The sequence below is a fragment of the Kineothrix sp. MSJ-39 genome (assembly GCF_018917935.1).
GTDB lineage: Bacteria > Bacillota > Clostridia > Lachnospirales > Lachnospiraceae > CAG-194.
Genome location: NZ_JAHLPN010000010.1, coordinates 1 through 57,671, shown reverse-complemented (window position 1 = coordinate 57,671; position 57,671 = coordinate 1). Strand labels below are relative to the sequence as shown.

Annotated in this window: 51 protein-coding genes and 1 tRNA gene (1 of these 52 running past the window's edge); 50 read left to right on the top strand and 2 right to left on the bottom strand. The window is 45.6% G+C overall.

The annotated features are described in order from the left end of the window. The 46 genes from KQI22_RS08085 to KQI22_RS07860 all read left to right on the top strand — a co-directional run. Positions 1-61, top strand: the end of a protein-coding gene (locus KQI22_RS08085) for a ribonuclease J (protein WP_216551581.1). Its footprint begins 1,613 nt before the window's first position; the window shows 61 of its 1,674 coding nt (coding positions 1,614-1,674); the start codon falls outside the window, past its left edge; it ends in the stop codon at positions 59-61. A 3-nt stretch (positions 62-64) separates the two neighbouring features. After that, a complete protein-coding gene (locus tag KQI22_RS08080) occupies positions 65-397 on the top strand; it encodes a YlbF family regulator (RefSeq protein WP_216551580.1) in 333 nt (110 codons plus the stop codon). 224 nt (positions 398-621) lie between these two features. Continuing rightward, positions 622-1,140, top strand: a complete 519-nt coding sequence (locus KQI22_RS08075) for an endolytic transglycosylase MltG (RefSeq protein WP_216551579.1) — start codon at positions 622-624, stop codon at positions 1,138-1,140. Beyond that, positions 1,137-1,781, top strand: coding sequence for an O-methyltransferase (locus KQI22_RS08070; protein WP_216551578.1), 645 nt, complete (start codon positions 1,137-1,139; stop codon positions 1,779-1,781). Before KQI22_RS08075 ends, KQI22_RS08070 begins: the two co-directional genes overlap by 4 nt. 1 nt (position 1,782) lies before the next feature. Beyond that, positions 1,783-3,033, top strand: coding sequence for a peptidase U32 family protein (locus tag KQI22_RS08065; RefSeq protein ID WP_216551577.1), 1,251 nt, complete (start codon positions 1,783-1,785; stop codon positions 3,031-3,033). Positions 3,034-3,310: 277 nt separating this feature from the next. Continuing rightward, positions 3,311-5,422 (top strand): glutamine synthetase III family protein, encoded by a 2,112-nt coding sequence (locus KQI22_RS08060; RefSeq protein ID WP_216551576.1) that lies wholly within the window; start codon positions 3,311-3,313, stop codon positions 5,420-5,422. Between the two features lie 162 nt (positions 5,423-5,584). Then, positions 5,585-5,656: transfer RNA gene (locus KQI22_RS08055), tRNA-Gln, on the top strand. A 234-nt stretch (positions 5,657-5,890) separates the two neighbouring features. Next, positions 5,891-6,646, top strand: coding sequence for an acyl-[acyl-carrier-protein] thioesterase (locus KQI22_RS08050; protein WP_216551575.1), 756 nt, complete (start codon positions 5,891-5,893; stop codon positions 6,644-6,646). An 18-nt stretch (positions 6,647-6,664) separates the two neighbouring features. After that, positions 6,665-7,501, top strand: coding sequence for a CvfB family protein (locus tag KQI22_RS08045; RefSeq protein ID WP_216551574.1), 837 nt, complete (start codon positions 6,665-6,667; stop codon positions 7,499-7,501). Positions 7,502-7,583: 82 nt separating this feature from the next. Next, on the top strand, positions 7,584-7,817 hold the full coding sequence (locus KQI22_RS08040) for a polya polymerase (RefSeq protein ID WP_216551573.1): 234 nt from the start codon (positions 7,584-7,586) through the stop codon (positions 7,815-7,817). 37 nt (positions 7,818-7,854) lie between these two features. Further along, complete coding sequence (locus KQI22_RS08035; RefSeq protein ID WP_216551572.1) at positions 7,855-8,760, top strand: CPBP family intramembrane glutamic endopeptidase; 906 nt, start codon at positions 7,855-7,857, stop codon at positions 8,758-8,760. A 13-nt stretch (positions 8,761-8,773) separates the two neighbouring features. Then, complete coding sequence (locus KQI22_RS08030; RefSeq protein WP_216551571.1) at positions 8,774-9,454, top strand: WecB/TagA/CpsF family glycosyltransferase; 681 nt, start codon at positions 8,774-8,776, stop codon at positions 9,452-9,454. Between the two features lie 235 nt (positions 9,455-9,689). After that, positions 9,690-10,778, top strand: coding sequence for a PucR family transcriptional regulator (locus tag KQI22_RS08025; protein WP_216551570.1), 1,089 nt, complete (start codon positions 9,690-9,692; stop codon positions 10,776-10,778). A gap of 19 nt (positions 10,779-10,797) precedes the next feature. After that, a complete protein-coding gene (ftsE, locus tag KQI22_RS08020) occupies positions 10,798-11,484 on the top strand; it encodes a cell division ATP-binding protein FtsE (protein ID WP_216551569.1) in 687 nt (228 codons plus the stop codon). Beyond that, positions 11,474-12,373 (top strand): permease-like cell division protein FtsX, encoded by a 900-nt coding sequence (ftsX, locus tag KQI22_RS08015; RefSeq protein WP_216551568.1) that lies wholly within the window; start codon positions 11,474-11,476, stop codon positions 12,371-12,373. The genes ftsE and ftsX overlap by 11 nt, the downstream gene beginning before the upstream one ends. 21 nt (positions 12,374-12,394) lie before the next feature. Beyond that, the gene (locus KQI22_RS08010) at positions 12,395-13,642 is read left to right on the top strand and encodes a murein hydrolase activator EnvC family protein (RefSeq protein ID WP_216551567.1); all 1,248 of its coding nucleotides are present in this window, start codon (positions 12,395-12,397) and stop codon (positions 13,640-13,642) included. A 174-nt stretch (positions 13,643-13,816) separates the two neighbouring features. Then, entirely contained in the window at positions 13,817-15,124 is a 1,308-nt protein-coding gene (locus KQI22_RS08005; RefSeq protein WP_253293562.1) for a S41 family peptidase, read from the top strand. Further along, a complete protein-coding gene (locus tag KQI22_RS08000) occupies positions 15,121-15,999 on the top strand; it encodes a beta-1,6-N-acetylglucosaminyltransferase (RefSeq protein ID WP_216551566.1) in 879 nt (292 codons plus the stop codon). The genes KQI22_RS08005 and KQI22_RS08000 overlap by 4 nt, the downstream gene beginning before the upstream one ends. Positions 16,000-16,266: 267 nt before the next feature. Then, the gene (locus KQI22_RS07995) at positions 16,267-17,145 is read left to right on the top strand and encodes an alpha/beta fold hydrolase (RefSeq protein WP_216551565.1); all 879 of its coding nucleotides are present in this window, start codon (positions 16,267-16,269) and stop codon (positions 17,143-17,145) included. Beyond that, positions 17,135-17,725, top strand: coding sequence for a TetR/AcrR family transcriptional regulator (locus KQI22_RS07990; protein WP_216551564.1), 591 nt, complete (start codon positions 17,135-17,137; stop codon positions 17,723-17,725). Before KQI22_RS07995 ends, KQI22_RS07990 begins: the two co-directional genes overlap by 11 nt. Before the next feature lie 24 nt (positions 17,726-17,749). Continuing rightward, the gene (locus KQI22_RS07985; protein WP_216551563.1) at positions 17,750-18,250 is read left to right on the top strand and encodes a hypothetical protein; all 501 of its coding nucleotides are present in this window, start codon (positions 17,750-17,752) and stop codon (positions 18,248-18,250) included. Positions 18,251-18,389: 139 nt separating this feature from the next. Further along, positions 18,390-20,378 carry an excinuclease ABC subunit UvrB gene (gene uvrB, locus KQI22_RS07980; protein ID WP_216551562.1) on the top strand — a complete coding sequence of 663 codons (1,989 nt, stop codon included), beginning with the start codon at positions 18,390-18,392 and terminating at the stop codon, positions 20,376-20,378. 1 nt (position 20,379) lies between these two features. Continuing rightward, entirely contained in the window at positions 20,380-21,807 is a 1,428-nt protein-coding gene (locus KQI22_RS07975; protein ID WP_216551561.1) for an MBOAT family O-acyltransferase, read from the top strand. A gap of 121 nt (positions 21,808-21,928) precedes the next feature. Next, positions 21,929-23,071, top strand: coding sequence for a hypothetical protein (locus tag KQI22_RS07970; RefSeq protein ID WP_216551560.1), 1,143 nt, complete (start codon positions 21,929-21,931; stop codon positions 23,069-23,071). Positions 23,072-23,099: 28 nt separating this feature from the next. After that, positions 23,100-25,940 carry an excinuclease ABC subunit UvrA gene (uvrA, locus tag KQI22_RS07965; RefSeq protein WP_216551559.1) on the top strand — a complete coding sequence of 947 codons (2,841 nt, stop codon included), beginning with the start codon at positions 23,100-23,102 and terminating at the stop codon, positions 25,938-25,940. Positions 25,941-26,221: 281 nt separating this feature from the next. After that, positions 26,222-27,217: a rod shape-determining protein gene (locus tag KQI22_RS07960; RefSeq protein WP_216551558.1), complete on the top strand. Its 996-nt coding sequence runs from the start codon at positions 26,222-26,224 to the stop codon at positions 27,215-27,217. A 26-nt stretch (positions 27,218-27,243) separates the two neighbouring features. Then, positions 27,244-28,020, top strand: coding sequence for a flagellar hook-basal body protein (locus KQI22_RS07955; protein WP_216551557.1), 777 nt, complete (start codon positions 27,244-27,246; stop codon positions 28,018-28,020). 19 nt (positions 28,021-28,039) lie between these two features. Then, positions 28,040-28,858 carry a flagellar hook-basal body protein gene (locus tag KQI22_RS07950; RefSeq protein ID WP_216551556.1) on the top strand — a complete coding sequence of 273 codons (819 nt, stop codon included), beginning with the start codon at positions 28,040-28,042 and terminating at the stop codon, positions 28,856-28,858. A 9-nt stretch (positions 28,859-28,867) separates the two neighbouring features. Further along, positions 28,868-29,218 carry a rod-binding protein gene (locus tag KQI22_RS07945; RefSeq protein WP_216551555.1) on the top strand — a complete coding sequence of 117 codons (351 nt, stop codon included), beginning with the start codon at positions 28,868-28,870 and terminating at the stop codon, positions 29,216-29,218. A 238-nt stretch (positions 29,219-29,456) separates the two neighbouring features. After that, complete coding sequence (gene recD2 / locus KQI22_RS07940; protein WP_216551554.1) at positions 29,457-31,697, top strand: SF1B family DNA helicase RecD2; 2,241 nt, start codon at positions 29,457-29,459, stop codon at positions 31,695-31,697. Continuing rightward, on the top strand, positions 31,682-32,407 hold the full coding sequence (locus KQI22_RS07935) for a double zinc ribbon domain-containing protein (protein WP_216551553.1): 726 nt from the start codon (positions 31,682-31,684) through the stop codon (positions 32,405-32,407). Before recD2 ends, KQI22_RS07935 begins: the two co-directional genes overlap by 16 nt. A 10-nt stretch (positions 32,408-32,417) precedes the next feature. Further along, positions 32,418-32,828, top strand: coding sequence for a flagellar protein (locus tag KQI22_RS07930; protein WP_216551552.1), 411 nt, complete (start codon positions 32,418-32,420; stop codon positions 32,826-32,828). 17 nt (positions 32,829-32,845) lie between these two features. After that, entirely contained in the window at positions 32,846-33,247 is a 402-nt protein-coding gene (locus KQI22_RS07925) for a hypothetical protein (RefSeq protein WP_216551551.1), read from the top strand. Positions 33,248-33,272: 25 nt separating this feature from the next. Next, complete coding sequence (locus tag KQI22_RS07920) at positions 33,273-34,202, top strand: hypothetical protein (RefSeq protein WP_216551550.1); 930 nt, start codon at positions 33,273-33,275, stop codon at positions 34,200-34,202. Between the two features lie 21 nt (positions 34,203-34,223). Next, complete coding sequence (gene cdaA, locus KQI22_RS07915; protein WP_216551549.1) at positions 34,224-35,105, top strand: diadenylate cyclase CdaA; 882 nt, start codon at positions 34,224-34,226, stop codon at positions 35,103-35,105. Next, positions 35,092-36,378 (top strand): CdaR family protein, encoded by a 1,287-nt coding sequence (locus KQI22_RS07910; protein WP_216551548.1) that lies wholly within the window; start codon positions 35,092-35,094, stop codon positions 36,376-36,378. Before cdaA ends, KQI22_RS07910 begins: the two co-directional genes overlap by 14 nt. Before the next feature lie 17 nt (positions 36,379-36,395). Further along, positions 36,396-37,742 carry a phosphoglucosamine mutase gene (gene glmM, locus KQI22_RS07905; protein WP_216551547.1) on the top strand — a complete coding sequence of 449 codons (1,347 nt, stop codon included), beginning with the start codon at positions 36,396-36,398 and terminating at the stop codon, positions 37,740-37,742. 124 nt (positions 37,743-37,866) lie between these two features. After that, positions 37,867-38,130 carry an HPr family phosphocarrier protein gene (locus KQI22_RS07900; RefSeq protein WP_216551546.1) on the top strand — a complete coding sequence of 88 codons (264 nt, stop codon included), beginning with the start codon at positions 37,867-37,869 and terminating at the stop codon, positions 38,128-38,130. A 53-nt stretch (positions 38,131-38,183) separates the two neighbouring features. Then, positions 38,184-39,860 (top strand): 2-isopropylmalate synthase, encoded by a 1,677-nt coding sequence (gene leuA / locus KQI22_RS07895; RefSeq protein ID WP_216551545.1) that lies wholly within the window; start codon positions 38,184-38,186, stop codon positions 39,858-39,860. 19 nt (positions 39,861-39,879) lie between these two features. After that, positions 39,880-40,575 carry a hypothetical protein gene (locus KQI22_RS07890; RefSeq protein WP_216551544.1) on the top strand — a complete coding sequence of 232 codons (696 nt, stop codon included), beginning with the start codon at positions 39,880-39,882 and terminating at the stop codon, positions 40,573-40,575. Further along, entirely contained in the window at positions 40,572-42,620 is a 2,049-nt protein-coding gene (locus KQI22_RS07885; RefSeq protein WP_216551543.1) for a DUF2142 domain-containing protein, read from the top strand. Before KQI22_RS07890 ends, KQI22_RS07885 begins: the two co-directional genes overlap by 4 nt. A 39-nt stretch (positions 42,621-42,659) precedes the next feature. Continuing rightward, positions 42,660-43,679 (top strand): glycosyltransferase family 2 protein, encoded by a 1,020-nt coding sequence (locus tag KQI22_RS07880; protein WP_216551542.1) that lies wholly within the window; start codon positions 42,660-42,662, stop codon positions 43,677-43,679. A gap of 4 nt (positions 43,680-43,683) precedes the next feature. Beyond that, a complete protein-coding gene (locus KQI22_RS07875; RefSeq protein WP_216551541.1) occupies positions 43,684-44,694 on the top strand; it encodes a glycosyltransferase family 2 protein in 1,011 nt (336 codons plus the stop codon). Between the two features lie 21 nt (positions 44,695-44,715). Continuing rightward, positions 44,716-45,747, top strand: coding sequence for a glycosyltransferase family 2 protein (locus tag KQI22_RS07870; RefSeq protein ID WP_216551540.1), 1,032 nt, complete (start codon positions 44,716-44,718; stop codon positions 45,745-45,747). Positions 45,748-45,770: 23 nt separating this feature from the next. Then, complete coding sequence (locus tag KQI22_RS07865) at positions 45,771-47,267, top strand: ArnT family glycosyltransferase (RefSeq protein ID WP_216551539.1); 1,497 nt, start codon at positions 45,771-45,773, stop codon at positions 47,265-47,267. A gap of 174 nt (positions 47,268-47,441) precedes the next feature. Next, a complete protein-coding gene (locus KQI22_RS07860; RefSeq protein WP_216551538.1) occupies positions 47,442-48,605 on the top strand; it encodes a DUF3048 domain-containing protein in 1,164 nt (387 codons plus the stop codon). Positions 48,606-48,676: 71 nt separating this feature from the next. Here KQI22_RS07860 and KQI22_RS07855 read toward each other — a convergent pair whose 3' ends face one another. Next, entirely contained in the window at positions 48,677-48,868 is a 192-nt protein-coding gene (locus KQI22_RS07855; RefSeq protein ID WP_216551537.1) for a YlcI/YnfO family protein, read from the bottom strand. Between the two features lie 135 nt (positions 48,869-49,003). Here KQI22_RS07855 and KQI22_RS13980 point away from each other — a divergent pair, with 135 nt between their 5' ends. Continuing rightward, positions 49,004-52,204: a leucine-rich repeat protein gene (locus tag KQI22_RS13980; protein ID WP_216551536.1), complete on the top strand. Its 3,201-nt coding sequence runs from the start codon at positions 49,004-49,006 to the stop codon at positions 52,202-52,204. Positions 52,205-52,254: 50 nt separating this feature from the next. On the opposite strand, the gene KQI22_RS07845 is transcribed toward KQI22_RS13980, so the two are convergent. Then, positions 52,255-53,037 (bottom strand): hypothetical protein, encoded by a 783-nt coding sequence (locus tag KQI22_RS07845; protein WP_216551535.1) that lies wholly within the window; start codon positions 53,035-53,037, stop codon positions 52,255-52,257. Positions 53,038-53,117: 80 nt separating this feature from the next. Here KQI22_RS07845 and KQI22_RS07840 point away from each other — a divergent pair, with 80 nt between their 5' ends. Genes KQI22_RS07840 through KQI22_RS07830 form a run of 3 tightly spaced genes read left to right on the top strand, consistent with a single transcriptional unit; the run spans position 53,118 to position 57,569 of the window. Further along, entirely contained in the window at positions 53,118-54,371 is a 1,254-nt protein-coding gene (locus KQI22_RS07840) for a glycosyltransferase (protein ID WP_216551534.1), read from the top strand. Beyond that, entirely contained in the window at positions 54,358-56,496 is a 2,139-nt protein-coding gene (locus tag KQI22_RS07835) for a hypothetical protein (protein ID WP_216551533.1), read from the top strand. The genes KQI22_RS07840 and KQI22_RS07835 overlap by 14 nt, the downstream gene beginning before the upstream one ends. Continuing rightward, positions 56,493-57,569 carry an N-acetylmuramoyl-L-alanine amidase family protein gene (locus KQI22_RS07830; RefSeq protein ID WP_216551532.1) on the top strand — a complete coding sequence of 359 codons (1,077 nt, stop codon included), beginning with the start codon at positions 56,493-56,495 and terminating at the stop codon, positions 57,567-57,569. The genes KQI22_RS07835 and KQI22_RS07830 overlap by 4 nt, the downstream gene beginning before the upstream one ends. The last annotated feature ends 102 nt before the right edge of the window (positions 57,570-57,671 follow it).

Sequence of the window (57,671 nt, the reverse complement as noted above, 5' to 3'; positions counted from 1 at the left end):
ATATTTTTGGAAAAAGACGAAACGTCGCCCGATGATCCTGCCTATTATCATGGAGGTGTAGGCTATGCTCGAAATACAAAAGGAACTGGATCAGTTTATCCTGACGATCAAAAACACACAGGTTTATAAAGAATACCAGTTACAGAAAAGTAAGGTAAAAGAGAATCCGGATCTGAAAAGACAGCTGGATCAGTTCAGAATGAAAAATTATGAGCTGCAGACAAAGCATTGTCCGGATAATCTGTACGATGAAATGGACTGCTTCCAGAGAGAGTACGAGCAGTTTCGGGAGATTCCGCTGGTGCATGATTTTCTGGCAGCGGAGCTTGCACTCTGCCGCCTGGTACAGGAAGTATCAGATGGTGTGATGCGCGCGGTAGCGGAGGATTTTGAATGATGTCAGGGGCAAAAAGTCAAAAATCACGATGTGCTTGCACAGGAGTGGTTTTATGACCTGTTGCCCCGCTCCGACATGAGCATAAAAGTGGAGCGCAGCTTCACGATATGCGAATGTGGGGCAGGATTGTGAGAGTGCGCAGCACGGAACAATCCGTATGACATCATTAATACCGATATAAATATCATGCATTGCAGATGCATGATACGGAGGAAGGAACTGTAATGAAAGCAAAGCAAGTGACCGGAGCAGTTTTTAATATGATATTCCGTCTGGTGCTGTCTATCATCATTATTCTGGTGGTATACAGACTTGCCATGTATTCCTATCATCTGGGCTATATGGTATTTGCGGATGTGGCAAAAGAAGCAGAGCCGGGCAGAGATATCACGATCGCGGTAGATACACAGGACAGCACGATGGATGTTGCCAAAACGCTGGAAAACAGAGGACTGATAGATGATGCAAGAGTATTTTTCCTGCAGGAAATGCTGTCAGAATACCGTGGCAAGATCCAGTCGGGCATTTATACGCTCAATACATCCATGACGGCTGAAAAGATGCTGGCAGAGATGGCGGCAAATGCACCTGCCGAGGATACGGGATCTGAAGAACTACAGACGACGGATACAGAAAACACAAATGCATCGGATGCAGCCACAGACAGTGCTTCAGATGCTGCGGAGGATACGCCTGCAGCAACCGATACACAGTCTGAGACAGACAGTGAGGATGTGCAATGATAGTAGAGCAGAGATATGTGGATTATATCAATTCACTGGAAAAAGAGCTTCCACCGTATCTGGAAGAACTGGAACAGTATGCACTGCAGACGGAAGTACCGATCATCCGAAAAGAGATGCAGAGCTTTTTGAAAACACTGCTTAAAATGAATAAACCGAGGCAGATTCTGGAAGTGGGAGCTGCTATCGGTTTTTCTGCATTACTGATGAAGGAATATATGCCGGCGGACGGACAGATCACAACGATCGAGAAATATGAGAAAAGAATACCGATCGCCAAAGCAAATTTTGAGGCGCACGGAGACGGAAGGATCACACTTTTGGAAGGTGATGCCACAGAAATATTGGCAGGTCTTACCGGAAGTTATGATATGATCTTTATGGATGCGGCAAAGGGACAGTATATCCATTTTATGCCGGATGTGCTCAGGCTTCTGGCACCGGGCGGTGTATTATTGTCTGATAATGTGCTGCAGGATGGAGATATCATCCAGTCACGCTATGCGGTAACAAGAAGAAACCGTACGATCCATACGAGAATGCGGGAATATTTATATGAACTGAAAAACAACGAAATGCTTGTGACCTCCATCATCCCTCTCGGGGATGGGATCGCGCTTTCGGTAAAGAAGGATAAGTAAAATGAGAAAACCAGAATTATTGATTCCGGCGAGCAGCCTGGAAGTGTTAAAAACAGCAGTTATATTTGGTGCGGATGCGGTTTATATCGGCGGCGAGACATTCTCTCTGCGCGCAAAGGCAAAGAATTTCAGCCATGCAGATATGAAGGAAGGTATTGCGTTTGCGCATGCCCATGGCGTCAGAGTACATGTAACGGCAAATATTCTGGCACACAATTACGATATGGAGCCTGCCAGAAAATATTTTCAGGAACTGGCAGAGCTTGCACCGGATGCGATCATCGTGGCAGATCCGGGCATGATCATGCTGGCAAAAGAGAACTGCCCGAATATTGAGATCCATTTAAGCACACAGGCAAACAATACCAACTACATGACCTACCGTTTCTGGTACGGACAGGGCGTAAAACGTGTGGTGTCTGCCAGAGAATTATCTCTGAAGGAGATCAAAGAGATCCGGGAACAGATCCCTGAAGATATGGAGATCGAGAGCTTTATCCATGGTGCTATGTGTATTTCCTATTCCGGCAGATGCCTGCTCAGCAATTATTTTACGGGCAGGGATGCCAACCGCGGTGCCTGCACCCATCCTTGCAGATGGAAATATGCGGTAGTGGAAGAGTCCAGACCGGGCGAGTATATGCCTGTTTATGAAAATGAAAGAGGCACTTATATTTTTAATTCCAAGGATCTTTGCATGATCGAACATATCCCGGAAATGATCGATGCGGGAATCGACAGCTTCAAGATCGAAGGCAGAATGAAAACGGCACTTTACGTGGCAACAGTTGCAAGAACATACCGGAAAGCGATCGATGCCTGCCTCGAATCCGGGGAAGCATACGAAGCAATCCTGCCATGGTGCAGGGAGGAGATCTCCAAATGCACGTACCGCCAGTTTACAACGGGCTTTTATTTTGGCAGACCGGATGAAAATACACAGATCTACGACAGCAATACTTATGAGCAGGAGTATATTTATCTCGGTATCGTGGAAGATGCAGAAGCTGCACAGGAAAATGCGGGAAGTATCGTATCCATTACACAGCGCAATAAGTTCAGTGTCGGTGAAACGATCGAGATCATGAAGTCGGATGGCAGCAATGTACAGACGACTGTACTGTCTATTGTGAATGAAGAAGGACAGGAGCAGGAAAGTGCACCGCATCCACAGCAGAAGCTCCGCGTTCTGCTTAGTGAGGAAGCTTCTCATTACGATCTTCTGCGCAAAAAAGCGTGTGCAACAAGCTGATTCTGATTGTGCAATATAGACATTTGACAGGAAAAATTCTACAAATGTTTTAGAAAATTCGACCAATTTTCAAAAAATAGAAAAATGGGTATTGAAATTTAAAAAAAATAAGAGTATCTTAATAGCAACGAAAGGAATCTTTCGAAAATAAGATAACTTGAACGATGATGTTCCAAACGGTAGTTTTGGAACATTTTTTTGTATCAGGGTAATTTGATATAAAGCACAAAAAGAACGTTATCAAGTATCTAATATGAAAAAGAAAGGGAGATATGAAATGAGCGGAGTTACAAATGTGGAAGAAATTTTCGGTAAAAACGTGTTCACACTTGGCAAGATGAAAGAACGCCTGCCAAAGGATGTGTACAAAGAAGTGAAAAAGGTCATGGATCAGGGCGGCGAGCTTTCCATGGCAGCAGCAAATGTCGTTGCAAAGGCAATGAAGGACTGGGCATGTGAGAACGGTGCAACACACTATACACATTGGTTCCAGCCACTGACAGGAATCACAGCAGAAAAGCATGATGCTTTCGTTTCACATCCGGATGAAACAGGTAAGATGATCACAGAGTTTTCCGGTAAAGAGCTGATCAAGGGTGAGCCTGATGCATCTTCTTTCCCATCAGGTGGTCTGAGAGCAACCTTCGAAGCAAGAGGTTATACAGCATGGGATATCACAAGCCCGGCATTCTTAAAAGAAGCTTCAACAGGCGTGATCCTCTGTATCCCGACAGCCTTCTGTTCTTACACAGGTGAGGCGCTGGATAAAAAGACTCCACTGCTACGTTCCATGGAAGCTGTTTCCAAACAGGCACTTCGTATCGTCCGTTTATTTGGAAATACAACAGCAACAAAAGTAACTGCATCCGTAGGACCGGAGCAGGAATACTTCCTTGTTGACGAGAAGCTGTATAAAAAGAGATCTGACCTGATGTTTGCAGGCAGAACCTTATTTGGCGCACCTGCTCCAAAAGGACAGGAAATGGAAGATCACTACTTCGGTGTTATCCGTGAACGTGTCGGCGCATACATGAAGGATCTGAATGAAGAACTCTGGAAATTAGGTGTTACAGCAAAAACACAGCATAACGAAGTAGCTCCTGCACAGCATGAGCTGGCTCCGATCTATGAAACAGCAAATATCGCAGTTGACCACAACCAGCTTGTTATGGAAACAATGAAACGTGTCGCTGTACAGCATGGTCTGAGATGTCTGCTGCATGAGAAACCATATGCAGGTGTCAATGGTTCCGGTAAGCATGACAACTGGTCTATTACAACAGATGATGGCATGAACCTGCTTGAGCCTGGTGATACACCAAATGAAAACATCCAGTTCCTGCTTGTACTTGCCTGCATCATGAAAGCGGTTGACAAACATGCAGATCTGCTCCGCCAGTCCGCATCCGATGTCGGAAACGACCACAGACTTGGCGCAAACGAAGCACCGCCGGCAATCATTTCCATGTTCCTTGGCGAACAGCTTGAGGATGTAGTAAAACAGCTTGTAGAAACAGGTAATGCTGCATCCTGCAAAGAAGGCGGTAAGCTGGAAACAGGTGTATCCACACTGCCTGATCTGGATAAAGATGCAACAGACCGTAACCGTACTTCACCATTTGCTTTCACAGGTAATAAGTTTGAATTCCGTATGGTTGGTTCCGCTGATTCCATCGCCGGCCCGAATACAACACTGAATGCGATCGTAGCAGAAGCATTCTGCGAAGCTGCTGACAGACTGGAAAAAGCAGAAGACTTTGAAACAGCAGTACATGACCTGATCAAAGAATACATGACAGAGCACCAGAGAATCATCTTCAATGGCAACGGCTATTCCGATGAGTGGGTTGTAGAAGCTGAGAAACGTGGACTTCCAAATATCAAATCCATGATCGAAGCTGCTTCTACACTGACAAGTGACAAGGCAGTCGCACTGTTTGAGAAGTTTGGTATTTATACAAAGGCAGAGCTGGAATCCCGTGAAGAAATCATATACGAAACATATGCAAAGACGATCAATATCGAAGCACTGACCATGATCGACATGGCAGGCAAGCAGATCATCCCTGCAGTTGTGAAATATACAAAGACACTGGCAGATACTGCAAATGCCATCAAGGCAGCAGGCGGAGACGCAAGCGTACAGACAGAGCTTCTGGCTGATGTTTCCACAAAACTTGCAGCAATGCAGAAGGCACTCAACAAGCTGGTAGCTGATGAGAAAGAAGCAAGTGCTATGGAAGATGTAAAGGCACAGGCATTCTTCTACAAAGATACGATCAAGGCTACTATGGATGAACTGAGAAAACCTGCTGATGAGCTGGAAATGATCGTTGACAAAGACGTATGGCCGATCCCGACCTACGGCGAGTTAATGTTCGAGGTATAAAATTCCTTTTGGATGTTATGAAATGAAGTGTATAAATGTGCGGAAACAGCTTGTTTCCGCGCATTTCCTTCTATAAAAAAGATGAATTAAAAAATATTTAAAAAAATTTGAAAAAGTACTTGCATAATAAAAAAACATTTGCTATAATCAATTTCGTTGTGATGGGCTATCGCCAAACGGTAAGGCAACGGACTCTGACTCCGTCATTTCAAGGTTCGAATCCTTGTAGCCCAGCTTTTGGAAGCCCGGTTGAATTTCAACCGGGCTTTTTGTAGCCCAGAAGAAAACCAAGCGTTGTCACATATTTGCGCAGCAAATGTGCGACTAAATAACCTGCGTAGCAGGTTATAGCTATTCTGGGCGTACAACGAGAAAATCAAAGAGCACGAAGTGCGGCTGACGCGAAAGCGGCAGGATTTTCGAGTATGGTGAGATGAAACAAAATCTCGAGCGAAGCGAGGTAAACTAATGTATTCATTCAACAGCAGAGTGCGTTACAGTGAAGTAAATAAAGACGGCAGACTGAAGCTTGTTTCCCTGCTGGATTATTTTCAGGACTGCTCCACCTTTCATTCCGAAGATGTGGGAATGGGAACAGAATACCTGGCAGGTCAGGGACTGGCGTGGGTGCTGAATTTCTGGCAGATCGATGTCATGAGGTATCCGCAGCTCTGTGAACGGATCACGATCGAAACAAATCCCTATGAATTCAAAGGCTGTCTGGGCTTCCGTAATTTTGATATGCTTGATGAGCAGGGCAATAGGATCGCCGTTGCCAATACACTCTGGACACTTCTGAACCTGCAGTCCATGCGTCCGGCAAAGCCGACAGAGGAAATGCTGCAGGCTTACGGACTGTCTCCGAAGCTTCCGATGGAATATCTGTCACGGAAGATCAAGATAGAAGGCGAGGGTGAGAAGCTGGAAGCGGTACTTGTCCGGAAACATCATCTGGATACCAATTACCATATGAACAACGGACAGTATGTTGCTGTGGCGGCAGATCTTCTGCCGGAGAATTTTGAAGTGAACCGGCTGATGGTCAGCTATCATAAATCTGCGGTGCTCGGCGATACTTTGTATCCGGTCATTTACGGAAAAGGAACAGAAGAAGTGACTGTTGTACTGGAAACAGAAGAGCAAAGCCCTTATGCGGTTGTAAAGTTTAACGGAACGTTGTGCGAACAGGAAAAGCGTGTTCCGGTTGTGGGAAAGATATTGTAAGAAAGAAAGCAGGCTAATATGATATTTGGAAAGAAACAGACACTTGTCATGATAAAACGGGTTGAATTCGGTATTTATCTGGCAGAGACAATGAAAGATACGGAAAATAAAGTGCTTTTGCCGAAAAAGCAGGTTCCGGCAGATATGGAAGTGGGAGATCCGATCGATGTATTTTTATACAAGGATTCCAACGACCGCCCGATCGCGACGGTGAAGGAACCGAAGCTGACCCTCGGACAGACGGCAAGACTGCGTGTCGTATCCGTCGGAAAAGTAGGTGCTTTCCTGGACTGGGGGCTGGAAAAGGATCTGTTTCTGCCTTACAGAGAACAGACGACACAGGTAAAAGCAGGTGACGAAGTGATAGCTGCTTTGTATCTGGATAAGAGCGAACGTCTTTGTGCAACGATGAAGGTGTATCCGTATTTGCAAAAAGAAAGCCCGTATCAGAAAGATGATGTCGTGACCGGCATGGTATACGAGATCAGCCATAATTTCGGCGCATTTGTAGCGGTGGATGACAAGTATTCCGCGCTGATCCCGAAAAAGGAACTGTACGGAGAACTCCACGTGCTTCAGCAGATCAGTGCGCGTGTGACCGGCGTGAAGGAAGATGGCAAGCTGGATCTGGGTATCCGGCAGAAGGCGCATCTGCAGATGAGTGAAGATGCGGATAAAGTGCTGGCACTTTTGCACGAAAAGAAGGGATTTTTACCACTGCATGACAAATCATCACCGGAACAGATCCGTGAAACGGTCGGTATGAGTAAAAATGAATTTAAGCGTGCGATCGGACGTCTGTACAAAGAGCATCTGATCACGCTGGAAAGTGACGGAATCCGGTTAAAGAAATAAAAGAATACTTTTCTTTTGGCAAAATATAGATTATACTGAAACTGTAAACGTACACGAATATTTACAAAAAGGAGAATGAAAAATGAAGATCCAGAATATTACAAACATTGAAAAATTCTTTGAAGTAGTTGACAGCTGCAAAGGCAAAGTTGAACTTGTAACAGGAGAAGGCGACAGACTGAATTTAAAATCAAAGCTTTCCCAGTACGTTTCCATGGCAAAGCTTTTCTCTGACGGCACGATCTCAGAGCTGGAGCTGCTGGCATACGAGCCGGAAGATATCAATAAGTTAGTAAACTTCATGATGAATAACTAAGAGTCACATGAATCCGAAAAAGGTTAATTGGCTATTTTTGACGACATTGCTTGTGGAAGCAGCGGTCATGGTGCTTATGTATCTGTGCAGTGATATTTCACTGGGGATTATAGGGAGTCTTCTGCTCAGTCAGTTGATCGTGCTGGTTCCGACTGTTTTGTTCCTGCTTGGAACAAGGACGGATCCGGTCAGGCTGATCGCCCATAACAGACCGAAATTTACCACGGCTCTTCTGGTCGTGGTATTTACCTTTTTGTGCATGCCTGCGATTATAGCGGTGAATGCATTTTCCATGTTGTTTGTGGATAACGAGGTCGCAGGGCTGCAAAGCTATATGTTGTCAGTACCGTGGTGGCAGATTCTGCTGATGGTCGGCATTGTAGGACCGATCAGTGAAGAATTTGTATTCCGGGGCGTCATCTATCATGGCTATAAGACAAGCCACAGGTTTGTCGGTTCCATGCTGTTATCGGCGCTTTTATTTGGACTTACTCACTTGAATTTTAACCAGATGAGCTATGCAGTATTGGTGGGTGTAGTCAGTGTACTGCTGTTAGAGGGTAGCGGCAGTATCTTTTACAGTATGCTGTTCCATATCTGCATCAACACGACGAATGTCGTACAGATGCTGGTGCAGAAAGCACAGGGCAGTATCATGAGTCGGGAAGAGAGTATGGCATATATCGAGCAGACAATGCAGATGCCCTATAAGCAGGCACTGGCGGTTTCCGTATCGGTTTATGCGGTGATCGCTGCAGGCGCGGCGGCGCTGGCAGGCTGTCTGTTTTACCTGATCGTGAAAAAAGAAAACAGAGTACAGCATATGCAGCAGCTGCTGCATGGAACTGCGGGAGAGGAAAAGACAAAGCTTGTCTCCGTTCCGTTGGTCATTTCCGTTGTACTTTGCCTGGCATATATGACAGCAGATGTATTCTGGGGTTAAAGGTGAAACAAATATGAGAAAAATGCAGGTATTGGGCATAGAACTGCAGGATCATACCGTGCGCGAGGCGATGAAAAAGACAGACGCCTTTCTGCGTGACGGGAAAGTCAGTACAATTGCCTATATTACGATGCGTGGTCTGATGGAAGCGGAGGAATCGCAGGAAAGACAGGATTTCTTAAAGGGACTTGATCTGACCGTTCCGGCAGACAGCGATATTTTGCGCGCAGCGGGTATTGCAACACGAAACAGAGTAAGAGAAGTAGATAACGATGAATATTTAACGGAATTCCTGAAAAAGATTGTCAGAGGCAGACAGACCGTATATCTGCTGACCAGTACACAGGAACAGATGCAGCTGCTCAAAGAAGGACTGCTCAGTTATCAGGAGAATCTGCGGATTGTAGGAAGCTATTCGCTGGATGAACTGGAACAGGATGATGATTATCTGGTCAATGAGATCAATGTGGAGACACCGAATGTACTTATCACAAACATTTCTTCCCCGCAAAGGGAAGCATTCTTTGAAGCAAACCAGATGAAGCTGAATGTGGAAGTCTGGCTGATGCTGAAGGATGAAGTGGTTCACAGCAATAAACACAAAGGCCTGTTCTGGAAATTACATGACCGGGTTGTCCGTAAGCTCTTTAAACACAAAGTAGTACAGTACTTAAATCACGAAAAAGAATCATAAAGCTTCGGGAGGGAAAGCAAAGGCGTTTCTTCCGGAGCTTTTTTCATTTTCTCTTCGGTATATGGCAGGAAATAAGGTAAAAAATGCATAAAAAAGTAAGGGAAATTGGTGGATTTTTTTGTGGATATGTATTAAAATAGAACAAGCAATATGCAAAAGGCTATTGGGAAGGTATTTATCTTTGTGAAAAATGTATAACTATCCGACGGGGATAGGTGGGAAAAGGAGCGGGGCTATGATTTCAAATCAAATTCTGCAGAATACGTTAGACGGATTAAAGGCAATTTCACGTGTTGATTTTGCAGTCATTGATACAGACGGAAAGACGATTGTTTCCACAACGGAAAATGAGCTGGAATATCCGGCGGCGGTGGTTGATTTTGTAAAATCACCGGCGGACAGCCAAGAGGTTTCCAAATACCAGTTCTTTAAGATCTATGATGAACAGGTTGTGGAATATGTGCTGGTTGCCATCGGCTCCGGAGAGGATGTATATATGATCGGCAAAATGGCAACTTTCCAGATCCAGAATCTGATGGTTGCTTACAAGGAGCGGTTTGACAAGGATAATTTTATCAAGAATCTGCTTCTGGATAATCTGCTTCTGGTAGATATTTACAGCCGGTCCAAAAAGCTGCGTATTAAGATGGAGGCACCACGTACCGTAATGATCATTGAAGCGGGTGCTGGCAAGGATGCCAATTCCGTGGAAGTGATCCGGGAATGTCTGGGCAACGGAAACCGTGATTTTATTACGGCGGTAGATGAAAACAGCGTGATCGTCGTCAAGGAGATCATGGAAGAAGTGCCAAAGGCAGAGCTGGAACGTGTGGCAAAGAGTATTATCACGACGCTTGAAAAAGAAGGGGCATCCAATATACATATTGCGTACGGCAGTATCGTCGGAGAACTGAAGGAAGTCAGCCGCTCTTACAAAGAAGCAAAGATGGCACTGGATGTCGGTAAGATCTTCTTCGGTGAAAGAGAGATCATGGCATACAGTGAGCTTGGCATCGGACGTCTGATCTACCAGCTTCCGATCCCGTTATGCAAGATGTTCATCCGCGAGATCTTTGGCAATAAGAGCCCGGATGATTTTGATGAAGAAACAATTGTGACGATCAATAAATTCTTTGAAAACAGCCTGAATGTTTCAGAGACTTCCAGACAACTGTTTATCCATCGTAATACGCTGGTGTACAGACTGGATAAGCTGCAGAAGTCTACAGGTCTGGATCTGCGCGTTTTTGAAGATGCGATTACTTTTAAGATTGCCATGATGGTTGTTAAATATATGAAATATATGGAAACATTTGAGTATTGATAAACGAGGAGAGAATCTCATGATTACACTGGAAAATGTTAGTAAGGCATATTCAACAGGAGCACCGGCACTGAATAATGTCAGCCTGAAGATTGAAGCGGGAGAATTCGTTTTTGTCGTAGGAGACAGCGGTTCCGGTAAATCAACCCTGATCAAGCTGCTTTTACGGGAACTGCTTCCAACATCCGGGAAGATAATGGTAAATGATATTGACGTAGCAAGCCTGCGTCATAAGCAGATTCCGAAATACCGCAGAAAGCTTGGCGTGGTATTTCAGGATTTCCGTCTTTTAAAAGACAGAAATGTATATGAAAATGTGGCGTTTGCACAGCGTATCGTGCAGACACCAACCAAAGAAATTAAGAAAAATGTGCCATCCATTCTTTCGACCGTCGGTCTGGCGGGCAAATACAAGGCAAAGCCGAAGCAGTTGTCCGGTGGTGAACAGCAGCGTGTGGCACTTGCCAGAGCACTTGTGAACAATCCGCCGATCCTTCTGGCAGATGAGCCGACCGGAAATCTGGATCCGAAAAACTCGTGGGAGATCATGAAGCTTTTAGAGGAGATCAATGAGAGGGGAACAACGGTTCTGGTCGTAACGCACAACCGGGAGATCGTGAATGCAATGAAGAAACGTGTTATTACAATGAACAAAGGCGTTATTGTGAATGACGAGAAGGAAGGTACATACATCGATGAGATTTAGTACATTAATCTATACAATAAAGCAGGGAATTGTCAATATATTCCGTAACAAATGGTATTCACTTGCCTCCATGGCAACGATCAGTGCGTGTCTGTTCATGTTCGGCATTTTCTATTCACTTGTGGCGAACTTCCAGTACATTGTAAAGGAAGCGCAGGACGGTGTCGCCGTTACTGTATTCTTTGATGAAGGGATCAGTGATGATAGAATCGCGGAGATCGGATCCCTGATCGAAAAAAGAGCGGAAGTGTCCCATATCAATTTTGTATCTGCAGATGCAGCATGGGAAAGTTTCAAAGATGATTATCTCGGAGAATATGCAGATGGCTTCGGTGATGATAATCCACTGCCGAATTCAGCAAACTATGAGGTATATCTGAATGACGTATCCATGCAGGATTCGCTGGTCACCTATGTGGAATCTCTTGACGGAGTCAGGAGAGTAAACCGTTCCGAGGTAACTGCCAATACACTTTCCGGTATGAATAAACTGATCGGTTATGCTTCTGCGGGCATTATCATCATTCTGCTTGCCGTATCCATTTTCCTGATCAGCAATACGGTTACAATCGGTATTTCCGTTCGTAAGGAAGAAATTAATATTATGAAATATATAGGAGCGACGGACTTTTTTGTCAGAGCACCGTTTGTGATCGAGGGTATGCTGATCGGTCTTGCAGGATCGGTTCTGCCGCTGGCTATTATTTATGTGATCTATAATAATGTGATTGCATACGTATCAACCAGATTTTCCATGCTGTCACAGCTTTTGAAGTTCCTGACGGTAGATCAGGTGTTCCAGGTGCTGATGCCAATTTCTCTGATCATCGGTATCGGCATCGGTTTCTTCGGCAGCTTCTCAACAGTACGAAAACATATCAGAGTCTGAAAAAGGTAAGGTATCTAGGAAATGGTAAGAAAGAAAAAAAGTGTAATTGGGGCAATTATGGCGGCTGTTCTGCTCGTTGGTGCGACAGGAACTGCTTTTGCGGCGCCGGAATCGGCAGACAGTCTGGATGCTGCGATCGACAAAGGTACGGATGCACTTTCGGATGCACAGGATGAAAAGAAACAACTGCAGTCCAATCTGAGTGCGGCGCAGGCAATGAAAAAGGAATTGGAAAATGCCAAATCTGCACTGGCAGGTGATGTTGTGGAACTGGATTCACAGATGAGTGAGGTTTCCAGTGATTTGTTAGAAGTACAAACCCTTTTGGATACCAAGGAAGCGGAACTGGAAAAGACGACAAAGGAGCTTGCACAGGCAAAAATTGATGTGGAAAAGCAGTATGAAGATATGAAGCTTCGTATTAAGTTTATGTATGAAAACGGTACGATGTCTTATATTCAGATTCTGCTCAGCAGCGGCAGTTTCAGTGAACTTTTGAATAAAGCAGAATATATTGAGCAGGTATCCGAATATGATAGAAATATGCTTCAGACTTATCAGGATAACAAAGATAAGATCACAAAGCTGGAAAAAGATCTGAAAAACCAGAAAGAAGTTCTTGAACAGGTCAAGAGTGATGTGGAAGCAAAGCAGACGGAGATGGCAGGTCTGATCTCAGATAAGCAGTCAGAGATCGAAGGATATGAAAGCGATATCCAGAATAAAGAAGAAGCGATCAAAGAATATGAGTCTATGATCGCAGAACAGGATTCCACAATCAAAGCACTGGAAGCATCGGTTGCAGCAGCAAAGGCAAAACGGGCGCAGATGACGGTATCCGACAACAGTACGAATTCCGCAGACCAGCCGCATTACGGCGGCGGTGCATTTGTGTGGCCGGCACCTTCCTATACCAGAATTTCAGACGATTACGGTTACCGGACACATCCGATCCTTGGCATACAGCAGTTCCACAGTGGTGTGGACATGGCAGCACCGAGTGGATCTTCCATTCTGGCAGCAGCGGATGGAACGGTAGTTGCGGCAACTTATAATGCAACAATGGGTAATTATGTGATGATCGACCATGGAAACGGACTTTATACGATTTATATGCATGCTTCTGCCCTTTATGTATCAAGTGGGCAGTCTGTCAGTGCAGGCAGCACGATCGCTGCAGTCGGTTCGACAGGACGTAGTACAGGTGCACATCTGCACTTCAGTGTCCGCCAGAACGGAAGCTATGTCAGCCCGTGGAACTACTTGTAAACCTGCAGAGCCGTGTAACCGCATCGGATTTCTGCGGAGCAAGCTTGCTTGCAGAGCAGGAAATCGATATGGTTATGGGGCGAGCAGCCCACATGAGCAAAAGGAGCTGCGAAGCAGCGAGTTTGCGAATGAGGCTCTGCATGTAAGAATCGAATCAAGGGAAGGAAAATCAAATTGGAAGAGAATAGGCAGGAAGTAGAAAACGTACAGAATACAGAATCTGATCAGGAAGTGTTGGAGCGGATCGAAAAAAAGAGACGCCGGACAGCTCGTTATAACTTTTTTGCACTGGGTGTTCTGGTAGGACTTCTGGTCGCTTTTTTACTGACTGTTGTGCTGGTGGGCGGAGGTGTTCTGAATCCGGGTGCGCAGCTGGCAGCAGGCACAGTAACGAAGACAGATGATACGGTCCTGACAAGCGAGGTAAAGAATAAGATCGGGCTTTTGGAGGACAGTATCCATGAATATTATCTCGGAGATACAACAAATGAGGATCTGGAGACCGGGCTTTATAAAGGGATGGTCGATGCACTTGGTGATCCGTATTCCGAATATTATACGCCGGAAGAGCTGGATACTCTGCGGGAGAGCACAGAGGGGATTTATTATGGTATTGGTGCCTATATTGGAATTGACAGTGAGACAGAATACTGCAAGATCACAAGTGTGATCCCTGATACTCCGGCTGAAGCAGCAGGGCTGCAGGCTGAGGATATCATCGTAGAAGTGGATGGCACAAGCACAAAAGGCATGACAACAACGGATGTGGTCGCACTCATCAAAGGTGAGGAAAATACGGATGTAACGCTCACAATCTACCGCAAGGGAGAAACAGATTATCTGGATATCACAGTGACACGTAAAAAGGTGGAAGCACCGACAGTCAGCTATAAGATGCTGGATGACAATATTGCATATATCCAGATTGCACAGTTTGAAGATGTGACCGGCGATCAGTTTACAGAGCAGATCGCAAAGGCAAGAGAAGATGGCATGAAGGCATTGGTACTGGATCTGCGCAACAATCCGGGCGGAACACTAACAAGTGTCATCCAGGTCGCAAGACAGCTTCTGCCGGAAGGCATGATCGTATACACAGAGGATAAAAACGGAGAACGTGACGAATATAAATGTGACGGATCCCATGAACTGGAAGTACCGATGGTGGTGCTGGTCAATGAAAACAGTGCATCCGCATCCGAAATCCTTTCCGGTGCAATCAAGGATTATGGCATTGGTAAGCTCCTCGGTACAACAACCTTTGGTAAAGGAATTGTACAGAAGGTATTCGGTATTACGGACGGTTCCGCAGTGAAGCTGACGATCAGCCATTACTATACACCGAACGGAAATGATATCCATGGTGTAGGTATTGAGCCGGATGAAACACTGGATCTGGATGTAGACCGGTATCTGAAGGATGGTACGGACAATCAGCTTGAACGTGCGACGGAGATACTTGAGGGAGAGATAGCAAAATGAAACAGGCATATCTGATAACCGCATATAAGAATTTTGATGAACTGTATGAGCTGGCGGAAATATTGTCAAAGACAGCATATGTATTCATTCATGTGGATGAGAAAAGCCGTGAGATCACAGATGCGGATGTAGAGAAGCTGAATCAGCTTCCTGGCTGCGAAGCGATTCGGGAATATCGCATTGTATGGGGCGGCTTTGCACATGTGCAGGCGATCGTAAAGTTGATGGCAATGGCACTTTCCAAAGAAGATGTTTCTTATATGCATCTTCTGACCGGAGAAGATTTTCCGCTTCTGACACCGGAGCAACTGGATGAAAAGTTCCTTACATCCGATCAGATCTTTATGGACTATCTGACCCCGGAACAGCTCCCGGAAACGGTAACGAAGCGATATCAGTATTATAACTGGTTTACAGATCAGAATGTGAAAAATAAGATTTTATGGCAGCTGCAGAATATGACGGTAAAGGTACAGAAAAAGGCAGGTATCTGCCGAAAGGGAATAGGACCTTTTACCAAAATCTATAAAGGGCTTGTCTATGTGTCTATGCCAAGAGAAGCTGCCGCTTATGTTGTTTCTTTTGTGGCAAAGCACGGAGAATTCTGGGATGACCTTGCGGTATGTCAGGTTCCGGAAGAGTTCTTCTTCCAGACGATATTTATGAATGATAAAAACTGGCGGGAGCATGTGGTAAACAAACAGCTCCGCTATATGGACTGGACAAAGGGAGACGGCTCCAGCCCCGCATATCTGACATTGGAGGACTATGATAAGGTAAAAGCCAGCGGCTGCGCATTTGCCCGGAAATTCCATCCGAAGCAGTCAGAAATCCTCCGGGACAGGCTCCGCGAGGATCTTGGGATTGAGTCTTAGTGCAGCGATTAAAGCAGTGATATAGAAACTGAAAACAGCATCCGCTATGCGGGTGCTGTTTTTAATATCTTTATAAATTCTATCATGTCCCATGTTTCCCTTAAAATATAGAAATTAAATACAAATATATGATGAGATCATATGACAGACGATAAATATTATCAATAAGCTGTAGAGTCGTTACTTGTATTTTAGAATGCGGTATGTTACACTTCATTCAGTGAATAAAAATAAAATATATTCATTGAAAGGAGATGAAAAGAGCGTATGAGTTTTGATACAGAAATAAAACAATTTCTGCAGACACATCCTTTTTGTGAAACAACAGTGGATGGTATACCGACCAAATATTTGTTATGCGGCAGGCAGGACGCCCAATATACGCTGGTATATCTGGTTGGAGGAACCGGAATTTCCGCAGTATGGTTTCAGCACATTTTGAAGATGGAGGCAGATTACCGTATCCTGACGATGGATTATCCGATGGAGATTACAACGAACGAGAAACTGGCAGTACACATATTGCGGTTAGTGGATGCGCTGCAACTGGAGAATCCTGTATTTATCGGTGCTTCACTGGGTGGATTTTTGGCACAACTGGTTGGCAGGCTGGCACCGGAGCGTGTCGCGGGCATTTGCCTGTATTCTACCTGTAGTCTGTCTGAGACAAGTGTGGCGGATCTGAAAAAACAATATGGCTCCTATGGCATGATACTGAAGCTTATGAAAATCGTTCCATATTCGTGGATCCGCAGACTGAGCATCGGCGTATCGAAAAAGCAGGTCGGCGTTGAGAATGAGCAGGACTCCGACCGCATTTATATGGAAGATTTTTTTACGTGGGTGTACAATCGTTATACAAAAGAGTTTGATGTGCATATGACAACACTTCTGGTCGATATCGCACAGCTTTCTTATATGACAAAAGAAGACTATGCACGTTTTGATGACAGGTCGCTTCTGGTATTGCCGAAAAAGGATAAGGCATTTTCAGAGGCAGCACAGAAGAATCTGATCGACAGTATGCCACGTGCAAAGATAGAACGTGTCAATGGCGGACATACGGCAACCTTATTTAAGGTGGAGGAGTATGTTGCGGCAACGAGGCGTTTTATAGAAGATTTGGAGGAAACACATGCCGGCTAATTTTACGGAGGAGCAGAAACGGGAAATACGGGAAAAACTGATCGCGACCGGTTACGGTCTGATCCGGGAACTGGGACTGAAAAAAATGAAAGTATCCATCATCGCGGAACGTGCGAATATCGCAACCGGTACTTTCTATCATTTCTTTGATTCCAAGGAAGCCTATATAGCGGCTCTGATCGCAGAACAGGACAGAGCACAGGGAGAACGGTTACAAGTGCTGCTGACAAAAGGTAACGGCAAACTGACACTGGAGCAGGCGATCCGCTGGTTTCGGGATTCCTTCCGGACGGAAAATAACATATTGATGGAACTCACATTGGATGACTGGGTCTGGCTGAAATCCCACCGGACAAAGATGGGAATGTTCAATGAAACACAAGCCATGCAGGAAGCAATGCAATATCTGGCATATGTGGATGGCATCAGACCGGATCTGGATATCCGCGTGATCATTAATTTTTTTAAAACAATCTACAGTATGGCACAGAACAGGGAGACATTCATACAGGATGTATTTGAGACAAATATTGATATGATCTTTGCATGCATCTATCATTACGCCGCTGCGCCAAAATAAAAGACGACAAAAGGAGATAATATCATGGTAACAAAAATAATAATCGAGGCTGTTGTATACAGTCTGTTATATACTGCATTTATGCTGCTCTTATTTAAAGCACAGGGCGCAACTTACCAGCTCTACAATTATCCGCCGGCAATCAAAGACCGCGCGATCGCAAAAGGCATCATTACGCAGGAAGAGCTTGATGCACATGCAAAGAAAAATAAGTCGATCGGTATTGTGGTTATGGTAGTTTTGTGCATGATCATTACGTGCGGCGTGAACGGACAACACAATTTCTTAAATGGCTTTGTGCAGTCCTATATTTTCCTGAATGCATTTTCACTTTTTGATGCACTGGTGATCGATACAATCTGGTTCTGTCATGGAAAATGGTGGGTGATCCCGGGCACAGAAGATATGACGGAAGCATATCATGACTATGCATTTCATTGGAAATGGTTCTTCCTCGGACTTCTGACGATCCTTCCGCTTGCAGCGATCATCGGAGGCGTTGTGGCATTGACAGGGCTGTTCTGATCAGAGGGCTGAGATTACAATAAAACGAACAAATGTTTGCATAAAATCTATACAAATTTCAAAAACTGTGATATAGTACAAGAAGATTTTGTACGATATCACAGTTTTTGTGTTCAGATAACAAACAGGAGATGGCTAGATGGATCATTTCGTCTTACATTCAAAATATCAGCCGACCGGAGATCAGCCGCAGGCGATCGAGGAACTGGTAAACGGGTTTCAGGAAGGTAACCAGTTTGAGACACTTCTCGGTGTAACGGGCTCCGGCAAAACGTTTACCATGGCTAACATTATCGCAGCGCTCAATAAACCGACGCTGGTGATCGCCCACAATAAGACGCTGGCAGGACAGCTATATGGGGAGTTTAAAGAATTCTTCCCGGAAAATGCGGTAGAATACTTTGTCTCTTATTATGATTATTATCAGCCGGAGGCCTATGTGCCACAGACGGATACTTATATTGAAAAGGATTCGGCGATCAATGATGAGATCGACAAGCTGCGCCTTTCGGCGACAGCCTCTCTGACGGAGCGGAGAGATGTTGTTGTTGTGGCGTCCGTATCGTGCATCTACGGTATCGGCAGTCCGGACGACTATATGAACATGATGGTATCCCTGCGCCCGGGCATGATCAAGGACAGGGACGATGTGATCCGCGAGCTGATCGATATCCAGTATGACCGCAATGATCTGGATCTTGACCGCGGCTGTTTCCGCGTGCGCGGGGATGTGCTGGAGGTAAATCCGGCGCAGGGCAGTGATTATATCCTGCGGATCGAATTTTTCGGAGATGAGATCGACCGCATTACGGAGGTGGATCCGCTGACCGGTGCAGTGCATGCGCAGATGGAGCATATTTCCATTTTCCCGGCCTCCCATTATGTAGTACCGCGTGAGAAGATATTGCATGCTTGCGGGGAGATCGAGAAAGAGCTGGAGCAGCAGGTGAAATTTTTTAAGGGTGAGGATAAACTCTTAGAGGCACAGCGCATTGCGGAACGGACGAATTTTGACATAGAAATGCTGATGGAGACAGGCTTCTGCTCCGGTATAGAGAACTATTCCCGCCATATGAACGGGCTGGCAGCGGGCGAGACACCGATGACACTGATGGACTATTTTAAGGATGATTATCTGATCATTATTGATGAGTCACATATGACGGTTCCGCAGATCCGCGCCATGTATCACGGTGATCAGTCCAGAAAACATACACTGGTTGACTATGGCTTCCGCCTGCCGTCAGCACTGGACAACCGACCGTTGAATTTCGAGGAGTTTGAATCGAAGATCGACCAGCTTCTGTTTGTTTCCGCAACGCCGGGAGAATATGAAGAACAGCACGAGCTGCTGCGGACAGAGCAGATCATAAGACCGACCGGACTTCTGGATCCGCAGGTGGACGTGCGCCCGATCGAAGGGCAGATCGATGATCTGATCTCTGAGATCAAAAAGGAAACGGAAAAGAAAAATAAAGTACTTGTCACGACACTGACAAAGCGGATGGCAGAAGATCTGACAGATTATATGAAGGAAGTGGGGATCCGTGTGAAATATCTGCATTCCGATATTGATACGATGGAACGTGCGGAGATCATCCGTGATATGCGTCTGGATGTGTTTGACGTTCTGGTCGGTATCAATCTGCTGCGAGAAGGTCTGGATATCCCGGAAATTTCTCTGGTGGCGATCCTGGATGCGGATAAGGAAGGCTTCCTGCGTTCGCGGACTTCTCTGGTACAGACGATCGGACGTGCTGCAAGAAATGCGGAAGGGCATGTGATCATGTATGCGGATGTCATTACGGATTCCATGCGGGAAGCAATCGATGAAACGAACCGCAGGCGTGAGATCCAGGATGCCTATAATAAGGCACACGGTATTGTTCCGAAGACGATCAAAAAGGATGTCCGTGATCTGATCAGTGTAACGCGCGTGATCGACAGCAAGGATACACGCATGGAAAAGGATATGGAATCCATGAATGCGGACGAACTGAAAAAAGAGATCGCCGATGTGACAAAACAGATGAAGAAAGCGGCTGCGGATCTCAATTTCGAGCTGGCAGCACAGCTACGTGACAGGATGGTAGAGCTGAAGAAGCACCTGCACGAGGTGGAGGACTAAAATGGTATTTTCGACAATAGTGTTTTTATGCATGTTTTTGCCGATCACAATAATTCTATATTATGTAATGCCCAGGGCACTGAAAAATTATTTTCTGTTGGCGGCAAGTCTGTTTTTCTATGCGTGGGGAGAACCAAAGTATCTGCTTGTGATGCTGTTCTCTATCCTCTGCAACTACCTGTTCGGTATATGGCTGCTCAGGCTGGGTAACGGGCAGATTTCATCTGGTGCAGACAGGGAACAAAAAACAGCAAAGATTGTTGTTGCGCTTGCGGTTATTGTCAATATCGGCATTTTATTTGTCTTTAAATATATGACCTTTGCAATGGAAAATCTGCAAAAGCTGATCCCGTCACTGCCCGTCTGGCAGATCGCACTGCCGATCGGGATTTCGTTTTATACCTTTCAGGGCTTGTCCTATGTCATTGATGTGTACAGGGACGGCGGGAAAAGTGCCCAGAAGAATCCGTGTAAGCTGGCATTGTATATTTCCATGTTTCCACAGCTTATTGCAGGGCCGATCGTGCGTTACAAGGATATTGCATTGCAGCTTGATACAAGAACACACAGTGCAGAAAAATTTGCAGATGGCGTGACAAGATTTGTGACAGGTCTGGCAAAGAAGGCAATCCTTGCCAATATGACGGGAGCATTGGCAGACTCCATCATGCAGGGTGATTTTTCAGTGATGAGTGCGTCTGTCGCATGGCTCGGTGCGATCGCGTATACGCTGCAGATCTATCTTGATTTTTCCGGCTATTCCGATATGGCAATCGGACTTGGCAAAATGTTTGGATTTACCTTTCTGGAAAACTTTGATCATCCCTACATTGCAACATCGGTGCGTGAATTCTGGAGACGTTGGCATATGTCGCTGTCCGGCTGGTTCCGGGATTATCTGTACATTCCACTGGGCGGAAGCAGATCTGGCAATGTGTATCTGAACCTGCTGCTTGTTTTTCTGGCAACGGGGATCTGGCACGGTGCAGCATGGGGCTTTCTGCTTTGGGGCTTGTGGCATGGATTTTTTGTACTGCTGGAGCGGTTTCTGGTCAATCATGGGAAATGGAAAGTACAGAGCGGATCTGCTGCGAAAGCGTTTGGCTGGCTTTATACGATGCTTGTGGTTGTGATCGGCTGGGTATTGTTCAGTCTTGTGCAGCTGGATCAGGTGCTGGATTATCTGGGTGTCATGTTTGGAAAGAACGCAGGCGGATTTCATGCGTATGGGATTCGGTATTATTTGAGTAACCAGATGATTTTCTATCTGATCGCATCCGTATTGGTCTGCATTCCGTGGAAATGGAAAAAGCCGGATGGAATTGTGTTTGATATTTTGCAAAAAATACTGATTCTGGGACTGTTAGTATTGTGCTTTGTATTTATTATCAACAGCTCCTATAATCCTTTTATTTATTTCCGGTTTTAAATACCTTTGTGTATTGTAAATGCAGCATATAGCTGTTACCGGAATTGCGTCATTCTGAAAACGGTAGTATATGGTATATGTAGAAAAGGGCACAGAAAGTGTGCTGCATGGAAAGTAAGCTATGAATAACTCGAAAGCAAAAAAAACGATCAATTTTATATATGCACTTGTATTTGTCGGTATGATTTTTCTGCCATTCTGTCTTTTGGATACAACAGAGATTATCGATTCCTCATTGGAAAACCGGAGAATGACAATGTGGCCGGGCTGGCATTTCAATCAGGAGATCAATGCATGGTACGGACATTATGTGGAAGACCGCGTGGCATTCCGGGAGACAGCGGTTCATTTTTACATGGATGCAACGTATGCGGTGTTTGGAGAATTTTCGGAAAAACTGCATATGTACGGAAAAGACGGAGAGATTTTCCCGGCAGATGACGGATATGTCCATGCATATCAGCATCTTGCAACAGATGAGGAACTGATCGATTCTTTCGTGACATATCTTGACAGAACCAATCAATATCTGGAAAAGCAGGGAATTCCATTTGTTTTTCTGGCAGGACTGGATAAGAAAACTGTATATGGCGAAAAAATGCCGGATTATATCCATGTGGATACGTCAAAGGAAAGCATCATGGAGATGCTGGCACGGAAGCTTACAGAAAGGCAGGTGCCTTATGTAATCCCGGTGCAGGAGCTGCAGGAAGCAAAACAGACAGAGCGTGTCTATAATCAGAAGTTTGACAGTGCACATTGGAATGCCAGAGGCACAATGGTAGGTCTGCGGCTTCTGAACGAAAAAGTACGGGAAATGGATTCTGATGTTCCGCTTCTGACGGAAGATGTCTTTACATTATCTTCAGAAGAAAAAACGTTGGAATTTATATCATTGCCGATCACGGAAGAGGTTCCGGTTTATACGTTGAAGAAAGAATACAGTGACAGCATTTTGGCGGATGGCAGTCTTCTGGATGTATTGCCTCATGTGGCAGGCACAAGCGTACAGCATTATCTGAATGAAAATGCCTTGTCTGATAAGACAATTCTGATTCTGCAGGATAGCTTTCTGGATGGAAAATATGATTTTTTTGCATATCGGTATCAGAACGTCTATATGATCTCAAGGCAGAATTATGAATCTATGCAGTATTATGTGGAAACACTAAAACCGGATGTGGTTATTTTTGAAAATGCGGAACGTGCATTTGTGGATGATCTGTATGCGTATACAAATCTTGCAAATGTTACCTATGAGTAACGAATGATAGAATGAAAAGGTGAAAGAAATGAGTAAAGAGCAGGAATTTATTAAGATCAGAGGTGCGAAAGAGCACAATCTGAAAAATATTGATGTGGATATCCCACGAAACAAAATGGTCGTGCTGACCGGACTTTCCGGTTCCGGAAAATCTTCACTGGCGTTTGACACGATCTATGCGGAGGGACAGAGAAGATATATGGAATCTCTTTCGTCTTATGCCAGACAGTTCCTTGGACAGATGGAGAAACCGGATGTGGAACGAATTGATGGGTTGTCTCCGGCTATCTCTATTGACCAGAAATCTACAAACAGAAATCCGCGTTCCACGGTTGGAACTGTAACAGAGATCTATGACTATTTCAGACTGTTGTATGCCCGTGTCGGTATTCCGCATTGCCCGAAATGCGGGAAAGAGATCACAAAGCAGACGGTGGATCAGATGGTGGATCAGATCATGGCGCTGCCTGAGCGGACGAAGATCCAGATTATGGCACCGATTGTCAGAGGCAGGAAAGGTGAGCATGTGAAAGTGCTCGAGCGTGCAAAACGGAGTGGCTATGTACGTGTACGCGTGGACGGTAATCTGTATGAACTGTCGGAAGAAATTAAGCTGGATAAAAATATCAAGCATACAATAGAAATTGTTGTGGATCGCCTGATCGTCAGGGAGGGAATTGAAAAACGTCTGACGGATTCGGTGGAAAATGCGCTGAATCTGGCGGATGGGCTGCTCGTGGTAGATACGGGAGATGGGAAGAACATGAACTTCAGTCAGAGCTTTTCCTGCCCGGACTGTGGGATAAGTATTGATGAGATCGAGCCGAGAAGCTTTTCCTTCAATAATCCGTTTGGAGCCTGTCCGGACTGCTTTGGACTGGGATATAAGATGGAATTTGCGCCGGAACTGATGATTCCGGATGAATCGCTTTCCATCAATGACGGTGCGATTGTTGTGATGGGGTGGCAGTCCTGTAACCAGAAGGGCAGTTTTACCAACGCTGTGTTACATGCACTTGCTGAAAAGTATGGTTTTGATCTGGATACACCGTTTTGCGACTATCCGGAAAAGATCAGATATATTCTGTTACATGGAACAGACGGTGAAAAGGTAGATGTTTATTACGAAGGACAGCGCGGAAAAGGTGTATATCCGGTCGCTTTTGAGGGTTTAATCCAGAATGTCAACAGACGATACAGAGAAACCGGTTCGGAAACGATCAAGCAGGAATATGAAACCTTCATGCGTATCACACCATGTAAGACCTGCGGTGGTATGCGGTTGAAAAAAGAATCTCTTGCCGTGACGATCGCGGATAAAAATATATATGAAATTACCTCTATGTCGATTGAGGCATTACATGCTTTTCTTGGTGAGCTGAAGCTAACTAAACAACAGGAACTGATCGGAGAAAGAATCCTGAAAGAAATCCGCGCAAGAGTAGGATTTCTGATGAATGTAGGCTTGGAATACCTGTCTCTTTCCAGAGCAACTGCAACACTGTCCGGCGGTGAAGCGCAGCGGATCCGTCTGGCAACACAGATCGGATCAGGGCTTGTCGGCGTATGTTATATTCTGGACGAGCCGAGCATCGGCTTGCATCAGCGGGATAATGACAAGCTGCTTGCAGCACTCAAAAATCTGCGTGATCTGGGGAATACACTGATTGTGGTGGAACACGATGAGGATACGATGCGGGAGGCAGACTGGGTTGTGGATATTGGCCCGGGCGCGGGAAGCCATGGTGGAGAAGTGGTCGCAGCCGGAACAGCGGAGGATATTATGAAGATACCTGAATCTGTGACAGGACAGTATCTGAGTGGAGCTATGAAGATCCCTGTTCCGAAAATGAGAAAACGGGCAACTGGTTACCTTAAGGTAATCGGCGCGGCGGAAAACAACCTGAAAAATATCGATGTGGAGATCCCGCTTGGTATCATGACATGTGTTACCGGGGTATCCGGTTCCGGGAAATCTTCGCTCGTCAATGAGATCATATATAAGAGACTGGCACATGATCTGAACCATGCATTGACGATTCCGGGTAAGCATAAGGCAATTAAGGGGATCGAACAGCTTGACAAGGTGATTAATATCGATCAGTCGCCGATCGGCAGAACGCCGCGTTCCAATCCGGCGACGTATACAGGATTGTTTGACCAGATCAGGGATTTGTTTGCAACAACACCGGATGCCAAGGCGAGAGGCTATAAAAAAGGAAGATTCAGTTTTAATGTGAAGGGTGGCAGATGTGAAGCCTGCAGTGGTGACGGTATCATCAAGATCGAAATGCATTTCCTGCCGGATGTCTATGTGCCATGTGAAGTCTGTGGCGGCAGACGGTATAACCGAGAAACACTGGATGTAAAATATAAAGGAAAGAGTATTGCTGATGTACTGGATATGACGGTGGAAGAAGCACTTACTTTCTTTGAAAACGTACCGCAGATCAAGCGAAAGGTGGAAACGCTTTATAATGTTGGGCTTTCTTATATCAAGCTTGGTCAGCCATCGACGACTTTATCAGGTGGAGAGGCTCAGCGTATCAAGCTGGCGACGGAACTTTCCAAACGCAGTACGGGACGCACGATCTATATTCTGGATGAGCCGACGACAGGGCTGCATTTTGCGGATGTACACAAGCTGGTGGAGATTTTGCAGAAGCTGACAGATGGCGGAAACACAGTGCTTGTGATCGAGCATAATCTGGATGTGATCAAAACGGCAGATTATATTATCGATATCGGGCCGGAAGGCGGCGAAAAGGGTGGAACGGTCATTGCGCAGGGAACACCGGAAGAAGTGGCGGAAAACCCGGTTTCTTATACAGGCATTTATGTGAAGAAAATGCTGGAACGGGATAAGTAAGAAAAGAGAATGTGATAAAATTCGTATAGAATCCTAAGTATAAATGACGGATATGCCGATAATAGATATAAAGCAATTTCTTAAGGAATTCGAAAAAAAGAGTAAATTGCAGAAAACCCTTTGAAAATGGTAATGAAATGCGCTATAATATCCACGGTATGTCATAAAGCAGTAGTAAAATACCGTATACATTGCAGATAACTATTGATCCGGTTCAGGATACTGACCGGGTAATTCGTATAAAATAATGAAAACATATACCAGAGAAAGGGGCATATAAAATGCAATATACCGATATAGGAATTGATTTAGGAACAGCCAGTATCCTTGTATATATCAGAGGTAAAGGCGTTGTATTAAAAGAGCCGAGCGTAGTCGCTTTTGATCGTGATACAAATAAAATTAAAGCAATCGGGGAGGATGCCAGACTGATGCTGGGTCGTACACCCGGTAATATCGTGGCAGTCAGACCACTCCGTCAGGGTGTTATTTCAGACTACACCGTAACGGAAAAAATGATGAAATATTTCATTCAGAAGGCGCTTGGAAAGAAGTCTTTCCGTAAGCCGCGTATCGCTGTCTGCGTACCGAGTGGTGTCACAGAAGTAGAGAAGAAAGCCGTAGAAGATGCAACCTATCAGGCAGGCGCAAGAGAGGTTTCCATCATCGAGGAGCCTATCGCCGCAGCGATCGGTGCAGGAATTGATATTTCAAAGCCATGCGGCAATATGATCGTTGATATCGGCGGTGGTACTTCCGATATTGCAGTTATTTCTTTAGGTGGTACAGTAGTCAGTGCTTCCATCAAGATCGCAGGTGATGATTTTGATGAAGCCATCGTTCGTTATATGAGAAAGAAACATAATCTGCTGATCGGTGAACGTACAGCAGAAGATCTGAAGATTAAGATCGGCTCTGCTTATAAGAGACCGGAAGTGGATTCCGTAGAAGTCAGAGGCCGTAATCTGGTAACAGGTCTGCCTCGCACCGTTAAGGTAACAAGTGAGGAAACAGAGGAAGCATTAAAAGAAGCAACTTCACAGATCATTGATACAATCCACAGCGTTCTGGAAAAAACACCGCCGGAACTGGCAGCGGATATTGCGGATCGCGGTATCGTCCTGACAGGAGGCGGAAGCCTTTTGAGAGGTCTGGAAGATCTGATCTATGCAAAGACCGGAATCAATACGATGACGGCAGAAGATCCGATGACCTGCGTAGCGATCGGAACAGGCAAATATGTTGAGTTCCTTGCAGGCTACAGGGATGAGATCTAATCGTTGCACATCATAGGAGGAAGCATATGGTAAAAGGATTATATACAGCATACACAGGTATGCTGAACCAGCAGAACAGAATGGATGTTTTGACAAATAATCTGGCAAACTCTGCCACCGTAGGCTTCAAAAAAGAAGGTGCCACCACACAGGCATTTGATGACGTTCTTGCTTATCATATCAAGGACCAGTCGAATCCGACCAATGTCAGACATATCGGCAGTTTAAGTCTTGGCGCAAAGGTCGGAGAAAATTATACAGATTATACACAGGGGGCTTTCCAGACAACGGAAAATCCGTTTGATCTGGCACTTTCCGGCAATGGCTTTTTTGCATGCGAATATACCAACAAAGCCGGAGTGACCTCTGTCAAATACACAAGGGATGGATCCTTTATCTTGAATCAAAGCGGAGATCTGGTCACCAAGGATGGCGATTATGTTCTTGATGCAAACGGAAGACATATCCGATTGAATCCGCAGCAGGAAACTGTTTTCAATGAAAACGGTACGATCACGCAGAATGGTGTGACTGTTGCAACTCTGCAGATTGCAGATTTCACAGATTATAATTATCTGGAGCACTTTGGTGAGAGCTACTATCAGCCGGTAGAGGGAGCCACCCGTAAGCAGGCAGATGCAAAAGTTTTCTCGGGCTATCTGGAGCAGTCAAATGTAACGGTCATCAATGAAATGGTAGAGCTCATTTCCGTTACCCGTAATTACGAGACGAACCAGAAAGTGATCCAGACAATTGACGGAACACTTGATATAGCTGCCAACCAGCTTGGTCAGCTCCGATAGATAAGGGAGGCTTTTTTCTATGGTTAGAAGTTTATGGTCTGCCGCATCCGGCATGATCGCACAACAGACAAATCTTGATACGATTTCCAACAATCTGGCGAATGTCAATACAACCGGTTACAAAACAGACGTAGCGGAGTTTAAGTCTTTACTGTATCAGACAATGCAGACAAAGACGACGACGGCAAACGGGCAGAATAAGCCGGTCGGTGCACAGGTTGGTCTTGGTGTCCGTAATTCATCCATCAATACAACATTTACACAGGGCAATATGCTGGAAAGCACATCTACCTCTGCATTCGGTATCGAAGGAAAAGGTTTCTTCGCGGTACGCGGGGAGGACGGACAGACTTATTATACAAGAAACGGTAATTTCCTGTGGGCAACCGATAACGGAAACATTACCCTGACGACAACAGCAGGACTTCCGGTTCTGGATTCCAACGGTAATAAGATCAGTTTTAATTCCAGTCAGTACATAACATCTTCCATCACGATCACAGGGGACGGAGAAATCTGTTACCCGGATGCAACTAATAATGCCCAGTCGCTTGGTATCCGGATCGGTCTTTACCAGTTCCAGAATCCGTCAGGACTGGAAAAGATGGACAGCAGTCTGTATGCAGTTTCCGCAGCAAGCGGGCAGGCTATGAATGAGGCTACAACTGCAGGACTGACAAAGAGTAAAGTTAATCAGGGCTATCTGGAAGGCTCCAATGTACAGGTTGTAGATGAAATGGTGAATATGATCGTGGCACAGAGAGCATATGAAATGAATTCCAAGGCAATCCAGGCAACGGATGAAATGATGTCACAGGCTAACAACCTGAGAAGATAGGAGTAGCATATGGATATCAGTAATATTTCTGCTATGTATCAGAATTACAGTCAGACGGCGGCAGGTTCCGCTACAGGAAATCAGATCTCGCAGCTGCAGGGAAAAGATATGTCGCAGGCAACGGATGAAGAACTGATGGACGCCTGCAAGGAATTTGAAGCATATTTCATGGAACAGGTCATGAAGGAAATGATAAAAACAACAAGTCTGGACGGAGAGGATGAATCCTCCAACTCGATGGTGGATTATTTCAAGGACACTGCGATCGCAGATCTTGCAAAGGAATCGACGGAGCAGAACAGTCTGGGGCTTGCACAGATGCTGTACGAACAGATGAAGCGCAATACAGGTTCTGTATAAAATGAAAACGGAAAGGGCTGCCAAAAGCAGCCCTTATTTTATAGCGAGGAAGGAAACCAAGCACATGTGGAACATGTATTTGGTTTCACCCGAGCGTATAACGAGAAAATCAGGGAGCATGAAATGCGGCTGGCGGCGATCAGCCGACAGGATTTTCGAGCGGAAAGAGGAAGGAAACCAAGCACATGTGGAACATGTATTTGGTTTCACCCGAGCGTATAACGAGAAAGGAAACAATTTGGAAACACTGGAGGTATTTGTAGACCATGTGATCTACCACAACGAGAGCAACGGTTATTGTGTGCTGTCTACAAATTATGAAGAAGAGGAACTGATCGTTACCGGCATCTTTCAAGGCGATGTGCAGGGTGCAATGCTGCGCGTCACCGGGAAGACGGAGTACAATGCCAATTATGGCGAGCAGTTCAAGATGCAGCAGTATGAGATCATTGAGCCAACGGATGCGGAAAGCATTCGCCGTTATCTGGGAAGCGGTGCGATCAAGGGCATCGGTGAATCTCTGGCAGGCAGGATTGTAAAGCGGTTTGGGGACGACAGCCTGCGTATTATTGAAGAAGAGCCGGAACGGCTGGCAGAGGTAAAAGGGATCAGTCTGCGCAAGGCACAGGAAATCGCAGTGCAGGTAGAAGAGAAAAAAGATGTGCGTGGTGCACTTATGTTTCTGCAGAAATATGGAATCGGCAATACACTGGCGGTCAGGATCTACAAGACCTACGGCATGCGGATGTATGGCATTCTGCAGGAAAATCCGTACCAGATGGCAGAGGATATCGAAGGCGTCGGCTTCCGTATGGCAGATGCGATCGCGGAGAAGATCGGTATCCGGACAGATTCCGATTACAGAATCAGAAGCGGTATTTTGTATGTACTGTCCCAGAGCATGGCAGAAGGAAACCTGTATCTTCCCAAAGAGGAACTTGTGCGGCAGACAGCAGAGCTTTTGCGCGTTCCGCAGGATGCGATAGAGCCGCACATTGCGAACCTGATGATGGATAAAAAGCTGGTTATCAAAGGAGACTGTATTTACAGCATGCCTGCTTATTACGCGGAAAACAACGTTGCAACCATGCTGCTTTCTCTGCGCGCTCTTCCGGAAAAGCCGGAGGAGGATGTGGTCGAAAGAGAACTTTTGCATCTGGAAAGCAGGGATAAACTGCAGCTTGATCCGCTGCAACGCCGGGCAGTAATCCAAAGTGTGCAGAACGGCGTTTTTCTGCTGACCGGTGGACCGGGAACCGGAAAGACGACAACGATCAATATGATGATCCGGTACTTTCTGGCAAATGGGAAAAATCTTGCTTTGACGGCACCGACCGGAAGAGCTGCAAAGCGAATGACGGAAGCGACCGGCTATGAGGCAAAGACGATCCATCGTCTACTGGAGGTCAATGCAGGTGGAGAAGACAGGGAAATGTTTGAACGGAATGAAGAAAATCCGCTGGAAGCGGATGTGATCATTGTGGATGAAATGTCCATGGTCGACATTTTTCTGATGCAGTCACTGTTAAAGGCAATCCCGTACGGTACCAGATTGATCCTTGTGGGAGACAGAAACCAACTTCCTTCTGTCGGACCGGGACAGGTAATGCGTGACCTGCTGGAAAGCGGTGCCTTTGCGAGTGTCTGTCTGGAAACGATCTACAGACAGTCGGATGACAGCGATATTATCTGGAATGCGCATCAGATCCAGTGCGGCAAGGATATTGCGTTGGATAATAAGAGCAGGGATTTCTTTTTCCTGCCAAGGCAGGATATCAATCTGATCTATAACAATATTGTACAGCTTGTGACGGACAAACTGCCGCGTTATACGAAGACAACACCTGCGGAAATACAGGTACTGACACCGATGCGGAAAGGCCCGCTTGGTGTCGAGGCATTGAATAAGATCCTGCAGACGTATGTGAATCCTGCAGACAGCAAAAAGAAAGAATACCAGTTTGGAGAACGGATCCTGCGGGAAGGTGATAAAGTGATGCAGATCCGTAACAATTACAAACTGGAGTGGGAGATCACCGGACTGCATCGGATTGTGATCGATAAGGGACTCGGTGTATTTAACGGCGATATGGGCAGGATCGGCGAAATCAATACCTATGCCAAAACAGTTCGTGTCCTGTTTGATGACGGGCGTGAAGTCAGCTATGGCTTTGATGAAATGGAGGAACTGGAACTGGCATACGCCATTACCGTACATAAATCACAGGGCAGTGAATATCCGGCTGTTATTATACCGGTATTTCGTGTTCCGTATCTGCTGGCCTACCGGAACCTTTTGTATACAGCGGTTACAAGGGCAAAAAAATGTGTCACACTGATCGGCAGTGAGGAAACGGTTCATCAGATGATCGAAAACGGAAATACACAGACAAGGTATACCGGCCTGGAAGAACGGATCCGGGAGCGGATTCCTGCGACGGAAAAAGGGGAGGAGAATATCGGATGCATCACATTTTAAATGCCTGCAGGAAAAGCGGGCAGATCTTCCTGCGACTGCTTTATCCGGTCAGATGTCCTTTTTGTGATGAGATCGTTCCCGGTTTTGAAAAACTGGTCTGCGATACATGCAAAAAGGAACTAAACCCCATAAAATCCTACTGTATGAAATGCGGAAAGCATGTACAGCAGGGGGAGGAATACTGCCGCAGCTGCAGGGAAATATCACATAACTTTAACAGAGGACGTTGTCTTTTGCCCTATGAAGGGAAAACCAGAAAGTCCATTTATCGATTCAAATACGGAAAAAGACAGGAATATGCAAAAGCATATGCACAGCTGATAACGGAAGAAATGGACGATTTTATACGAAGCTGCAAAGCTGATGCCCTGCTTCCTGTTCCGCTGCATGTCAGGCGCCGGCAGAAGCGCGGATATAATCAGGCATTGCTTTTGGCAAAGTCACTTGGCAGCATTTATGACATTCCGGTCTGTTCTCATCTGGTACGAAGAACCAAAAACACAATTCCACAGAAAAAGCTTACGTTTATACAGCGCCAAAATAATTTGAAAAGGGCTTTTAAATTCACACGAAATGATGTAAAATTAAATACGATTATTATAATAGATGATATCTATACAACCGGCAGTACAATAGACGCGATCGCGCGTCTCTGTCAGGAAAAAGGAATTGAGAATATCTATTTTCTGACGATAGCTGGCGGAAAATAGGGAGGCAGTTATGAACGTAAAAAATTGCCGTAAATGCGGTAAATTGTTTAATTATGTATATGGACCCGTTATATGTCCGGCGTGTAAAGAAGCGCTGGAGGCAAAGTTTCAGGAAGTAAAGAAATATATCCAGCAGCACGGACGCGCAACCATGGAAGAAGTTTCAGAGGACTGTGATGTTGATACGGCGCAGATCCAGCAGTGGATCCGGCAGGAGAGGCTGCAGTTCGCAGATGATTCACCGATTCAGGTAGCCTGCGAGATGTGTGGCAAGATGATCAGGAGCGGTCGTTTCTGCCCACAGTGCAAAGATCAGATGGCACGCAAACTTAACAGCGCCATGGGACTATCCGGCGTGATGGTGGAAGAACCAAAGCATGATAATAAACGTCAGGATCCGAGAATGCGGTTCCTGAAGTAACAGAAATGGAGGCTGCAATGTTAAGTCAGGAACGAATTAAGCTTATGACCAAAATGGCAGCATATGAAGAAAACGAAGGCAAGAAATACATGTCGATCGGCAGTTATTTCCGTAGTGATTATATGGGTATGCAGGTCATCCGTTCCGTTATCTGCGGAACGCTGGCTTTCCTTTTGCTTGCAGGTCTTTATGTATATTATCATTTTGAGACCATGATGCAGGATATTTATAAGATGGATCTGCTGCTGCTTGGACGAAGAGTTTTGTTTTATTATATTGTATTTATAGCGGCGTACAGTGTGATCACCTATGTGATCTATTCTTTCCGCTACAGCAGGGCGAAGCGCAGCCTGAAGCATTATTACTATCATCTGAAGCAGCTTGCTGCGATCTATGATATTGAAAAAGGCAGGCATTAGCCTGTAACCGTGAAAGGATGAAGCTATGTCATCATTACTTGAAATCAGAGAAAATATAAGAAATTTTTACAGCCGCAATGAAGTATATCTGCAGCCGTTTTTTAAATTCCTGCTGGCACTTGTGGCACTTTTGATGATCAACGGCAATCTGGGATTCATGTCCAAACTGGACAATGTCTTTATAGTTTTGGTACTGGCACTGATGTGTTCTTTCCTTCCGGTGAATCTTCTTGTCGTGATTTCAGCGGTATTTGTGATTCTGCATTTTTATGCAGTTTCCATGGAATGTGCTGTTGTGGGTGGGGCAGTTTTTCTTCTGATGCTGCTTTTATATTATCGCTTTGCGCCAAAGGATGCACTTATTGTTCTGCTCCTTCCGCTTTGCTTTGTATTAAAGATCCCTTATGCGGTTCCGATTATCGTAGGATTGTTATGTACACCGGCGTCCGTTGTATCGGTGGCATGCGGTGTAATCTCCTATTATATGATAGATTATGTGAAGGTTAATGCAACGGTAATCAGTTCCCTGGATGCGGATAATGCAGTGAGCAAATTCCGTTATGTCATGGATGGTCTTCTGAATAATAAGGCGATGCTGATTGTTTTAATTTCTTTCTGTATTACCACAATAATTGTATATGTGATTCGTAGATTATCTGTAGATCATGCATGGACGATCGCCATGTTTGCAGGTGCGGTCGTATCAGTGGTCATGCTGCTTCTGGGAGATCTGACTTTTGATACCAATATTTCGGTAGTTGCAACAATTCTTGGAACGGTTGTTTCTCTGCTGCTTGCAAAGGTTGTGGAATTCTTTGCATTCAATGTGGATTATACAAGAACGGAGTATGTGCAGTTTGAGGATGACGAATACTATTATTATGTAAAAGCCATTCCGAAAAACACGGTATCCAAGGCGAAGCATACGGTAAAGAAGATCACCAGTGTATTATAAAAACGGGGACTAGGTGTTTTCATGCAACAAATCAATACTTTCATAGACAAATATCTTGCAACGGTCCATATTCCCAAGACACTTGTATGGACAGATATTGTAGAGATCATTATTATTTCTTTTCTGGTATACCAGATTCTGGCCTGGATTCGTAATACAAGAACCTGGGCTCTTTTACGTGGAGTACTTGTGATTTTAGGCTTTTTGATGATAGCAGCGATCTTCAATATGACAACGATCATCTGGATTGCCGGAAAGATTTTTTCTGTTGCGGCGATAGCAATCGTCGTGATCCTGCAGCCGGAGCTGAGGCGGGCACTCGAGCAGCTGGGACAAAAGAACATATTCAGCAGCCTTCTGCCGTTTGAGACGGCTAAAGCACCGGAAGGCCGATTTTCCGACAAGACAAGAAATGAGATCATCAAAGCCTGCTATGAAATGGGTAAGGTGCGGACAGGTGCCCTGATCGTGATCGAACAGAATACGCCGCTTGCCGAGTATGAAAGAACCGGTATTGAAGTGGATGGTATCGTGACGAGCCAGCTGCTCATCAATATTTTTGAACACAATACACCGCTGCATGATGGTGCTGTGATCATAAGAGGCAATCGTGTAACATGGGCAACCTGTTATCTCCCGCTTTCCGATAATATGGAATTATCCAAGGAACTCGGTACAAGACACAGAGCGGGTGTCGGTATTTCCGAATGCACCGATTCCCTGACGATCATTGTTTCGGAAGAGACCGGTCGTGTTTCGGTTGCGTATGGCGGAAAGCTGACCAGAAATGTGGATGCGGATACACTGCGTGACAAAATGGAAATGATCCAGAATAAAGACACGGAGGATAAAAAGAAAAAGAAAATAACATGGAAGGGAAGGGGTAAGCGTGAAGAAAGCTAAAATATTTGAAAACCTGAGCCTGAAAATACTCGCTGTATTCATTTCCATCCTTTTATGGCTGATCGTGATCAATGTATCGGATCCGGTCAGTGATACTTCTTACAGCGATATTCCGCTGACTGTTGTGAATGCAGATTCCATTACCAGTCAGGGAAAGGTATATGACATTACAAGTGACGATACGGTGTCGATCTCTGTCAGCGCCAAGCGTTCTATTCTGGATTCTCTCGGCAAGGATAATTTCAAGGCAATTGTAGATTTGTCCCAGTATAATCAAAATACAGGACTTGTTCCGGTCCGGATTGAATCAAATAAGTATAATGATCAGATAGACAGCATGAAATCCAAGACAGAAAATGTGACGGTGAGCGTGGAAGATAAGCTTGCAAAACAGTTTGTGATCACGCCTGTTGTGACCGGGGAACCGGAAGATGGTTATGTGACGGGAGATGTGACAACGGCCGAAAATATCATTCGTATTTCCGGTGCGCAGTCAGTTGTTTCCTCAATCAAGAAGGTAACGGCAGAGGTGTCCGTGGCAGGACTGAGCAGCAGTATCAATACTTCGGTGGATCTGCGTCTGTATGATGAGAACGGAGATCTGATCAAAGATACGAATCTGACAAAGAATATTTCGACGGTAGCGGTATCGGTGCAGATCCTTGCGACAAAGGAACTGCCGCTGAAATTCAATTACAGCGGCGAGCCTGCTGAAGGATATTGCGTTTCCGGGGATCTGACTGCTGATGTAACTTCTGTGATGGTAGCGGGAAGAGCAAGTGTACTTTCTTCCATGTCGGTACTTGAAGTTGCTGCTGCGGCTGTCAATGTAGATGGTATGTCACAGACGACGAAAGTTCCGGTGACGCTTGCACGGTATCTGCCGGAAGGTATTTCACTGATTTCAGAGGATGTGGAAACGGTAAATGTAACGGTTCCGATCGAGCGGATTATTACAAACACATATACACTGGATAAGAAAAATATCACAATGCAGAATCTGCCGGATACACTGGAGGCAGAGATACTCGGCGCGTCAGATACGATCGACGTGGATCTGACAGGCATAGCCTCTGTTATGAACAGTGCTGCAGTGCGTTCGCTGACACTGAAGGCAACGGTAGACTGGGAAAAATATATGGAGGAAGCGGAACTTGCTGATCTTTCAGCAGGTACATACCGTGTAACACTGACATTTGCATTACCGGACGGCGTATCGGTGGATCGGGATATTACGATCAGTGTACGTCTGACAGATATAGAGGAAGAATAGAAAGGATCGAATAGAAAATGAGCAGATTATTTGGAACAGATGGAGTGCGTGGTGTTGCCAATAAAGAGCTGACCCCGCTTCTGGCTATGCAGCTTGGGCAGGCAGGGGCCTCTGTGCTGACAAAAGAAACATCTCATAAGCCGACGATCATGGTGGGCTGTGATACCCGTATTTCGGGTGACATGCTTGCAAATGCACTGATGGCAGGTATATGCTCCGTCGGAGCCAATGCGGTTTATGTCGGTGTTGTACCGACACCGGCAGTGGCTTATCTGACCAGAAAATATCATATGGATGCGGGTGTTGTAATTTCAGCTTCCCACAATCCTGTAGAATTTAACGGCATTAAGTTTTTTGATGCCAACGGTTATAAACTGCCGGATGCCATGGAAGATGAGATCGAAGCGATCATCAAAAATGACATGAAAGATCTTTCGTTCCCGACCGGAACAGCGATCGGGAGTATTACCTACCGGACGGATGCCAGAGAAGACTATGTGAAGCATGCAACCAAGGAAATCCCGGTAGATCTGCACGGACTGAAGATTGTGGCAGACTGCGCAGAAGGTGCTTCCCACTATACTTCGATAGAGGCATTAAAGGCACTCGGTGCGGATGTGGTAGCGATCCATAACAATCCGGACGGTACCAATATCAATGCAAATTGTGGTTCCACGCATATGGAGGAACTCATGGAGTGCGTAAAAGCAGAGAAAGCAAATGTCGGACTGGCATTTGACGGAGATGCAGATCGTCTGCTGGCAGTGGATGAGAAAGGAAATAAAGTAGACGGCGACCAGATCATGGGAATTGTCGGCAATTATTTAAAAGAACAGAAGAAATTAAAGAAAGATACGATCGTAGCGACCGTGATGAGTAATCTGGGCTTCTTCCTGATGGGAGAAAAACAGGGCATCCACATGGAGCAGACAAAGGTCGGCGACAGATATGTGCTTGAGCGGATGCGCCAGATCGGTGCAAATCTGGGCGGCGAACAGTCAGGCCACATTATCTTTCTGGATGAAAATACAACAGGTGACGGTCTGTTAAGTGCCCTGCATCTTCTGCAGGTGATTGTAGATACAAAGAAGCCGCTTTCCGAGCTGGCATCGATCATGGAAGTCCTGCCGCAGGCACTTGTGAATGCAAAAGTACCGAATGATAAGAAAAACAGCTATATGGAAAATCAGCAGATCGCGGATGCAATCGATACACTGACAAAGAAGTTTGCAGGAGAAGGCCGTGTGCTGATCAGACCGAGCGGAACAGAACCGCTTGTCCGTGTCATGATCGAAGGTAAGGATCAGAAACAGATCCAGGAAGAAGCGGAGAAACTTGCTGCACTGATTGAAAAAGTAATGTAATGAACTTGCAAAGAAAAGTCGTTGTACAAGGATTGTTCTTGTGAAAATTGCACAAATATGATACACTGAAAAAAGGGTATAGAGTTCTTTTAAAGGAACGGAACAGTTATTGGAGGGTGTTTACATGGTTAGCCAAAAAGTTATTATAAAAAATCCAACAGGCCTACACCTAAGACCGGCTGGTGTCCTATGCAAGGAGGCAATGCAGTTTAAGTCTTTGATTACATTCACATTTCGTGATAATACGGCAAATGCCAAGAGCGTACTGAGCGTGCTTGGCGCATGTGTTAAATGCGGCGATGAGGTCGAGTTTGTTTGTGATGGTGAAGATGAAGAAGAAGCCCTGAAGGCTCTTGTGGAAGCCATCGAAAATGGATTAGGAGAGTAAATGATAGCAGCCCGTCTAACAGTAGATGGGCTGATTTTTTTAGGAGGCATAAGATGTTAAATTATAAGCGTTACAAAAAAAATCCTGTAATTGATTACCCGGAAAGAGAATGGCCGAACAAAGAGATCACAAAGGCACCGATCTGGTGCAGCGTTGACCTCAGAGACGGTAATCAGGCACTGATCGATCCTATGATCGTAGAAGAAAAAGTAGAAATGTTTAACTACCTTGTGAAGCTTGGCTTTAAGGAGATTGAAGTCGGATTCCCGGCAGCAAGCCAGATCGAATATGATTTTCTGCGCCAGTTGATTGAACGCAAAATGATTCCGGATGATGTCCGTGTACAGGTTCTGACACAGTGCAGAAAAGAACTGATCGAACGTACCTTTGAATCCATCGAGGGCTGTAGTCAGGCGATTGTTCATATTTACAATTCCACTTCTACACTGCAGAGAGATGTTGTATTCCATATGAATGAGGATGAGATTGTCAACATTGCAGTGGAAGGTACTAAAATGGTAAAGGAATGTGCAAAGAACTTCCCGGGTAAGATTATCTTAGAGTATTCACCGGAAAGCTTTACCGGAACAGAGCTTCCGTTTGCGCTTCGTATCTGCACGGAAGTACAGAAGACATGGGGCGCCACCAAAGAAAATCCGATCATCATCAACCTGCCTTCTACCGTAGAAATGAACACACCAAACGTATATGCGGATCAGATCGAGTGGATGAACAAGCATTTTGAAGACCGTGACAGCATTATCCTTTCCGTACATCCGCACAATGACCGCGGTACAGGTGTTGCCAGTGCAGAGCTTTCCCTGCTCGCAGGTGCTGACCGTGTAGAAGGTACTTTATTCGGAAACGGAGAACGTACCGGTAATGTGGATGTATTAAATATTGCCTATAATATGTTCTCGCAGGGTATTGATCCGCAGCTGAATATTGAACATATCAATGAAATTATTGAAATTTACGAAAGATGCTGTAAGATCCCGATCCATCCGCGCCATCCATATGCAGGTAAGCTTGTGTTTACTGCATTCTCCGGTTCTCATCAGGATGCGATCAACAAGGGCGTTGCAGCCATGAAGGAAAGAAAGAGCGAGATCTGGCAGGTTCCTTATCTGCCGATCGATCCGGCGGACATCGGAAGAGAGTACGAGCCGATCGTCAGAATCAATTCCCAATCCGGAAAGGGCGGCGTTGCCTTCGTTATGGATACGTACTTTGGCTTCAAGCTGCCAAAGGGCATGCACAAGGAGTTTGCAAATGTGATCCAGAAGATCTCCGAGAAACAGGGAGAGGTATCACCGGATCAGATCATGGAGCAGTTCCGCGAACAGTATCTGGATCAGAAGGAACCACTGCATTTCAGAAAGCTCAAGGTGGACGATCTTTCTGGCGAGACAAAGTCTCAGTTCGATACAAAAGTCACAGTTACTTATACAGATCATGGTGTCGAGAAGCAGTTTGAGGCTGTTGGTAACGGACCAATCGATGCGGTACAGCGTGGTCTGCAGGAAGAGACGGGCGTTCGTATCAAAGTTCTGGATTATGAAGAACATGCATTGCAGAGTGGTTCTAATTCACAGGCTGCAGCTTATATTCATCTGCTGGATTCTGATGATGGCAGCGTCACATACGGCGTTGGCGTCAGCAGCAATATTACAAGAGCATCTGTACGTGCAATCTTCTCTGCACTGAACAGACTTGGAATCGGAAAATGATTCGTGTGGAGCCGTTTGTATGAAAAAATTTCTGAATAAGATAAGCAAACTGGGAAAACCATATTATATACTGCCAATCATAACCCTGTTATTTTTAACAGGGTTTATTGGCAGTTATTTGTTTCCCAATACGGTACTCGATACCTATGTGATCAATATGGCTGAGAAAGAAGGAGACGAGGAACTGATGCTTCCACTTTCTGCCGCTGATCCGATCACCTATGAAATGAATACAGGAACCTTGGCGATGCGTGGCATTCAGGTTGGCATCAATAAGCAGGGGCAGGCTCTTTTAGGCACAATACTTGTGTATCGTGTGTATGCAGAGGGTAACTGCGTCAGTGAAAACCGTTATGCGATAGGAACAGGGGATGATCTGCAATATGTCTACCTGCCTTTTGAAAACCAGAAAGACTGTGTCGGTAAGCTGAAGATTACTTTCCAGTTGGAAAATGAAGCGGAGACGGATTCTGTTCTGCCTGCCCTCATGGCAAACCATACGGAGGTTAAGGATACGGTGACAACGCCTGCATTGACGGAGGGAGAACTGCAGCAGTCCGTATCGCAGACAGAGAATGTCTCCTTAAAATGCAGTTATATTTATACGCATGACACATATCCGTTCCTGTATGACTGCAGATTGTTGACATTTGTCTTTTTAGCTGCCTCTATGGCGGTTTGTTACCCAAGAAGGAAGAAGGAGGAACAGGTATGAAGCAGAAAAAGAAGCCGTTGATCCTTCTGAGAATACTGATCAATCTGATCCTGGTTGCGACAGCGGCACTACTTGTCGAATGTGTTGTATTCCAGTTCCCGGCGCTTTACTATAAGGAAAAACCACAGGATATCATCTGTGACGGCTCTGATCCGCAGGTGGAGATCCGGACAAAAAATGCACTTGCCAAGCTGTCGGATGAGGAGATCCGAAGCATAGAGGTAGAGCAGAGTAACCAGAAGCTGCTTGCTGAATATAATGGCGAGGCATACGAGGAAAAGACAGATGACAGCCTGGTGGAAAAGAACGGAACACTGTATCGGAAAATAAAAAAGACCATAATTGATGCAAGGCTTGCACAGCCGTATTATATTCATAAACTGGATCTGCGTGTGCCTGTGACAGAAAATGCAGGATATAGTGTGGAACTTTACCTGAATGAGAAAAAGACAGATCGGGTTTATTGTAGTATTGATCCTAAACTTGGTGCAGGAGTTGCCAATATTTCCGAACGGTGTGACAGGATCAAGATCACACTTCTGACCAATGAAACGATCGACAACAGTAAGATACAGGTAACATTGTCCAACCGGTTCCGGCCAAACAGCATGCGGCTGTTTTTCCTGTTTGTCCTGTTTGGAACAGGGGCACTTTTGTATCAGGCAAAAACACTTCTGCGGGATAAGCCGGAATGGATCTTTGCGATCCTGTGTTTTGCACTGGGCAGCCTTCTGATCTGCGGGATCGGAACAAATCAGGTCAGCTATGATGAATATGTACATGCCAAAGCGGCGTATAAGCTGTCTTTTGGTACGACAATAGAATCGACGGAATCTGCCATCCAGATGGCGGGAAATCTCCTGCCGTTCTTCCACAACCCGGAAGAAAGACAGCTTGTCGAAGCCTACGAAGATAAAAACAACGATTACAGCTGGGCGGATATCGGACACCAGAGCAGGTTTGTCCGCTCTGAAACAAGAGTGTATTATCCGATGGCGATCGGCTTTAAGCTGGGGCGTATGCTGCATCTGCGGTTTGCAGATACGGTAGCACTGGCTAAGTTCGGGAATCTGCTGTTTTACATTCTGGTCGTATTTTTTGCGATCCGTCTGGCAAAACGCTATCAGGCACTTGTGGCACTTGTTGCCCTGCTTCCGAACAGCGTTTTCCTGGCGTCTGCGCTGACCTATGATGCGGTTGTCAACAGCTTCCTGCTGCTTGGCATGGTGCTTGTGACAAATGAACTGATCACGCCCGAGGAGAAGCTGACATGGCAGAATACGCTGCTGATCCTGCTTTCCTTTGCGATCGGCTGTCAGTCTAAGCCAATCTATATTGTTATGGTACTTATGCTGCTGTTCCTGGGACGTAAGAAGTTTTATAACAGACCGCAGGAAATTGTGTATAAGCTGGCACTTCTGATCATGGCGGGATTGATGCTGTATAACATCTTCCGTCCGACGCCTGCGGCAGGCAGTGACTATTATCTGGTCGGTAACTTTGATTTCGCGGGCGATAAGAGAAATATCGGAACAAGTGTAACAGGACAGCTGCAGTATATTCTGCAAAATCCGTTTACGTATGCCCTGCTTTTGTTAAAATCCATGGCACAGCTTCTTGGTCAATACCTGAGCGGTAATGCGGATTTCTTTCAATATGGTTATTTGGGAACCGGTTCTACAATCTTTACATGGATTGTGATCGTGCTGGCACTCTGGCTGGCACTCTGGTCTGCCAAAGATGTGAAACATCGAAAAATGCCGGTTTTATTTATTGTGCTGACGCTGATCATGCTGGTTGGTACATCTGCAATCGTCTGGAGCTCTATGTATGTCAGTTATACGACGGTTGGTGCAAACGAGATCAGGGGCGTACAGGGAAGATATTTTATCCCGTTGTTTCTGCCGTTTGTATCCTGCTTCTTCAATAACAGGCTGGAAAGCAGACTGGGAGAACTGGCACGCCGACGGATCCTGTATGGCGTTATGATGGCAGTGAACCTGTTTATGATCTATACGCTGGTCATCACGGTGATCAATATATAATGCTATCGGAAGTACAGGAAAACGATAAGGGAGGAGACCATGGTCAGTATTATCGTACCGGTTTATAAAAGTGAAAAAACGCTGCGCCGTTGTGTGGAGAGTCTGTGCAAACAGGCGTATGCGGATATAGAGATTCTGCTGATCGTGGACGGACCGCCGGACGGTTCCGGTATTTTAGCGGATCAGCTTGCAAAAGAGGATGCCAGGATCCGTGTGATCAACCAGCCGAATCGTGGTGTTTCCCGTGCCAGAAACCGTGGACTTACGGAAGCAGCAGGGGAGTATATCCGTTTTGTCGACAGTGATGACTATGTGCTGTATCACGGACTGGATGAAATGGTGCGGCGGATCGAGCAGGACGGAAGCGATCTGGTGATCGCCGGGTTTGACCACCTGTATTTCGGACAAAAGATCGAAAAACTGCCGCATACAAATGCCTGCATGGAACTTCAGGCTTCTTATGAGGATCTGAAGCAGCTTTACATGGGCGGCTTTCTGAATATGCCATGGAATAAATTATACAAAAAAGAACTGATCAGGGAACAGTTCCCGGTAGATCTGAATCTGGGCGAGGATCTTTTATTTAACGAGGCGTATATCAGGCAGACGGCAAGGATTTCTGTCCTGCAGCAGCCTGTCTGTGAATATATTCAGGACGACAGGGGAACAACCCTGTCTACGAAAAAAAGAAATGACAAGGTAAAAACTGCGCTTTTGCTGTATGAGAAAACAAAGGCATTCTTTCAGAACTGTTATCCTGATGTGGGGCAGTTTCCGTTTCTGGCGGATAAAGTCTGCACGACTTTTCTGGATGAAGTGGAAGGACTGGGCTTTGCAAAGGACATGACACATGCTGAAAAAAGGGCGGCTGTGGCAGAATATGCGAAGCAGACAAGGAATTTTCTGCAGAAGGAAGGAATTCGTAAGCCGGAGCTTACGCTTCTGGATTACCGGATCATATTTTTCTTTCTGCGCAGACAGCAGATCAGCATGACCCTGCTTATGATCCGGCTCAGGGCAATGGTTGTGGAAATAGTCAGACGAGGAAAAGGTGTGTAAGGGAATGAAACCATTGATTTCGGTCGTGATACCGATTTATGGAGTGGAAAAATACTTAAAAAGAGCGGTGGACTCTGTATTGCATCAGACGTACACCAATCTGGATATCATATTGGTGGATGACGGTTCCAAGGACGGCTGTCCTGCGATCTGTGATGCCTATGCGGCGCGGGAAGCAAGAGTCCGCGTGATCCATAAGGAAAACGGGGGATTATCGGATGCCAGAAATGCAGGGATTGCAGTCGCCGGGGGCGATTATATCGCATTTCTGGACAGCGATGATTATTACGCCCCGTATTTTATTGAAATTTTATACCGGGAGCTTATCCGGACAGATGCGGATGTGGCGGTCTGCAGTTATGAAACAACAAAGGAATTAGAGCCGGAAAAGGGACCGGATTTTGCTGCGGTACGTGCTGCTTATGAACAGGGAAAAGCAGATATTACGGTATATGACAGAAAACAGATGCTGCTGAACCAGTATGATGCACTGTGCCCGGACGCCACCTATTTTATCGTGGCATGGAACAAACTGTACAAACGCAGCCTGTTTCAGGAGGTTCGTTTCCCGAAAGGCAAGATCCATGAGGATGAAGCCACAATTTACCGCATTTTCGACCGTATCCATAAAGGAGTGTATATCAGACTTCCGCTTTACGCCTATTTTGAAGCACCGGGCAGTATTACGCGGGAGAATTTCAGCAAAAAACGAATGGATTTCATGGATGCGCTGACAGACCGGATCATATTTTTTGACCGGATCGGGGAGACAGACGGGAAGAAAGCGGCACTGCGTGCAAGAGCGGACGGTGCGATCCGTTATTTTTATCCGCTGCGCAAAAAGTTTCCGGAAACAGGTAAAATGCTCCGCGGTTATGTCAAAGAAGCACTGTATGTAAACAGGCACGGAACGGCGGAGGAGCAGGGCTTTTTAAGTGGTACAAATCAGATGGGGTACAGACTCTTCCTGCTTTTTCCTGCTCTTTACTATTTGCTGAGAAAAAAGAATTTCTGATACTGTAAAGAAGGAGAAAAAATGCCAAAGGTAAGTATTGTAGTACCGGTTTATAATATGCAGAAATATCTTGCAACCTGTATCAAGAGTCTGAAAGCACAGACGCTTTCGGATCTGGAGATCATCCTGGTGGATGATGGGAGCAGTGACAACTCCCCGGCATTATGTGATGCCTATGCGCAGGAAAATCCGATGATCCGCGTGGTACATAAGTCAAACGGCGGACTGACAAGTGCATGGAAAAGAGGCTCCGAGGAGGCAGTGGGAGAATATATCGGCTATGTGGATGCGGATGATTACATCCTGCCCGATATGTATGAGCGGATGTATACAAGAGCCTGTGAAACAGGGGCGGATATCGTATGCTGCGGATTGACGCATTTATATGAGGATGATCCGACGCGCAAATGGACGGAGCAGATGGAGTTTCAGACGGATAGTCTGGAAAGAGAAACGCTTGCCAATGAGATTTATCCGACACTGATCAATGACGGCAGTTTTATGGGACGCCATTTACAGCCGAACCGCGTGACTAAGCTGGTGCGGACAGAGCTGGTCAAGAAAAATCTACAGCTTTGCTCGGATGCGGTCAGCATCGGAGAGGATTTTCAGTTTTCTTTGTGTATGTTTCTGGATACACAGCATATTGAGATCATCCGGGATTATTTCCCGTATCAGTATTATATGAACGGGGCTTCCATGACAATGAAGCATGACAGAAGCTATCCGGAAAAGATCCATATCATGCGGGAAAATCTCTGCCGTATTTCGGATGCCAAAGGGATTTATGATTTTAAACAGCAGATCTGGAACGATTATCTGTGTCTGCTGATCCTGTATACAAAAGGGATCGTCTATAAGCAGAAGGAACTGCCCTACAGCTGCCTGCGCACGGAACTGAAAGCACTGCTGACAACGCCTGAGGTCAGAAAGGCAATCTGTACGCATACAATGGACAAGCTGACGATGGCGGAAAAGCTGTTTCTTTTCTTTATGAAGCACAGGCTGTATTATGCGATCTATGCAGTCGTGAAACTGTATTTTCGAAACTGACGGAAAAGCGAAAGGGGATATGCATGAAAACTATCCATAAAAAAACGATCTGGTATCCAATCCTGTTTATCCTGCTGATCGGTCTGATCGCATTTTTATCTTTTTACAAGCTGGATGTGAAATATGTAGATCCGTGGGACGAAGCAAGACACGGCGTCAATGCTTATGAGATGGCAAACGGCGGAAGTCTGATCCAGTCCACCTATATGCGGCAGGCTGATTATTACAATTTAAAACCGCCGCTCAGTATGTACGGCATTATGCTGGGGATGGCGATCTTCGGCAATACGGTATTTGCGCTCCGGTTTTATGCAGCATTTTCCTATGTGTTGCTGGCGATCTGTGTCGGTCTGTTTGCAAAGCGTTACGGAAAGCTGGAATCGCTTCTGGCAGTGGCTTTTCTTGCCGTCAATACGACTGCTTTCCAGGCGCATATGATCCGTTCCGGTGATGCGGACAGCCTGTATGTGCTGCTGTTCACGCTGGCGATTCTCTGTATGATGAAGATCCGGGAAAATGGCAGATACAGCTATGCCTGTGCCTTTTTGTTTGCCCTTGCTTTCCTGACAAAGAGCTATCACGCCGGATTGATCGCCGTGATCGGCGGACTCTTCCTGCTTCTGACCGGAGAACTGAAAAAATGGAAGATAAAAAACTGGCTGTTGTTTCTGGTTTCTGCACTGCTTCCGATCCTGCTCTGGGCACTTGCCAGATACCGGATCGACGGACTGACCTTTTTTCAGAAGATGTGGGAAGTCGATGTACTGGGCAGAACGGATGGCACACTGCAGAATAATATTGCGCCGTTTTCTTATTATCTGTCTTACTATTTCGGGGCTGCTTCCGGAAAGGTCACGCCATATCTCTGTGTGCTGGTGATCTGCCTGATCTCTGTTTTTGTATTCGCGCCGGACATCAGACAGATGGCAAAAGAAAGAAAGCAGGAGCTGCTTGGCTGGGCACTCTGGATCCTTGTTCCGCTTCTGGTATTTTCGGCAGTATCCAATAAGCTGCTCTGGTATGTATATCCTTCGCTTGTTCCGCTTCTGGCACTTGCCGGTATTTGTCTGGGCAGGCTATTGAAGGAGAAAAAGCTGGGAATCGGGTTGCGGCTGCTGACTGCGGCAGCAGGCGTCTTTATCCTTGTTTTTTATGGAAACAGTGTCTTACAGACAATCGATAAGCAGAGCACAAATGAATTTCAGGAACTGGTCAAGAGTGTGGCAAAGAGCGATGCGGCACAGGATCTTGTGGGATGCACGGCATTTGTAGATTACGGCTCGGGAGAAGAAACCGAGGAAAGCTGGAGCCAGCAGGATGTTTTCGTGGCAGAGGCGTATGGGGATTATACCTGTGTAAACGGAGGCATTACCTATCTGCTGACACGCGATACGCCGGAGGGAAAGCCTGGCATTTTATTCCTCGACCGGGAAACTTATCAGAAAATGGCATCTGTCATAACGGCTGACGCACCGCTGGGGCAGTCGGAACATTATGTGGCAGTACCGGTAGTGTATTAGTCATGCCGGCAGCTGGCCGGCAGAACATGCCCGGTTAATGTTTCTTAAGAATTACTGAAATATTACAAAAATATTACAAAATCTGTCCGGGAGCAATGACAAGCAGTTATTTTTCTGATAAAATAGAGAGGACAGTTGGGGCTGTCAAGTATATAAAGGACAAAGGTAAAAACTATGAAGAAATTGCGCGTATTACTCCTTTTGGCACTGACATCGGCGTTTATTTTAACCGGTTGCGGCGCAAAGGAAGAAGAGACACCTGTACCGGATGAAACGGTAGAGGAACAGCCGCTTGAGGAGATTGAAGAAACTCCGGCAGCAGAAGAGGAAATTGTAGAGGATGATCAGATTCCGGACGGTATGGCAAGAAGTCCGCTTACCGGCGAGATTGAAGATGAAAGCATTGCACAGCAGAGACCGCTGGCAATCATGCTTCCGACAGATAAGGCTGCCCAACCACAGTATGGCATCGGACAGGCAGGTGTTTTATATGAGTGTATGGAAGAAGGCGATATGTCCCGCCAGATGGCGATCATCGAGGACTGGCAGGGAATTGAGAAGCTGGGTAATGTCAGAAGCTGTCGTGACTACTATGTATACTGGGCGTTGGAATGGGATCCGATTCTGGTGCATTTTGGCGGACCATACTATCTGGCAGATATCATCAGCAGACCGGATGTCAATAACATCACAGGCTGTGCAGTAAATTCAACTTCATCAGCGCCCGGCTGCAATGCATTCTATCGTACCAATGATAAGCCGGTTCCGCACAATGCTTATACAAGCGGTGCAAATCTGGTTGAACAGTGCAACAGTCTGGGCTATTCACTGACACATGTCAATGAAAACTATCATGAAGACCATTTCCTGTTTGCGAAGAAAGAACTCAACACACTGGAAAGTGATGAAGACAATTTTGATGCAACAGAGATCAGTTTAAAGGGCGCATTCCCTTATACAAAATCTTCTCTGGAATATGATGCTGCAACAGGTCTTTACAAGAAGAATCTGTATGAAAGTCCGCAGACAGACGGTGCAACCGGTGAACAGCTGACATTTGAAAATGTGATCATCCAGTTTGCTTACTATGAAGTCAGGGATGCAAAGGGCTATCTTTCCTTCAAATGTCATGATGATACACAGGACGGCTATTACATCACAAACGGAAAGGCTGTACATATCCGCTGGGGTAAGAAAGACGATTATTCGCCGACCAGATATTATTATGATGATCTGACACAGGTTGAATTTAATCCGGGTAAGACTTACATTGCCGTTGTGCAGAATGACAGAAGTGTAAATATCAATGGTACGGATTATGCTTCCAGTGCACAGTAAAAAAGAATAACAATCAGATAAAACCAAGTCCCGAGAATTTCTATTCTCGGGACTCTTTTTTGCTTGGGGGATCAGGAGTTTGGAGTATTCGTAGTATCGTGTGGCAGTTCCTGCAGGGCATATTCACATGCCTGTATGACAAAACTTGAAAAGGAAACAGACTGCCCTTCTATCTCATTTTCTATTCTTTCTACAAGAGATAATGGGAAACGAATTGTCTTGTTTTCCGTTTCTTTTTTATCCGGTTTGAGTTGAAATGCCATTGCGCCACCTCCATATTACAAAGTATATTTCAAAAGTTTATTCAAATATGCATTGCATATTGCATTGCAAAATGCATTGCAAATAAAATGACGACATGATAGTATGTAAATATGATTTTATAAGGGAGGTACAAAATGAAGAAAAAGGTGTTGTTACAAAAGGGGTTTACGCTTCTGATGACAGGGGCTCTCGTGCTGACTTCTGTTCCGGTTTCGGCAGAAACAGTGTCGGAAAATGAAGCTGTAGAAGTAACGGAAACGGAGCAGGAAGAAACGGAGAAAGCAGCGGATACAGATGGGAAGCCGGAAGATAACGCTGCATATGCGGAACTGGACGTGGAAGAGTCAAGTGAAAATGACTTTACTTATACAGAAAATACAGACGGAACAGTAAAGATTTCATATTATTTTGGAAATGATGATATTTTAGTTATTCCAAGTGAAATCAAAGGGAAAAAGGTTACAGCGATAGGGTGTATGAGCTCATCGGAAGAAGGAAGTCCCGATCCACGGCTTAAGGCAGTTGTAATTCCGGATACGGTTACAGAAATTGAGGATAATGCTTTTATACAGTGTACAAATCTGAAAAATGTAACATTGTCTAAAAATTTGAAGAAAATTGGAAAGTATGCATTTTTCGGCTGCCCAATTACAAAAGTGACGATTCCGGATAGTGTGGAAGAAATTGGCGGTGGAGCATTTTATGGGACGGAAGTTTTTGAAGTAGGAGGTACATCATCAGGAAAGTATAGAACGGATGTAAATAATACAGTACTCATTGAGAAAAATACAAATACGCTTGTTGCAGCATGTAAAACAGTTTCCAAGGTCCCGGAAGGAGTACAGGCGATAGGGGCATATGCTTTTGCATGGAATCCAATGAGTACAATAGATCTGCCGGATACGGTTACCAAAATAGGAGAGTATGCATTTTATGGCTGCTGTAATTTGAAGAGCATAGATCTGTCTGCTGTAACAGAAATAGGAAATCATGCATTTAGCATGTATGAAGACGAATATGAGGATACTGCGACCGATAATGCATTATCATCTGTCAAACTGGGTGCAACGAAAATCGGAGACTATGCTTTTGCGGGGGCGGCGCTGGAAAGTGTGGATCTGTCCCAGGTAAAGGAACTTGGCAAAAATATCTTTTCGGATTGTGAAAAATTGAGTAGTGTAACATGGGTTCCGAATGTGGATGTGGTCCCGGACGGAACTTTTTCAGCATGTGGAAGTTTGAAAGAGATAAAAGGATTATCAGCCAAAAAGGTCGGGGCGGCTGCTTTTTCGGGATGTGAAGTATTACAAACGGATGTAGTATCCAAGGTCACAGAAATAGGAGTAAGTGCTTATAGAAATTGTGGGGCAGTGAAAAAAACAATCGACCTGTCCGGTGTGACAGCAATAGGGGCAGGTGCTTTTGCCGGTTGCGATGTGTTGGAGGAAGTAGTATGGCCGGCAGCATTGACAACGATTTCTGCCAGTACATTTAGCGGATGTAATAATCTGAAAAAAATCAATGTAGCTAAGGTAAAGAAGCTTGAAGATGAGGCATTTTTAGATTGTGAAAAACTGCAGCTTGATGATTTATCGGCAATAGAAGAAATTGGGGAGTATACATTTGAAGGCTGCGACAGCCTGACAAAAGTCAATCTTTCAAGTGCCGTAAAGGTAGGAACCGGTGCATTTGCAAATTGTAATAAATTATCAGGCGTGACATGGTCTGCAAAGGTTCCCAAAATAGAGGAGGAAACTTTCAAAGGCTGTAGCAGCATAAAAACATTTGAGGTGAGTGATGCAGTTACTGTAATAGGTGACAGGGCATTTCAAAATTGTGCGGCACTGGAGGAATTTTCAATACCGGACAGTGTTTCGCAAATCGGAATGAGTATACTTTCCGGCTGTAATAATCTGAAGAAAATTACAGTGTCAGAGAAGAATAAAACTTATAGCGGAGAGGGAAATGCAATTATTGATATATCTGCAAAGACTTTATTACAAGGCTGCGGAAGCACTGTAATAGCAAAGCGTGTGGAAATTATCGGAGAAGAGGCATTTGCTGATTTGTCATCTCTGACAGAGATAACGATTCCGGATAGCGTAAAAGAAATCAAAGACAGAGCTTTTGCGCGAAGCGGGCTTCAGAAAGTATGTGTTTCTGCTTCTGTAGAGCAGATCGGAAGCAGGGTATTTGCGCGTTGCGGAAATCTGAAAGAGATTTCTGTGGCTAGTGCAAATAAGAACTATTATGTGGATGCAGATGCACTGATTGAGAGACAGACTGGTAAACTGATAAGAGGTACATCGCAGACTGTTATTCCCGGCTATGTACAGCTGATTGGTGCAGATGCTTTTTCCGGTTGCACAGGGCTTTCACGTGTTAAGATTCCACAGGGAGTATTGCGGATTGGAACGTGTGCATTCGAAGGATGTATAGATTTGAAAGAAATTGAAATTCCTAAAACAATCAGCAGCTTAAGAGACAGTGATGGTAATACGACCGAACTTGGAATAGAAAGAAATGCACTGGCAACAGGTTCAACAGGAATGCATGTTTATTATGAGGGGAATGAGCAAGAGTGGGGAAGCATTACAGTTTCAGAATTGGAATCTACATTTGGATGTGATGGCGAGGATGGTGATGACTATTATGCAATAGACTTTAAGATTGTGTATAATTCTACCATGCCGGATCCTCGACCGAGTGAAACTCCTAAACCAAGTGAAACCCCTAAGCCGAGTGGAAGCCCAAAGCCAAGTCAGAGCCCACAGCCTGCGCCAAGTCAGAATCCACAACCAAGTCAGGCTCCAAGCATAAAGCCTGCAGGAAAAGACAGTATCATCAAAGATGCTTCCGGCATGACTTATAAAGTCGTAAAGGATGATCAAAATGCGCCGACTGTTTCTTTTGCCGGTGGAAGTAATAAAAAGGCGAAAACAGTAAAAATTCCGACAACGGTAACAATCGACCGGGTACAGTACCGGGTTGTGGAAATCAATGCAAAGGCACTGAAAAACTATAAGAAAGTCACAAGTATCACAATCCCTTCTTCTGTGACCAAGATTGGAGACAGTGCATTTGAAGGCTGCAGTAAATTGAAGAGTGTTACCATTGGAAAGAATGTAACATCAATTGGAAAAAACGCGTTTAAAAATTGTAAGAGTCTGAAGAAAATTACCGTCAAAGGAACAAAATTGAAAAAGGTTGGTAAAGCGGCTTTTTCGGGTATTCACAAAAATTGTGTGATTAAGGTGCCTAAGAAAAAGTTAAAAGCTTACAAGAGTCTTTTGAAGGGAAAAGGACAGAAGAAAACGGTAAAGATCACGAAATAACATAAAAAAGAAAATCGTCAGATCCTAAGTATTGGATCTGGCGATTTTTTTTACGACTCTTCCCCGGCCACAAGCTTCGGAATACCGTTGATATCTGCGGCGATATCGGTAAAGGAAGAAAAGTAGCTGCCAATGATCTTGTCCGTTTTGGAAAGACACATAAGATCGAGCAGGGCGTCTTTCACGCCGTTGATACTATCGCGGGAAAGATCTCTTGTTTCGTTGGAAATGATTCTGCCCGGGAATACCCGGCGCAGATTTGCTTCCTCGGACAGATCATCCGTTGCCAGGTAAAACATTGTGGAAGGATCCATGGAAAGCTCCTTCTGCATGGCATCAATAAATGCCTGGGTGCTGCTTTTGCCGATCGCAGGTTTATTGTCCGTCCGGCGGATATGGATACCGACATTATGGCTTTGAAAGCCGGCGGTTATGGCATTTATGCGGTCTGTGATCTCAGCAGTCGGCTGAAAGGGACTGTAGTCGTGGCAGGGGAAAAAGTGTTCCTCTGTGGCAATATACAGATTTTTAGGCAGGGATGCCACATAGGCATCCGGTAAGCCCTGCTCTGTACGGTTTGCCCGGAGTTCTTCATTGCCGACCGTTGTACGCGTGAGCTGATAAAAGACTTTTTGCGGATCCCATTTGGAATGGATATTATGCAGGCTGAAGGCGTCTGTTTTCAGAAAAAGTTCCTCGAAGGGACAGCCCAGTTCCGGGTTTACATTCCAGATGACTTTCAGCGTTTCGTCCCGTTTTTCCGCAAGCACGCGGGCGGAATTTATGGCGCGCATTCTATTGCACAAACCACCTATTGGTTGTATGATTATCATAAGTATGTCTCCTTGTTAGATATATGTTATACATGATTATATTTAGTGTAACAGAAAAGAAGAAAAAAAGGGAGTTTTTTATGAAAATAGTCCAGGTAAATACTATTTGCGGCGTGGGCAGCATTGGCAGAATCTGCGTGGATCTGTATGAAACGCTGCAAAAAAACGGAGAAGAGGCCTATATTGCAGCGGGACGAGGGGGGCTGCCGCCGGGAATCAAAGGCTACGTGATCGGCAATAAGGTTGATTTCGTATGCCATGTGATGAAAAATTTTACGCAGGGCAAGGCGGGATTCGGCTCAAAGCATCTGACGGAAAAATTTCTGCACTGGCTTTCCGAGGTGCAGCCTGATCTTGTGCATCTGCATAATATCCACGGCTTTTACCTGCAGATAGAGTTACTTTTTGCTTACTTGAAAGAGCATGATATCCCGGTTGTCTGGACATTGCATGACTGTTGGAGCTTTACAGGGCATTGTGCCTATTTTGATTATATCGGCTGTGAGAAATGGAAGGAAGAAAACGGAGGCTGCCATGACTGCAGTATTCATAAAAGCGCCTATCCATATGCGATCTTCAAGGACAACTCCAAATGGAATTATAAGCGGAAAAAGGAAGTGTTTACGGGCGTCAAAAATCTGACGATCGTAACGCCGTCCGCATGGTTGAAAGGGCTTGTCGAGCAGTCTTTTTTGAAGGAATATCCGGTAGAGGTCATTCCAAACGGGATCAATCTGGACAACTTTATCCCGCTGACGGAAGAACAGGAAAAAAAGAGAAGACAGCAGATGGCAGGCTATCCGCACAAAACGATACTTGGTGTGGCAAACCGCTGGGAGGAACGAAAGGGACTGGATACTTTTATCCGTCTTGCAGAGGAACTGCCGGCTAATTATACGGTGGAAATTTTAGGACTTGATAAAGCACAGACGGTGCAGCTGAAGAAAAAGTTCCCGACCGGCAAACTGCTTCCGATCGACAGGACGGCAAATGTGCAGTTACTTTCAGCTATCTACCGCAGCGCGGATGTGTATGTGAATGCCACAATGGAGGACAACTTCCCAACAACCAATTTAGAGGCACTTGCCTGCGGAACGCCTGTCATCACGTATGATACGGGCGGAAGCGGTGAGTCTGTTACCGGAGATTGTGGTGTTGTGGTAGAAAAAGGAAACTATGAGAAGCTGTTTGCAGCGATCTTAAAGGTGTGTGAAGAGCATCCGTTTTCTGCAAAAGCCTGCAGACAACGGGCGCAGAACTATGACCGCAGTGATCGATATGCGGAATATCTGGCATTATACGAAAGGATTCTGCATGGACATGAGGGAAAGTGATAGACCGGGGAAGGCAATTGAATATCTGATGCTTGCCGGGAATGTGTTTCTGGGGCTGGTCGTGTTGGAGCTGATTGTGCATGGACTGGTAGATTATGCGGATGCCACGTTCCTGTTTCAGACACAGAAAAAACCGGTACTGGCGCTTTTGTGCCTGCTCATGACAGTATTTCTGCTGCTTGTCTTTTCCGTTTGCAGGCGTCTGACGGAAGATCTAACGCTGCAGGCGGCAAGAATTACCAGCGCGGTGTTTTTACTGCCGGCATTTGCACTGCAGATCTATATGCTTTTCTACTATCGCAGCAGTTATTTGTTTGATAATGCGTTTGTGACCGGGGGTGCTTCTGCACTTGCCATGGATGGACAGGTAGCAAAGGAAGCGGTTTATTATCTGTCAGTCTATCCGAATCAGAATGCTTATACGGTGCTGACCGCTGTTTTATGGAAGCTGGGAACGGCTGCGGGGATCAGCCGGGCAGCGATGCCCCTTCTGCTGGGCTGTGTGAACCTGATTTTTCTGGATACGGCTGCAGCCCTTTTTCTGCTGACAGTCTGCGCTTATAAAAAGCAGACGCCGGGCAGCTTTGTGCGGATCCTGTTTCTTCTGCTCTGTAATCCGTTTTTGTATATTGGTGTTTCTTATTATTACACCATCACATTGTCGATGCCTTTTGTCATGGGAATCTTATACTTGTATGTACATTTCCTGCGAAAAAAGGAAAAACATCCTTATGTGGTGCTGGTCATACTGGGACTGGTGGTTGCTTTCGGCTATCTGCTGCGTGCAACGACGATGATTCCATTTATTGCTGTGATCGCTTGTCTGCTGTTTTTTGGGCGGCTGCAGAAGCGAGATCTTCTGGCAGTGTTTGTTGCTGTTTTGGCTATTGCAGGGATCGGTGCGGCAAACCGCCAATATATAGGGCTGGATACGAAGGATACTGCGTTTCCGTTGACACACTGGGTTATGATGTCCATGACTTCGCCGGGCAGTCATAATGAAGCGGATGAAACCTATACAGCGTCCTTTCCGACAGCAGCGGAAAAGAAGGCGGCGGACAGGGAACGGCTTATGGAAAAGCTGCAGGCAATGACGGCGGGAGATCTGCTGGCGCTTGCACATGCGAAGGTAGAAAATACATGGGGCAGAGGCTCTAATGGGTATCCGGTCTATCTGGAAAACTGTCTGCGGACAGACGGACTGTATCCGTATTTATTCGGAGATCATAAGGATTTTGTGATCCTGTATCACCAGGGCTATTACCTGTGTCTGCTGCTTGGCATTTTTTATGACCTGTTACGGACAGTCCGTAAAAAGCAATGGGACAGCTATGTGTTCCAGCTGACTTTTTTAGGAGCGGTTTTATTTTATCTGTTATGGGAAACAGGCTCCCAGTATTCGCTCCCGTTTTTGCTTGTACTGCAGTTTCTGGCGGGAAATGGTATGGAGCAATGGGAAGCGTCTGCAGTTTCTGACAGGGAAAAAGCGCGTAAACTGCAGAAAATTACCTGTGTGATCCTGCTGGCAGGCCTGTTCGTGTTTGCAGCAGGTAACTATCATGCTTTTACCGGGCAGGCACAGGAAGAAACGCATCCTGTGGTGATGCAGCTTCTGGCAAATGAGGAGTTATCCATTGGAAAGGAAGAGCTTCTGCAGACGTTTGAAACTGCACAGCCTTTTGACAAGGTGATCTTTCAGTGGCGGAACGATGACAGCAGCTCGGATGCGGTTTATGAGGCAGTGCTTGCCTCTGATACAGGCGTGATCGCAGAAGAAGAGATCACAGGCGCAGGACAGCCTTATAATGGTGCAACAATGCTCTCGTTTCCGGCGGTAACACCGGACGGAACACAGACGTATACCCTGTCGATCCGCAAAATGAGCGGAAAGGATGAGATCCGGTTTGTGACATACAGCATGGGTTATTATGATGCTTATGCAGGTGGCACATTGACGCTGGGCGGGCAGGAGCTGACAAAAGACCTGCTGTTATCGGTCAGCAGGACAGAAACCAGGGCGTATACGACGGCAAAGAGATATTGGGCTTTTACAGCACTTTTTATAGCTGCGCTGGCAGTGCTTTTTGTACTGGCAGGTAGAGGAGAAAGAAGGAGAACGGAATGAAAAAGAAAAAAATGGCAGCAGTCATGCTTTGTCTGCTTTTGACAGGTGCACTGGCAGGCTGCGGGCAGAATGCGGGGAGTACTGCAGAGGTGACGGGCGGAACAGCATTTACGGAAGATACGGCAGATATACAGACAGCGGATGCGGCGCAGGATGGGCAGGCAGAAGATGGCTCCGGAATGCATACAGGGGATCAGCCGGCTGCGGGCGCAGGAAACGATACAGCAGATGGAATCGGAAGCAGCCGGAATGCAGATACTGATGAGGATAATGGATCGGATGCGGCGGAAACCGATACGGACAATACGGATGCAGACAATACAGTGGATACATCAAATGCATCCGACGCACAGCAGAATGCATCAGACAATGAAAATGATACGAATGATACTGCGGACGGAGACACAGATCAGCCGGATGCACAGGGCGGAAAGCTGATTGTGATTGATGCAGGGCATCAGCAGAAGGGCAATTCCGAAAAGGAACCGATCGCACCGGGCTCTTCCGAAATGAAGGCAAAGGTGGCAGGCGGTACGAGCGGTGTTGCCTCCGGTCTTGCCGAGTATGAACTGAATCTGCAGGTGGCTCTCAAGCTGCAGACAGAGCTGGAAAAAAGAGGCTATGAAGTGAAAATGTGCAGAACGACGAATGATGTCAATATCAGCAACGCCGAGCGTGCCCAGATCGCTAACGAAGCTGGAGCGGATGCGTTTATCCGGATCCATGCCAACGGTTCCGAAAACAGTGATGTAAACGGTGCCATGACAATCTGCCAGACTTCATCCAATCCTTACAACGGCAGTCTGTATCAGCAAAGCAGGAAGCTTTCCGACTGTATTCTGGATGCTATGGTAGCAACGACAGGGGCAAAAAAGGAATATGTCTGGGAAACGGATACGATGAGTGGAATCAACTGGTGTCAGGTGCCGGTCACGATCGTGGAAATGGGCTATATGACAAATCCCACAGAAGATCTGAACATGGCGGATCCGGTCTATCAGGAGAAAATCTCGATCGGAATCGCAGATGGGATCGATGATTATTTCGCAGCGGAAATGTACATTAGTCAATGATGTGACACCAAGTTTTTAAAATAAAAAACGGTATGATCCTATAGATATATCACCTGATACAAATGGTTAGGTTTCCAGTTCATGGCGTTTTTCCAGTGGTGA

Bases quoted from the DNA above. Each gene is read 5' to 3' on its own strand.
- KQI22_RS08080 (WP_216551580.1), top strand. From the start codon at position 65: ATGCTCGAAATACAAAAGGAACTGGATCAGTTTATCCTGACGATCAAA.
- KQI22_RS08075 (WP_216551579.1), top strand. From the start codon at position 622: ATGAAAGCAAAGCAAGTGACCGGAGCAGTTTTTAATATGATATTCCGT.
- KQI22_RS08070 (WP_216551578.1), top strand. From the start codon at position 1,137: ATGATAGTAGAGCAGAGATATGTGGATTATATCAATTCACTGGAAAAA.
- KQI22_RS08065 (WP_216551577.1), top strand. From the start codon at position 1,783: ATGAGAAAACCAGAATTATTGATTCCGGCGAGCAGCCTGGAAGTGTTA.
- KQI22_RS08060 (WP_216551576.1), top strand. From the start codon at position 3,311: ATGAGCGGAGTTACAAATGTGGAAGAAATTTTCGGTAAAAACGTGTTC.
- KQI22_RS08050 (WP_216551575.1), top strand. From the start codon at position 5,891: ATGTATTCATTCAACAGCAGAGTGCGTTACAGTGAAGTAAATAAAGAC.
- KQI22_RS08045 (WP_216551574.1), top strand. From the start codon at position 6,665: ATGATATTTGGAAAGAAACAGACACTTGTCATGATAAAACGGGTTGAA.
- KQI22_RS08040 (WP_216551573.1), top strand. From the start codon at position 7,584: ATGAAGATCCAGAATATTACAAACATTGAAAAATTCTTTGAAGTAGTT.
- KQI22_RS08030 (WP_216551571.1), top strand. From the start codon at position 8,774: ATGAGAAAAATGCAGGTATTGGGCATAGAACTGCAGGATCATACCGTG.
- KQI22_RS08025 (WP_216551570.1), top strand. From the start codon at position 9,690: ATGATTTCAAATCAAATTCTGCAGAATACGTTAGACGGATTAAAGGCA.
- ftsE (WP_216551569.1), top strand. From the start codon at position 10,798: ATGATTACACTGGAAAATGTTAGTAAGGCATATTCAACAGGAGCACCG.
- ftsX (WP_216551568.1), top strand. From the start codon at position 11,474: ATGAGATTTAGTACATTAATCTATACAATAAAGCAGGGAATTGTCAAT.
- KQI22_RS08010 (WP_216551567.1), top strand. From the start codon at position 12,395: ATGGTAAGAAAGAAAAAAAGTGTAATTGGGGCAATTATGGCGGCTGTT.
- KQI22_RS08000 (WP_216551566.1), top strand. From the start codon at position 15,121: ATGAAACAGGCATATCTGATAACCGCATATAAGAATTTTGATGAACTG.
- KQI22_RS07995 (WP_216551565.1), top strand. From the start codon at position 16,267: ATGAGTTTTGATACAGAAATAAAACAATTTCTGCAGACACATCCTTTT.
- KQI22_RS07990 (WP_216551564.1), top strand. From the start codon at position 17,135: ATGCCGGCTAATTTTACGGAGGAGCAGAAACGGGAAATACGGGAAAAA.
- KQI22_RS07985 (WP_216551563.1), top strand. From the start codon at position 17,750: ATGGTAACAAAAATAATAATCGAGGCTGTTGTATACAGTCTGTTATAT.
- uvrB (WP_216551562.1), top strand. From the start codon at position 18,390: ATGGATCATTTCGTCTTACATTCAAAATATCAGCCGACCGGAGATCAG.
- KQI22_RS07975 (WP_216551561.1), top strand. From the start codon at position 20,380: ATGGTATTTTCGACAATAGTGTTTTTATGCATGTTTTTGCCGATCACA.
- KQI22_RS07970 (WP_216551560.1), top strand. From the start codon at position 21,929: ATGAATAACTCGAAAGCAAAAAAAACGATCAATTTTATATATGCACTT.
- uvrA (WP_216551559.1), top strand. From the start codon at position 23,100: ATGAGTAAAGAGCAGGAATTTATTAAGATCAGAGGTGCGAAAGAGCAC.
- KQI22_RS07960 (WP_216551558.1), top strand. From the start codon at position 26,222: ATGCAATATACCGATATAGGAATTGATTTAGGAACAGCCAGTATCCTT.
- KQI22_RS07955 (WP_216551557.1), top strand. From the start codon at position 27,244: ATGGTAAAAGGATTATATACAGCATACACAGGTATGCTGAACCAGCAG.
- KQI22_RS07950 (WP_216551556.1), top strand. From the start codon at position 28,040: ATGGTTAGAAGTTTATGGTCTGCCGCATCCGGCATGATCGCACAACAG.
- KQI22_RS07945 (WP_216551555.1), top strand. From the start codon at position 28,868: ATGGATATCAGTAATATTTCTGCTATGTATCAGAATTACAGTCAGACG.
- KQI22_RS07935 (WP_216551553.1), top strand. From the start codon at position 31,682: ATGCATCACATTTTAAATGCCTGCAGGAAAAGCGGGCAGATCTTCCTG.
- KQI22_RS07930 (WP_216551552.1), top strand. From the start codon at position 32,418: ATGAACGTAAAAAATTGCCGTAAATGCGGTAAATTGTTTAATTATGTA.
- KQI22_RS07925 (WP_216551551.1), top strand. From the start codon at position 32,846: ATGTTAAGTCAGGAACGAATTAAGCTTATGACCAAAATGGCAGCATAT.
- KQI22_RS07920 (WP_216551550.1), top strand. From the start codon at position 33,273: ATGTCATCATTACTTGAAATCAGAGAAAATATAAGAAATTTTTACAGC.
- cdaA (WP_216551549.1), top strand. From the start codon at position 34,224: ATGCAACAAATCAATACTTTCATAGACAAATATCTTGCAACGGTCCAT.
- glmM (WP_216551547.1), top strand. From the start codon at position 36,396: ATGAGCAGATTATTTGGAACAGATGGAGTGCGTGGTGTTGCCAATAAA.
- KQI22_RS07900 (WP_216551546.1), top strand. From the start codon at position 37,867: ATGGTTAGCCAAAAAGTTATTATAAAAAATCCAACAGGCCTACACCTA.
- leuA (WP_216551545.1), top strand. From the start codon at position 38,184: ATGTTAAATTATAAGCGTTACAAAAAAAATCCTGTAATTGATTACCCG.
- KQI22_RS07890 (WP_216551544.1), top strand. From the start codon at position 39,880: ATGAAAAAATTTCTGAATAAGATAAGCAAACTGGGAAAACCATATTAT.
- KQI22_RS07885 (WP_216551543.1), top strand. From the start codon at position 40,572: ATGAAGCAGAAAAAGAAGCCGTTGATCCTTCTGAGAATACTGATCAAT.
- KQI22_RS07880 (WP_216551542.1), top strand. From the start codon at position 42,660: ATGGTCAGTATTATCGTACCGGTTTATAAAAGTGAAAAAACGCTGCGC.
- KQI22_RS07875 (WP_216551541.1), top strand. From the start codon at position 43,684: ATGAAACCATTGATTTCGGTCGTGATACCGATTTATGGAGTGGAAAAA.
- KQI22_RS07870 (WP_216551540.1), top strand. From the start codon at position 44,716: ATGCCAAAGGTAAGTATTGTAGTACCGGTTTATAATATGCAGAAATAT.
- KQI22_RS07865 (WP_216551539.1), top strand. From the start codon at position 45,771: ATGAAAACTATCCATAAAAAAACGATCTGGTATCCAATCCTGTTTATC.
- KQI22_RS07860 (WP_216551538.1), top strand. From the start codon at position 47,442: ATGAAGAAATTGCGCGTATTACTCCTTTTGGCACTGACATCGGCGTTT.
- KQI22_RS07855 (WP_216551537.1), bottom strand. From the start codon at position 48,868: ATGGCATTTCAACTCAAACCGGATAAAAAAGAAACGGAAAACAAGACA.
- KQI22_RS13980 (WP_216551536.1), top strand. From the start codon at position 49,004: ATGAAGAAAAAGGTGTTGTTACAAAAGGGGTTTACGCTTCTGATGACA.
- KQI22_RS07845 (WP_216551535.1), bottom strand. From the start codon at position 53,037: ATGATAATCATACAACCAATAGGTGGTTTGTGCAATAGAATGCGCGCC.
- KQI22_RS07840 (WP_216551534.1), top strand. From the start codon at position 53,118: ATGAAAATAGTCCAGGTAAATACTATTTGCGGCGTGGGCAGCATTGGC.
- KQI22_RS07835 (WP_216551533.1), top strand. From the start codon at position 54,358: ATGAGGGAAAGTGATAGACCGGGGAAGGCAATTGAATATCTGATGCTT.
- KQI22_RS07830 (WP_216551532.1), top strand. From the start codon at position 56,493: ATGAAAAAGAAAAAAATGGCAGCAGTCATGCTTTGTCTGCTTTTGACA.